Annotated in this window: 52 protein-coding genes (2 of these 52 cut by a window edge); 28 read left to right on the top strand and 24 right to left on the bottom strand. The window is 45.4% G+C overall.

Going from position 1 to position 57671, the window contains the following annotated elements; all coding sequences use genetic code 11:
* From AC0VYG_RS19805 to AC0VYG_RS19775, 7 genes are all read left to right on the top strand, one after another.
* A protein-coding gene (locus tag AC0VYG_RS19805; protein WP_475429620.1) for an ABC transporter permease crosses the window boundary here: on the top strand, nt 1-735 show its 3' portion. It extends 174 nt beyond the left edge of the window; the window shows 735 of its 909 coding nt (coding positions 175-909); the start codon falls outside the window, past its left edge; its stop codon occupies nt 733-735.
* A gap of 17 nt (nt 736-752) precedes the next feature.
* Nucleotides 753-1748: an ABC transporter ATP-binding protein gene (locus AC0VYG_RS19800; protein ID WP_475429619.1), complete on the top strand. Its 996-nt coding sequence runs from the start codon at nt 753-755 to the stop codon at nt 1746-1748.
* The gene (locus AC0VYG_RS19795; RefSeq protein ID WP_475429618.1) at nt 1748-2581 is read left to right on the top strand and encodes an ATP-binding cassette domain-containing protein; all 834 of its coding nucleotides are present in this window, start codon (nt 1748-1750) and stop codon (nt 2579-2581) included. The genes AC0VYG_RS19800 and AC0VYG_RS19795 overlap by 1 nt, the downstream gene beginning before the upstream one ends.
* A gap of 88 nt (nt 2582-2669) precedes the next feature.
* Nucleotides 2670-4085, top strand: a complete 1416-nt coding sequence (locus AC0VYG_RS19790) for a M20 family metallopeptidase (protein WP_475429617.1) — start codon at nt 2670-2672, stop codon at nt 4083-4085.
* Nucleotides 4086-4095: 10 nt separating this feature from the next.
* Complete coding sequence (locus AC0VYG_RS19785; protein WP_475429616.1) at nt 4096-5292, top strand: M20 family metallopeptidase; 1197 nt, start codon at nt 4096-4098, stop codon at nt 5290-5292.
* A 30-nt stretch (nt 5293-5322) separates the two neighbouring features.
* Nucleotides 5323-5730, top strand: coding sequence for a Rid family detoxifying hydrolase (locus AC0VYG_RS19780; RefSeq protein WP_475429615.1), 408 nt, complete (start codon nt 5323-5325; stop codon nt 5728-5730).
* A 291-nt stretch (nt 5731-6021) separates the two neighbouring features.
* Nucleotides 6022-7035: a 1-aminocyclopropane-1-carboxylate deaminase gene (locus AC0VYG_RS19775; protein ID WP_067019827.1), complete on the top strand. Its 1014-nt coding sequence runs from the start codon at nt 6022-6024 to the stop codon at nt 7033-7035.
* 104 nt (nt 7036-7139) lie between these two features.
* On the opposite strand, the gene AC0VYG_RS19770 is transcribed toward AC0VYG_RS19775, so the two are convergent.
* The 12 genes from AC0VYG_RS19770 to AC0VYG_RS19715 all read right to left on the bottom strand — a co-directional run bounded on the left by AC0VYG_RS19770 (nt 7140) and on the right by AC0VYG_RS19715 (nt 21379).
* Nucleotides 7140-7592, bottom strand: coding sequence for an Lrp/AsnC family transcriptional regulator (locus tag AC0VYG_RS19770; protein ID WP_067019823.1), 453 nt, complete (start codon nt 7590-7592; stop codon nt 7140-7142).
* A 481-nt stretch (nt 7593-8073) separates the two neighbouring features.
* Nucleotides 8074-10335, bottom strand: coding sequence for a penicillin acylase family protein (locus tag AC0VYG_RS19765; RefSeq protein ID WP_475429614.1), 2262 nt, complete (start codon nt 10333-10335; stop codon nt 8074-8076).
* Between the two features lie 138 nt (nt 10336-10473).
* Nucleotides 10474-12063, bottom strand: a complete 1590-nt coding sequence (locus tag AC0VYG_RS19760) for a methyl-accepting chemotaxis protein (protein WP_475429613.1) — start codon at nt 12061-12063, stop codon at nt 10474-10476.
* Nucleotides 12064-12465: 402 nt separating this feature from the next.
* Nucleotides 12466-13164: an oligogalacturonate-specific porin KdgM family protein gene (locus AC0VYG_RS19755; protein WP_475429612.1), complete on the bottom strand. Its 699-nt coding sequence runs from the start codon at nt 13162-13164 to the stop codon at nt 12466-12468.
* A gap of 542 nt (nt 13165-13706) precedes the next feature.
* Nucleotides 13707-14072, bottom strand: a complete 366-nt coding sequence (locus tag AC0VYG_RS19750) for a hypothetical protein (protein ID WP_475429611.1) — start codon at nt 14070-14072, stop codon at nt 13707-13709.
* Between the two features lie 108 nt (nt 14073-14180).
* Nucleotides 14181-15593, bottom strand: a complete 1413-nt coding sequence (locus AC0VYG_RS19745; RefSeq protein ID WP_475429610.1) for a YdgA family protein — start codon at nt 15591-15593, stop codon at nt 14181-14183.
* Nucleotides 15594-15803: 210 nt separating this feature from the next.
* Nucleotides 15804-16442 (bottom strand): tetratricopeptide repeat protein, encoded by a 639-nt coding sequence (locus tag AC0VYG_RS19740; protein WP_475429609.1) that lies wholly within the window; start codon nt 16440-16442, stop codon nt 15804-15806.
* A 14-nt stretch (nt 16443-16456) separates the two neighbouring features.
* Nucleotides 16457-17263 carry an SDR family oxidoreductase gene (locus AC0VYG_RS19735; RefSeq protein WP_475429608.1) on the bottom strand — a complete coding sequence of 269 codons (807 nt, stop codon included), beginning with the start codon at nt 17261-17263 and terminating at the stop codon, nt 16457-16459.
* On the bottom strand, nt 17260-17946 hold the full coding sequence (locus AC0VYG_RS19730) for a TenA family transcriptional regulator (RefSeq protein ID WP_199477863.1): 687 nt from the start codon (nt 17944-17946) through the stop codon (nt 17260-17262). The genes AC0VYG_RS19735 and AC0VYG_RS19730 overlap by 4 nt, the downstream gene beginning before the upstream one ends.
* Nucleotides 17947-17956: 10 nt before the next feature.
* Complete coding sequence (locus AC0VYG_RS19725; protein WP_475429607.1) at nt 17957-19414, bottom strand: AMP-binding protein; 1458 nt, start codon at nt 19412-19414, stop codon at nt 17957-17959.
* Complete coding sequence (locus AC0VYG_RS19720; RefSeq protein ID WP_475429606.1) at nt 19414-20094, bottom strand: thermostable hemolysin; 681 nt, start codon at nt 20092-20094, stop codon at nt 19414-19416. The genes AC0VYG_RS19725 and AC0VYG_RS19720 overlap by 1 nt, the downstream gene beginning before the upstream one ends.
* Before the next feature lie 382 nt (nt 20095-20476).
* Nucleotides 20477-21379, bottom strand: a complete 903-nt coding sequence (locus AC0VYG_RS19715; RefSeq protein WP_475429605.1) for a LysR family transcriptional regulator — start codon at nt 21377-21379, stop codon at nt 20477-20479.
* Between the two features lie 143 nt (nt 21380-21522).
* Here AC0VYG_RS19715 and speB point away from each other — a divergent pair, with 143 nt between their 5' ends.
* From speB to AC0VYG_RS19680, 7 genes are all read left to right on the top strand, one after another.
* Nucleotides 21523-22476: an agmatinase gene (gene speB / locus AC0VYG_RS19710; RefSeq protein WP_475429604.1), complete on the top strand. Its 954-nt coding sequence runs from the start codon at nt 21523-21525 to the stop codon at nt 22474-22476.
* A gap of 51 nt (nt 22477-22527) precedes the next feature.
* Nucleotides 22528-23400 carry a sugar phosphate isomerase/epimerase family protein gene (locus tag AC0VYG_RS19705; protein ID WP_475429603.1) on the top strand — a complete coding sequence of 291 codons (873 nt, stop codon included), beginning with the start codon at nt 22528-22530 and terminating at the stop codon, nt 23398-23400.
* Nucleotides 23397-24452 (top strand): isopenicillin N synthase family dioxygenase, encoded by a 1056-nt coding sequence (locus AC0VYG_RS19700; protein ID WP_475429602.1) that lies wholly within the window; start codon nt 23397-23399, stop codon nt 24450-24452. Before AC0VYG_RS19705 ends, AC0VYG_RS19700 begins: the two co-directional genes overlap by 4 nt.
* 202 nt (nt 24453-24654) lie before the next feature.
* Nucleotides 24655-25455: an ABC transporter substrate-binding protein gene (locus tag AC0VYG_RS19695; RefSeq protein WP_475429601.1), complete on the top strand. Its 801-nt coding sequence runs from the start codon at nt 24655-24657 to the stop codon at nt 25453-25455.
* Between the two features lie 31 nt (nt 25456-25486).
* A complete protein-coding gene (locus AC0VYG_RS19690; protein ID WP_475429600.1) occupies nt 25487-27013 on the top strand; it encodes an amino acid ABC transporter permease/ATP-binding protein in 1527 nt (508 codons plus the stop codon).
* Entirely contained in the window at nt 27010-27753 is a 744-nt protein-coding gene (locus AC0VYG_RS19685) for a class II aldolase/adducin family protein (RefSeq protein WP_475429599.1), read from the top strand. The genes AC0VYG_RS19690 and AC0VYG_RS19685 overlap by 4 nt, the downstream gene beginning before the upstream one ends.
* A gap of 2 nt (nt 27754-27755) precedes the next feature.
* Nucleotides 27756-28688 (top strand): 2-hydroxyacid dehydrogenase, encoded by a 933-nt coding sequence (locus AC0VYG_RS19680; protein ID WP_475429598.1) that lies wholly within the window; start codon nt 27756-27758, stop codon nt 28686-28688.
* Between the two features lie 43 nt (nt 28689-28731).
* Here the strand turns inward: AC0VYG_RS19680 and AC0VYG_RS19675 are convergent, their stop codons facing one another.
* The gene (locus AC0VYG_RS19675; RefSeq protein ID WP_475429597.1) at nt 28732-29937 is read right to left on the bottom strand and encodes a hypothetical protein; all 1206 of its coding nucleotides are present in this window, start codon (nt 29935-29937) and stop codon (nt 28732-28734) included.
* A gap of 26 nt (nt 29938-29963) precedes the next feature.
* The gene (locus AC0VYG_RS19670; RefSeq protein ID WP_475429596.1) at nt 29964-31829 is read right to left on the bottom strand and encodes a cation:proton antiporter domain-containing protein; all 1866 of its coding nucleotides are present in this window, start codon (nt 31827-31829) and stop codon (nt 29964-29966) included.
* A 404-nt stretch (nt 31830-32233) separates the two neighbouring features.
* On the opposite strand from AC0VYG_RS19670, the gene AC0VYG_RS19665 reads away from it, so the two are divergent.
* The gene (locus tag AC0VYG_RS19665) at nt 32234-34213 is read left to right on the top strand and encodes a putative bifunctional diguanylate cyclase/phosphodiesterase (protein WP_475429595.1); all 1980 of its coding nucleotides are present in this window, start codon (nt 32234-32236) and stop codon (nt 34211-34213) included.
* An 86-nt stretch (nt 34214-34299) separates the two neighbouring features.
* Nucleotides 34300-35361 carry a zinc-binding metallopeptidase family protein gene (locus tag AC0VYG_RS19660; protein WP_475429594.1) on the top strand — a complete coding sequence of 354 codons (1062 nt, stop codon included), beginning with the start codon at nt 34300-34302 and terminating at the stop codon, nt 35359-35361.
* Nucleotides 35362-35401: 40 nt separating this feature from the next.
* Here the strand turns inward: AC0VYG_RS19660 and AC0VYG_RS19655 are convergent, their stop codons facing one another.
* The gene (locus AC0VYG_RS19655) at nt 35402-35836 is read right to left on the bottom strand and encodes a YebG family protein (protein WP_475429593.1); all 435 of its coding nucleotides are present in this window, start codon (nt 35834-35836) and stop codon (nt 35402-35404) included.
* A gap of 153 nt (nt 35837-35989) precedes the next feature.
* Here AC0VYG_RS19655 and AC0VYG_RS19650 point away from each other — a divergent pair, with 153 nt between their 5' ends.
* The 9 genes from AC0VYG_RS19650 to AC0VYG_RS19610 all read left to right on the top strand — a co-directional run bounded on the left by AC0VYG_RS19650 (nt 35990) and on the right by AC0VYG_RS19610 (nt 44991).
* Nucleotides 35990-36862 carry a mechanosensitive ion channel family protein gene (locus AC0VYG_RS19650; protein WP_475429592.1) on the top strand — a complete coding sequence of 291 codons (873 nt, stop codon included), beginning with the start codon at nt 35990-35992 and terminating at the stop codon, nt 36860-36862.
* 9 nt (nt 36863-36871) lie between these two features.
* Nucleotides 36872-37462 (top strand): DUF1439 domain-containing protein, encoded by a 591-nt coding sequence (locus AC0VYG_RS19645; RefSeq protein WP_475429591.1) that lies wholly within the window; start codon nt 36872-36874, stop codon nt 37460-37462.
* 107 nt (nt 37463-37569) lie between these two features.
* Nucleotides 37570-38049 carry an FKBP-type peptidyl-prolyl cis-trans isomerase gene (locus AC0VYG_RS19640; protein WP_475429590.1) on the top strand — a complete coding sequence of 160 codons (480 nt, stop codon included), beginning with the start codon at nt 37570-37572 and terminating at the stop codon, nt 38047-38049.
* A gap of 236 nt (nt 38050-38285) precedes the next feature.
* Nucleotides 38286-38660, top strand: a complete 375-nt coding sequence (locus AC0VYG_RS19635; RefSeq protein ID WP_475429589.1) for a hypothetical protein — start codon at nt 38286-38288, stop codon at nt 38658-38660.
* A complete protein-coding gene (locus AC0VYG_RS19630; protein WP_475429588.1) occupies nt 38657-40033 on the top strand; it encodes a class II fumarate hydratase in 1377 nt (458 codons plus the stop codon). Before AC0VYG_RS19635 ends, AC0VYG_RS19630 begins: the two co-directional genes overlap by 4 nt.
* Nucleotides 40034-40364: 331 nt before the next feature.
* On the top strand, nt 40365-40853 hold the full coding sequence (locus AC0VYG_RS19625) for a MarR family winged helix-turn-helix transcriptional regulator (RefSeq protein WP_475429587.1): 489 nt from the start codon (nt 40365-40367) through the stop codon (nt 40851-40853).
* Nucleotides 40847-42283 (top strand): efflux transporter outer membrane subunit, encoded by a 1437-nt coding sequence (locus AC0VYG_RS19620; protein WP_475429586.1) that lies wholly within the window; start codon nt 40847-40849, stop codon nt 42281-42283. Before AC0VYG_RS19625 ends, AC0VYG_RS19620 begins: the two co-directional genes overlap by 7 nt.
* Nucleotides 42284-42297: 14 nt before the next feature.
* Nucleotides 42298-43485 carry an EmrA/EmrK family multidrug efflux transporter periplasmic adaptor subunit gene (locus AC0VYG_RS19615; RefSeq protein ID WP_475429585.1) on the top strand — a complete coding sequence of 396 codons (1188 nt, stop codon included), beginning with the start codon at nt 42298-42300 and terminating at the stop codon, nt 43483-43485.
* A 9-nt stretch (nt 43486-43494) separates the two neighbouring features.
* On the top strand, nt 43495-44991 hold the full coding sequence (locus AC0VYG_RS19610; protein WP_475429584.1) for a DHA2 family efflux MFS transporter permease subunit: 1497 nt from the start codon (nt 43495-43497) through the stop codon (nt 44989-44991).
* Between the two features lie 90 nt (nt 44992-45081).
* On the opposite strand, the gene AC0VYG_RS19605 is transcribed toward AC0VYG_RS19610, so the two are convergent.
* A complete protein-coding gene (locus AC0VYG_RS19605) occupies nt 45082-45537 on the bottom strand; it encodes a GNAT family N-acetyltransferase (RefSeq protein WP_475429583.1) in 456 nt (151 codons plus the stop codon).
* Between the two features lie 167 nt (nt 45538-45704).
* On the opposite strand from AC0VYG_RS19605, the gene AC0VYG_RS19600 reads away from it, so the two are divergent.
* A complete protein-coding gene (locus tag AC0VYG_RS19600; protein WP_475429582.1) occupies nt 45705-46133 on the top strand; it encodes a GNAT family N-acetyltransferase in 429 nt (142 codons plus the stop codon).
* Here the strand turns inward: AC0VYG_RS19600 and AC0VYG_RS19595 are convergent.
* The 6 genes from AC0VYG_RS19595 to AC0VYG_RS19570 form a co-directional block, all read right to left on the bottom strand.
* Complete coding sequence (locus tag AC0VYG_RS19595; RefSeq protein WP_475429581.1) at nt 46124-47860, bottom strand: L-rhamnose mutarotase; 1737 nt, start codon at nt 47858-47860, stop codon at nt 46124-46126. The two genes, AC0VYG_RS19600 and AC0VYG_RS19595, sit on opposite strands and share 10 nt — an antisense overlap.
* Complete coding sequence (locus AC0VYG_RS19590) at nt 47857-48876, bottom strand: ABC transporter permease (protein ID WP_475429580.1); 1020 nt, start codon at nt 48874-48876, stop codon at nt 47857-47859. Before AC0VYG_RS19590 ends, AC0VYG_RS19595 begins: the two co-directional genes overlap by 4 nt.
* Before the next feature lies 1 nt (nt 48877).
* Entirely contained in the window at nt 48878-49903 is a 1026-nt protein-coding gene (locus AC0VYG_RS19585; RefSeq protein WP_475429579.1) for an ABC transporter permease, read from the bottom strand.
* Nucleotides 49900-51402 (bottom strand): sugar ABC transporter ATP-binding protein, encoded by a 1503-nt coding sequence (locus AC0VYG_RS19580; protein WP_475429578.1) that lies wholly within the window; start codon nt 51400-51402, stop codon nt 49900-49902. Before AC0VYG_RS19580 ends, AC0VYG_RS19585 begins: the two co-directional genes overlap by 4 nt.
* Nucleotides 51403-51573: 171 nt before the next feature.
* Nucleotides 51574-52566 carry a rhamnose ABC transporter substrate-binding protein gene (gene rhaS / locus AC0VYG_RS19575; protein ID WP_475429577.1) on the bottom strand — a complete coding sequence of 331 codons (993 nt, stop codon included), beginning with the start codon at nt 52564-52566 and terminating at the stop codon, nt 51574-51576.
* Between the two features lie 64 nt (nt 52567-52630).
* Nucleotides 52631-53413 carry a DeoR/GlpR family DNA-binding transcription regulator gene (locus AC0VYG_RS19570; protein WP_475429576.1) on the bottom strand — a complete coding sequence of 261 codons (783 nt, stop codon included), beginning with the start codon at nt 53411-53413 and terminating at the stop codon, nt 52631-52633.
* 197 nt (nt 53414-53610) lie between these two features.
* On the opposite strand from AC0VYG_RS19570, the gene AC0VYG_RS19565 reads away from it, so the two are divergent.
* Both AC0VYG_RS19565 and rhaI read left to right on the top strand, forming a co-directional pair.
* Nucleotides 53611-55707 carry a bifunctional rhamnulose-1-phosphate aldolase/short-chain dehydrogenase gene (locus tag AC0VYG_RS19565; RefSeq protein WP_475429575.1) on the top strand — a complete coding sequence of 699 codons (2097 nt, stop codon included), beginning with the start codon at nt 53611-53613 and terminating at the stop codon, nt 55705-55707.
* Between the two features lie 57 nt (nt 55708-55764).
* Complete coding sequence (gene rhaI / locus AC0VYG_RS19560; protein WP_475429574.1) at nt 55765-57057, top strand: L-rhamnose catabolism isomerase; 1293 nt, start codon at nt 55765-55767, stop codon at nt 57055-57057.
* A 93-nt stretch (nt 57058-57150) separates the two neighbouring features.
* Here the strand turns inward: rhaI and AC0VYG_RS19555 are convergent, their stop codons facing one another.
* Together AC0VYG_RS19555 and AC0VYG_RS19550 are read right to left on the bottom strand one after the other, a co-directional pair.
* On the bottom strand, nt 57151-57417 hold the full coding sequence (locus tag AC0VYG_RS19555) for a DUF3820 family protein (protein WP_475429573.1): 267 nt from the start codon (nt 57415-57417) through the stop codon (nt 57151-57153).
* A gap of 64 nt (nt 57418-57481) precedes the next feature.
* Nucleotides 57482-57671 carry the final stretch of a LysR family transcriptional regulator gene (locus AC0VYG_RS19550; RefSeq protein WP_475429572.1) on the bottom strand. Its footprint extends 695 nt past the window's final position, so the window shows 190 of its 885 coding nt (coding positions 696-885); the start codon falls outside the window, past its right edge — the gene reads right to left on this strand; its stop codon occupies nt 57482-57484.

Here is a 57671-nt window from a genome sequence, read left to right as displayed (position 1 = left end):
CCTTATGTGCAAAATGTTTCGCAACGTATGATTCCCCCCGTTTGGCATGACAAAGGAACCTGGAACCATATTCTTGGTACCGATAAATTGGGACGGGACTATCTCAGTCGCCTTTTATATGGTGCTCGTATTTCGTTGACGATAGGGATTTCTGCAGCGGTTATATCTGGTCTGATTGGCACCACACTTGGGGTGTTGGCTGGGTATTTTGGTGGCCGTGTGGATGCGGTGATCAGTTATATCATCACCACTCGTTTGGCGTTACCTGTGGTATTGGTTGCACTGGCGATGGCCTCTTTGGTTGGTGGCTCTTTGCAAACCGTAATTGTCCTTTTAGGGTTGCTTTTATGGGACCGTTTTGCGGTTGTGGCCCGCTCTACAACACAGCAGTTACGCGATGCGGAGTTTATCGCTTCCGCGAAAGTATTGGGGGCGTCGACTTCTTATATCCTTATTCGTGAGCTGCTACCGAATATTCTCAGTGCCTTGATTGTGGTGATGACCTTAGAAATGGCTCATGCCATTTTATTGGAAGCGGCATTGTCATTCTTAGGTATTGGCGTGCAACCGCCTTCACCTTCTTGGGGGCTAATGGTGGCGGAAGGCAAATCCTATATGTTTTTCCAGCCTTGGGTGATTGCCATCCCTGGTGTGGCCTTGATGGTGTTGGTATTGGCGATCAATCTCGTGGGTGATGGCTTGCGGGATATGAATGCACCGGAAGGCCGTAGCTAAGAGAAGAGGAATCGATCATGAAACGAATACTAGAGGTTAAAAATTTGCAAGTGGATCTACCTACGGCAAACGGTACATTACGGGCGGTGCGTGGTATTGATCTACATGTTAATCAAGGTGAAATGCTGTGTATCGTCGGGGAATCTGGCTGTGGTAAATCCATGACATCGATGGCGTTGATGGGATTGTTGCCCAAGCGCGCCGCGATCACGGCAGAGGCAATGCAATTCGATGGTATGGACTTGTTGTCTTTGTCGAAAAAAGAGCGCAACCAAGTACGTGGTATGCGGATGTCGATGATTTTTCAAGAGCCGATGACGTCTTTAAACCCTTCTTACACCTTAGGCAATCAATTGTGTGAAGGCATTATCAAGCACAAGGGGTTGAGTAGAGAAAAAGCAAAAGAGAGGGCGGTTTATTTACTGGAGAGGGCAGGTGTGCCTTATCCAGAGAAGCGATTGAACCAATACCCACATCAGCTATCTGGAGGCCTACGTCAGCGGGTGATCATTGCGATGGCGCTGATGTGCGAGCCCGATTTGATCATTGCCGATGAGCCAACCACGGCGCTAGACGTGACGATTCAAGCGCAAATATTACGTTTGATTCGTGAGCTTCAACAAGAGTTTGGAACAGCGGTTATTTTTATTACTCATGATCTGGGGGTGGTTGCACGCATTGCAGATCGTGTGGCGGTGATGTACGCCGGACAAGTGGTGGAAACGGCCAGCGCTGAAGCGTTGTTTGCCAATCCATTACACCCTTACACACAGGGCTTGCTAAATTGCATTCCTATTCCAGGCAAAACCAAACCGGGCAGTCATTTGGCCTCGATCCCTGGGGTGGTACCGAGTTTGATAGGGGAGCTTAAAGGCTGTGCTTTTGAGAATCGTTGTTCTGTATCAACCAGTGAGTGCCGTCGTCGAACCCCTAATTTAGCCATTAAACCGAGTTCAGCAGACCATCAGGTGCGTTGTCCTGAGGTTAGCTTGTCATTTCAGGAGGCTGTGTGATGCCAGATTATGCATTGGAGTTGTCGAATCTGTCGCGCCATTTTTATCTGAAAAATGGCGCTTTTAAAGAACCGACCTTGCTCAAGGCGGTGGATGGGATTTCCCTGCGTATACGCCCCGGTGAAACGTTAGGATTGGTAGGAGAATCTGGCTGCGGCAAAAGCACCTTGGCAAAAATGATTCTAGGGTTATTGGAACCAACGGATGGTGATGTATTGGTGAATGATAAGGTCAGAGGGGCAAGCTCTCGCCTCGATATGGCGCGTCAGCTACAACCTATTTTTCAAGACCCTTATTCGTCACTGAATCCCCGTAAAACCATTGAAAAAATCATACGTCTACCGTTACAGCTCCATAAAGTGGGTGACAGTAATAGTCAGAGAAAAGCGGTAAAAGAGATCAGCGACCTAGTTGGGCTGCCAGAACGTTTACTAAAGCAATATCCAGGTCAGTTATCAGGCGGACAGCGACAACGGGTTGCCATCGCGCGTGCACTCATTTTAAGACCCAATATTTTGGTTTGCGATGAACCGACCTCGGCACTGGATGTCTCGGTACAGGCGCAAATCCTTAACCTGTTGATGGATCTGAAAAAAGAATTGAATTTAACCTATTTATTTATCAGTCATAACTTGGGAGTAGTGGAACATTTAGTCGATCGAGTCGCCGTTATGTACCGTGGAAAGCTGGTTGAACAAGGTACTCGAGAGGAAATATTTCATCATGCCAAACATCCTTATACTCAAGCCTTGCTGTCTTCTGTATTAACCCCAGAGCCTGCTTTAGGCGTCCCCGAGGTGTTGGACTCCAGTTCATGGGATAAAGCCTCATAATTTCATTGCTATGGTCATTTTTGAGTCCGCTTTATTGCGCGCTTTTGAGTTGATTTTAGTGTTTTTTTATTTTACCCAAGGAGAGAGCATGAGCCGTCAATCCACTATTCAAGGGGCGGAATCTTATTTTGATTCAGGGGCGTTTTTCACGGCATTAGAACAGCGTGTTAGCGTGCACAGTGAAAGCCAAAATCAGGACGCTTTTGATCAGCTACATGTCTATTTACAAGATAGTATTATGCCCGAATTGGCCTCACTGGGGTTTCAATCTCGTATTGTGGCCAACCCCGTTACCGACGCAAAACAACCCGGTTCCTGGCCTTTTCTCATCGCTGAGCGAATAGAGGATCCAGACCAACTGACGTTACTAACTTATGGTCATGGGGACGTCGTACGTGGTTACGATGATCAATGGAAAGCGGGGTTGTCGCCTTGGAAAATGGTTGTAGACGGTGATCGTTGGTATGGACGTGGAACGGCGGATAATAAAGGCCAACACACCATTAACTTTGCGGCTTTAAAACAGGTAATAGAGGCGAAAAAAGGCAAGCTGGGCTTTAACGTCAAAGTCATTTTTGAAATGGGGGAAGAGGCTGGTTCTCCGGGCTTGGCGGAATTGTGTGATATCCACAAAGAAACCCTTGCTGCGGATCTATTTATTGCCTCCGATGGTCCGAGGTTAAGCGCGGATCATCCTACCATTTTTCTTGGTTCACGAGGTGGGTTTAATTTTGATTTGCAAGTGACATTGCGTGATGGGGCGCATCATTCCGGCAATTGGGGGGGATTATTGAGTAACGCGGGGACGCGTTTGGCCCATGCTTGGGCGTCCATGGTGGATGCCAAAGGTAAAATTTTGGTTAAGGACTTGTTACCGGCCCGTTTACCCGAATCGGTGCGTCAAGCACTCAAAGATATTCCGGTGGGCGAGGGCGCGAACAGCCCGGAGGTGGATACAAATTGGGGAGAGCCAGATTTAACGCCAGCCGAGCGCGTGTTTGCTTGGAATACGTTGGAGATGTTGGCATGCAAAACGGGTAATCCTGATATGCCTGTGAATGCCATTCCAGGTTACGCCAGTGCCCATTGTCAGTTGCGCTTTGTGGTAGAGAGCGACAGTAAAAACTTTCTAAAGCACATCCGTGAGCATCTTGATCATCACGGTTTTTCGGATGTGGAGGTTATTGCCAGCAAGGATATTATGGAAGCCACACGCCTTGACCCTGAAGATCCTTGGGTGGATTGGGCGTTGGGTTCGCTGGCTCAGACGACGGGGAAGAAGCCAGTGTTATTACCTAACTTAGGTGGTTCATTACCAAACGATGTCTTTGCCAATATTCTTAACTTACCAACCGTGTGGGTGCCTCATTCCTACCCCGCCTGTAGTCAACACGCGCCGAATGAACATGTGCTGGCGCCAGTGTGTCGTGAAGCCTTACAGATTATGACCGGGCTGTTTTGGGATTTATCCGAGCAAGGTGCATCGATTCATGCAAAACGTTAAGGAGAACAAAATGATCACAGATAAGGCGCTGCTACCTTATGCGGACCTCTTGTGTGACTGGCTAGCCACACAAGAAGAGAAAATGCTTCATTGTTTGCAAGCATTGGTAGAGATCGATTCGAACAGCTATGACAAAGAGGGGGTTGATGCGGCAGGCCGTTTGATCGCTTCTTGGTTGGAAGTGGACGGTATTGAATGTCGTTGGCATACATCGGTGAACTCAGGGGATGTATTAGAAGCGCGTATTGATTCAGGTTGTGATAAGAAAGATCCGCTACCCGCTATTTATCTTATGGGTCACCGAGATACGGTTTTTCCAAAAGGTACCGTTGCTACGAGAGGTTTTAGTCGAGAGGGGATGACCGCGTTTGGACCAGGGGTGGCCGATATGAAATCCGGTTTGGTGCTGAACTGCTTTGTCTTAAAAGGGTTGCAGTATTTATTGACCCACTCTGATATTGGCGAGCTGCCTTGCCCTGTCATCGGCTTGTTTACGGGAGATGAAGAGATTGGCTCGCCAGAAGGTCACCATGTGATTCAGCGGATGGTGAAGGGAGCGAAAGCGGTGTTCAATGCCGAACCAGGTCGAATCAGCGGTAATGTGGTATCCGCCCGAAAAGGCGGTGCGAGCTTTGACATCTTAGTCAAAGGCAAAGCCGCGCATTCTGGTGTTAACCATGCCGATGGTGCCAGTGCCATTGCTGGCTTGGCTTTGATTATCACCGATCTTCATGGACTGACGGATTATGACAGTGGAGTGACGACAAACGTAGGATTAATCAGTGGTGGCATGTCCTCTAACACCGTTGCCCCCGAGGCAAGTGCGCGTCTAGATCTACGCTATATAACCAAAGAGCAGATGACAGAAGCCATAGCGGCGATTCAGGAGATTATCGATAGACCCAGACTTCAAGGCGTGACTGCATCCATGCGTTTGTTAGCCGCATTTCATCCGTTTGAAGCAAGGATGAGTGAAGCGTTATTAGCGCATTATCAACAACAAGTAGAAACCTTAGGGTTTTCTGTTGAAGGGGAGTTTACTGGTGGGTGTTCTGATGCTGGATTTACTTCCTCAATGGGGGTTCCGACCTTATGTGGAACGGGCCCTGTGGGAGCCAAAATGCACACGGACGGTGAGTTGTGTTTATTAGACACATTTGTGCCTAGGGCTCAAGCGGTGGCGAAGAGTGTGTTGCTTTTACCCTAATGAATCACAGGCTGCTATAGGAGAGACATAATGCTGCGTTCAATTGAAACCAAGTTGGCCCCATCGGAATCAGAGATTTGTTCCCAAGCGATAAAATCTGGCAGCTGGGTGTTCTTGTCAGGACAGATTCCATTGCTGGTTGAATCCAATACCTTACTAGACGGTTCGATCGCAGAACAAACCTCTCAGGTCTTTCGTAACTTAGAGAACATTGCAAAGGCGTCTGGTGGCTTGCTTAGTGATGTGGTGAAGCTCACCATTTACCTAAAAAACATGGCAAATTTAGCGGAATTTAACCGTGAGATGGTAAAACACTTTCAAGATCCATTGCCTGCCAGAGCGGTGATTTCGGTAGCGGCTTTACCCATGAATGCCGAGCTAGAAGTCGAGGCGATTATGATGATTGCGGATCCTGCTTGGGCTCTTGCTGTGACTTAATAGGTTAGCGCTTTAATCGCGTGTTTTGGAATGCTGTTAACGCATAAATAGGATGCGTTAACGGCATTTTTTTGTTCCATCTATAGGGGGTAAAAGTGGCTCAATGAACCGTTTTTTAGGGGTGAGTTTTTAATGAAAGAATATCTCTATATTTTATATTTTTATGAATTTATATCTCATTATTTCGATTTTTTAATGTTTTTAAGATCAATAAAAATCAAAATTAGAAAGCACATTTCATCTTGGTTTCGGTAGTCTGGTTACAACTTCACTCACTAAGGAATGACTATTATGAACTTACAAAAATTTGAACGTTACCCACTGACATTTGGCCCCACGCCTATCGAAAAGCTAAGCCGCCTTTCTGAGCATCTCGGTAATATTGAGGTCTATGCTAAGCGCGAAGACTGTAATTCTGGTCTTGCCCTCGGAGGCAATAAACTGCGTAAATTGGAATACATCGTACCTGATGCGATAGCCTCGGGTGCGGATACACTAGTAAGTATTGGTGGTGTGCAATCGAATCATACTCGCTTGGTCACGGCGACAGCCGCCAAGATCGGTATGAAATGTCGTCTGGTCCAAGAAAGCTGGGTACCATTTGAAGATGCCGTGTATGACCGCGTTGGTAACATCTTGATGAGCCGTGTCATGGGGGCTGAGATTGACCTGGTGGATGAAGGTTTTGATATTGGTATTCGTGAGAGTTGGAAAAATGCCATTGAAGACGTGAAAGCCAAAGGCGGCGTTCCTTATCCTATTCCTGCCGGAGCGTCCGTTCATAAATACGGTGGCTTGGGTTATGTCGGTTTTGCTGAAGAGGTGCGTGAGCAGGAGAAAGAGCTTGGTTTTAAATTCGACTACATTGTGGTTTGTACGGTAACCGGGTCGACTCATGCGGGGATGGCGGTAGGTTTTGCCGAAGATGGTCGTTCACAAAAGGTGATTGGCATCGATGCATCAGGAACGCCCGCTCAAACTCGAGATCAGGTATTAACCATTGCTCAGCAAACAGCAGAGTTGGTGGAATTGGGCCGCGAAATAACAGCTGAAGACATCGTCATTAAAGAAGATTATGCCTACCCTGCTTATGGTGTGCCATCCAATGAAACCAACGAGGCGATTCGTTTGGTTGCACGTTTAGAAGGCATGATGACGGACCCTGTTTACGAGGGTAAGTCTATGCAAGGTTTGATCGATTTGGCGCAAAAAGGCTTCTTCCCCGAGGGCTCAAAGGTGCTTTATGCGCATTTAGGCGGTGTGCCTGCTATCAATGGTTACAGTTATATTTATCGTAATGGTTAATTTCGCGAAAATGCCTGGATTCCATTAATGGGATTTTGTTTATTGATAATCAAGGCATCCATGAGGTGCCTTTTTTTTGCGTCATGTCGCTGGCAAGGACAAGCCTAGAAATCCAAGGGGGCGTTGTCCTTGACTTCTTTCATCACAAAAAACGTACGCAACTGGCGCACGTTCGGTAAAGCGAGTAATTGCTCGCTATGCAGTTTATTGAAATCGGCAATGTCTTTTACGCGAACTTTGAGAAAGTAGTCAAAATCCCCAGCCACAAGATGACAGTCCAAAACAAAGGAAAGTGTCGCGACGGCGAGTTCGAAGGTGGCAAAGCTTTCTTGAGTCGAGCGATCTAATACCACACCAACTAAGACTAATGCACCGCGTTCGACTTTTTCCGGTTCAATCAAAGCCCTAACTTCGCTGATATAGCCGTCTTTAAACAGCTGATGGGTACGCCGATGGCAGGTTGCGGCACTCACATTTACTTTTTCTGCTAAATCAGCGTTGCTTAGACGGCCATCTTGTTGCAGTAAGCGCAGAATCTTTTTATCAATTTTATCCATTTAACGGTTCCGTTTTATGGGCCATGCGAATAACGGTCATTATAAACAAAAAATGCCCCTTACTGTGTTTTAGTAAGAGGCATGGGAGCTAAAGGTTAAAAATCGTTATATTGAGTTTAATCCGGTGAGAGCGGGCATGGTGGCTCATGCTTCAGAGTACCTTTGGTCAAGTTACCAAAGCAATGCCATTGGAAAAGAGATTGCTCTGATTACACCGCACAGTGAATCCCTTAATCTTGGATAAGGATAAAGAAGATAGGCTACGTAATTATTGGCAGCCATTCGGGAGGCCACACACTAGGCTCGAGTATTGGACGATGATCGTTTTAAAACTGAAATCGAGGAAAAACAGGCAGGAGGGCGAATCCTTTAGGGCGAGGAGGAAACAGGAAGTCCAAGGCATTTCAAGATAAGAAGAATCAATGACATTGGCCCTATTGATTCACCCTATTGATTCCAAGTGGGATTATGAGCGCACACATTATTCCCTAGCCAGCAGTACCGTTTTGTGTGTAAACAAACGCTTCACGGTATCCAGCTTCATTGGCAACTGAATATACCGCCCGGCTTGCCATAACTCGATTTGATCCGCAAAGTTGTCACTGCCAATCCAACCATCTTGACCGCCTATCATTACAAAGTAATTACTGTCTTCATCGCTCATATCACTGATATGACGAATACAAGAACCAAAACTGACTTTGTGTTTTTTACTGACTAATGGGTGTCCAGTTTTATTTACCGTGTTAGCTCCACCGCTTGCTGGCACATCCGCGAAGCGATAACGACGGCCAATAAAGGGCAGATGTGCAAACATATGGTCAAATCGTAAACGGTGAATATCTCCCCAGTTCGAATGATGGGTAAGTTGTTTACTTAGCTTTTTAAGACCTTTAATGACAGCATTCGCCAATCGCTCAGTTGCCACCTCTTGAAGGTCATCCAACAAACGAGAATAGGCCATCCAAATCGTCTGATAATGTTTTGCTGTTTTCATCAGTTGCAATTGCTTAACGACTTCACAAAGCAAAAGTTCAAATGCCAAAGGTTCAGCACGCTCCGCCTGATAGCCGCCATCCCACTCTTGTAATAAGAAAATCATACTTTGTAAGTTAGCGGGGTATTGCTTGTCTTTAATACTGCGCAAAAACAACTGACATAATGGCAATGCACTGGGCATAAGCACATCGAGCTGACTGTTGCGAAAGTCGGCAAAGGTCAGTTTACGACCTTGTTGATAAAGCGCTGTTAACCTTTCACTGCGATCAAATGGGGAAAAGAAGTAGCCCACAGGGAAATCACTGTTTTCTGGTCGTTGATTGGCTGATACCACAAAGCCTTGTTCAGTATCTACTCTGACAGGCATATCTTTGGTGTTCACCATATCCTGCCAATTGTCTGCCGCACTACTGGGTAAAATAACATCATCTGGTGCCTGATTTGGACGTTTTGGTAAATGACCCGCCAAACAATGACCCGCTCGCTGGCCGTCACCACCCACGGCGATCATATTCAAGCCAGCAACACCAAAGGGCATCAATGCGTCATGAAACTCATCCCAACTTTTAGCACTGGCGATGGTCAATAAAGCGCCTATTTCATTGCTTGCCTTGTGTCCTTGCCAACGCATCGACACCGCTTGATCACAGCGCATCAATTTGCCATCTGAAACCATTGGTCCAAGCGCCGTTCGACGCAGTTTGATTTGACGAGGTCGGCTCCAACGAGGCTGAATTGTTTGCCATTCTTCTTCGATTTGTTCATCTGAAAAATCGGACACATCGAACAAATCACTGCTTTGTGCATGTAGGTTGGTGGCTCCCCAGGCAATATGTTGGTTTCTCCCCAATAGGAAAAATGGAATCCCCGGCATCATAGCCCCAACCAAATGCATTTCTGGGGCTTTTACACCAATAAATAGGCAGGGGCTGGGAGCGGCAATTGGCAAATGTGGGTCGCTGACAATGGCAGCATAACCACTTTCAGTACGTTGGCCGGAAATGCCTGAGGAATTACTGCCACTGCGAGTTTGTAGTGCCAATACATGTTCTGCACTAAATCGACCTTGTGCTGCATAGGCACTTGGACTGTCAGCGTTTACCAGAGTTGGCCACAATGCTTGCCAATCCTTTGTTGGCATACTTCTACGAGCTTTCAGCAATTTTAACCACACTAACCAACTGATGTCGGCAGAATTAATGCGTGCAAAGGTCATCAAATCTTCCATCGTCCATGGTTTTGGTTGAATCCCTAACACTTTGCATTCGTGTGGCAGCTCAGGGCAATGACAAATGGCCGTGTTTAAGCCTTTTAAAAAGTTTTCTGCCCACTCACGAGTCTCTGCATCCATCGCCGCTATCATCTCAGGCACGGCCTTAGCGATATCCAATAAACGTAGAGAACGATCAATTTCAGCACCCAGTGGACCAATCAATTCAGAGATTCGTCCCGTTCCCAAGTAGCGCATGGTTTCAATTTGCGCCAAGCGTAGATGGCCGTGAATTAAGCCTAACGTTTGTGCCAGATCGGTCTTTGATTGCGCATCCACAAAAGGAACCTGATGATGATTCCAATATATGTCAACGGGAGCCTCCAGTGTTAGCTTATCCGTTGGCAACATAGCCAGACGTTGCTGTAGTGTTTTAGGGGTGGGTTTGGTGATAAAAGCTTTACCAATTACCCCTAGGCCAACCAATACTCCCCAGCATTTATCGAAATACCCAAACTCTTTATATTGCGTCATGCAATGCCTCCTTGCCAAAACTAAATCCATGTTTTAAATAAGTTACTAACCCATCTAGGGATAATGATAATTGGGCTCATGTTAATAATTGGGGGCAGAGTTAGATCAAATTTACTCCTTAGCGAATCATCGTCTATTTTAGATACGGAAGCGATCGACTAAACCACTGAGTTTATTAACATCTGCAATCAGACGTTGTTTGATGTCCACGGCTTTTTGGGTGTGTTCCACATTCGACGCCGCTGTTGCCGTCACGTCTCCGATTTGCTCGGAAATATCCCCAGCCTGTTGATTTTGTTCTTGAATGGATTGCGATATTTGTTGGTTGGTTTGGCTAAGAGTATTGATCGAGCCCATGATGGTGTTGAACATCTCGATGGTTTCTTGGGCTTGTGCTGCAACGCCTTCCGTGAGTTTTTGTGATGAGCGCATGACTTGCGCAGCATCTGCTGAGCCTTTTTGGATACGCTCAACGACGGTTTCTATTTCAAGAGTGGATTCATGGGTACGATTTGCAAGACTGCGCACTTCGTCTGCTACGACAGCAAAGCCGCGACCCGTTTCCCCAGCACGAGCGGCCTCAATAGCGGCGTTTAGTGCCAATAAGTTAGTCTGCTCTGCGATTTCTCGGATAACATTCAAAACATTGCCAATATTTTGTCCGTCGTTTTCGAGGGTGGAGACAACGGAAGAGGCTTTTTCCATTTCATCGACAACCGCATGGAGGGATTGCAATGTCTGGGAAAGGTTGCTTTGTCCTTTAGTGGAATTGCTTGTCGCTTCGACGGCCATTTCGCCACACTTGTTGGCATCAGCAGAGACCTCGCCTAACGCCTGTGACATGGCGCTGACAGAATTGGATATTTCATTGGTACCCTGCTGTTGATGTTGGGATAGACGATCCACTTGTTGAAGTGTGTTATCTATTTGTTCTGCAAAGTGTTGTGTTGAGGAGACGGTGGAGGACACTTGTTTAATAATAGAGTGAACAAGGTCGATAAAGCCATTTAGATGTTTTGCTACTTCGGCTATTTCATCTTTGCCTGAACTGTTGAGACGCGTCGTTAAATTACCATCGGTGCTACTCAAGCCTTCTAAAACGGTTATCATTTGGCGCAAAGGTCGAATAATCAGGCGGTTTGCTGCCAATGCAATGATGGCAGAAAGGATTAGCATAATACCTAAACTGATGTAGTTATTGAGTTCAACGTTATGAATAACGGTATCTAAGCCAGCAGCGCGGGTTTCAACTTGACTGTCTCCAACCTCTTCCAACTTCTCAATGAAGTCGAGCAATGTTGTTACATGTTCATCAAAATTTGTTAACGTCTTTGCTATGGACTCTTTGTCTCCAGACAAAATCTGCGCTTTTAAACTTTCTAGCGTCGCTAAATAGCTGTCTAGGGTTTGTAGCTCTTTAGGGTCCATTAAACCGGACGCTTTCATTCTATTAAGGGCTTCTAGAGTGAATTTGTTGGTTTCGGCAATTTTGTTTTTGGTTTCTTCAAGAGAGGCTTCGTTGGATATAAACGAATCAAGAGCAATGATTTGTGCTTGTATTCCAATTGTCCCTTCCATTGCCCCGTCTGCAGCATTCCAAGCATTTCCTGTAATGTACTTTATTTCTTTACTCACTTTGTTAATCGATAAAAGCGCAATGACTGAGCTACTTAAAACAATGATCACGAACAAGAGTATACCAAAATAAACTTTTAGCTTTATCGACATTTCCTTCCCCTCGAAGTTCAATTGATATTACATAATAGTAGTAAACAGTGGGTATAGAGCTCTTATTTATGTTCTAAAAAGGTAATGAAGTGTAAGGTTATCAAAGCTCATTATTGCTTATCGGTAGCCTTTAGCGGCGGCTAGGAATTGGCATCGATGTTTATGCTGTAGAGATGTGTCTGAACCCTTAAGTGAAGAGTATTCGTTACCTTTGCCAACTTGTCCTATTGACGTTGAGTTGTGATGGTGGCGGTTTGGGTGGACGTAGTTTTTTGGTGAGGGTATTAAGCGCTTGATGTAAAGACAAGGTTCGCACTTTACCTAAATACGAACCTTGTCTTTTCTCAATTTTTCTAGGAATAAAGCACCAAAACCAAAGTGCGCTTTAATGGCAACTAACCATTAGATTTTAAGCGCAAAACCGATATCAAATTCTGTTTGTCGCTGGTCGGTTTTAGAGCTAACGGACTCATTTTTAACGGCAATATAAGGAGAGAACCTTTTGGTTAATTTATAAGCGGCTTCTAGCTCATGCTGATAGTCGTTTCGCTTTTTATCAAATAGATTTTGGTTGCCATGGTAGTAGGTGTAGGTATAGCCAAGTGTCATGTCCTCTATTTTGTGGCTAATACCTAAATCGATACGATCTACTTTTTTAGTCTTCTTACCGCTTGCGTCAGTTATTTCCTTGCGATAACGAATAGAAGCATGGGTGTCATCTGTAATAGCCGTTTTTAATTTAAGTGAGGGTTTGTATTTGTACGCATTTTGCTTTCGTGCCCAAGAAAAACCGGGTGTCAGCTTCCAATCATTATTCAATTTAATGCTGTAGCTGGCACTGATTTTACTTTCATGCCAGCGATCATCATGAAATGCTTTTCCACTGTCGCCATTGGCTTGTTCATGGGGCTTGAATTTGAGTGCTCCCGCTAATTTGAAACCAGAATCAAATTTGTGTGATAGCTCAATTTCATCGACATTGTCTTTGCTTACATCTTCGTACTGATGTTCATAGCTCAGTTCAGTGGCTGATGCGTGTTGGATAAAACCGATCGCACAAGCTGTGAATAGGATGTTCAGTCGTAAGTGTTTATTTTTCACGTTTAGGCTCTTTTAGGTTGGAGAATTTAGTCGCCAATGTAAGTGCTTTTAGTGACATTTTTACGACATTTTTTTTACTATTTTATTTTTTGTAACTTTTAACGTTTCTTCACTTTTAATAATTGTTTTATATTTCAATATGTTAATTGAGCTGTTTTTTGCTTCTAACATTTTTTGTTAGATAAGTGAGTGGGTGTAAACATAGCACTAAGAGGCTTTATTCGACTGAGAATCTCTTTATTATGATTAAGCGCTTGTGATCAAAAAGGCGGGTGAGTCGGCGAAGAAATACCATTTAGCCCATAGTGTCGAACGACCCGTTCTCATTAAACTCAATAATGAGTTGAATCAAGAGCTGTCAGTGTATTTAAAAATGGGACACAGAATTCGAAACAGTGATTAGCAGAGCTTCCAAGCAACCGTAAATAATCGTTATTTGAGTCGACCTGATAAGTGTATGTGGTTCAAGGCGCTTGAAAACGTGAAGAGATAATCGCTGAGACCTTTGCTCATCACATCGAGCAAAGGGTCTCTAGCAATATTTATTCTATGGTAATGGTCTTAGAGGTGTGATGAACCACTTGAAGTCGGGTGCCTGCTATGGCGGTTTTTATGGCCTCAAGAATCGACATTTTACCTTCGACTGAATGGACTTTAACGTCTCCAGTCTTGGCTAAATCGGTTCTTATAAAACAACCACTTGCGTGGGCCAGTTGCTGGGCCATTTCATCAAAACGCGAAAAATCTTGATTGCTTAAATGGTAGTCATACCTATCGTTGCAGCTTCTGTGTTCTATTGATGCTGGCGATGAAGGAGAGGTAACTAGGTTTTGTTCGGCTTCAGAATGCATGGTTGAACATCCAGATAACGCTAAGGCGCCAAATAGAAGGCTGAGCTTGGTGTTCATGGTGCTTCTCCTTTTTATTTTTTCGAGTCAATGTCGATACTAAGACTCGTTGTGGCTAGATAACGCTTAAAAGCCTAACATCCATGGCTTCCAAGCGTTACCCCAAGATTAATTTTGCCCGTCAAGTAGTGTTGAAGGTTTGCCGTTTAGCAATGCTTTGCCTTTTTTCACACTGAAATCTAGGTGATACATACCGTCTTTTGTTACCACGGCTCCTTGATCTATTGCTTGTTTAATCAGTGTGTCCGCTTGATGGCTGACTAGCTGATTGTATTCTTGTGTGGTTAGTGAGCGAATGTTGGGGTTGTCGGCAAGTTGATCTTCGATCGCGAATTCGGCTAAGGCTTTAACTAATGCTTTATCCGCATTGATATTTGAACTGACGTCGGCATTGGCTAGCCAGTAAGCAGGCTGGCTGAGTTGCTCGAAAGTCATTTTGTCATGGGAATTGGTAAGGTGTCCATCAAACTGGGCGTTGAATTTACCCTTTGGTAGTGTTCCCTTAAGGCTATTGATCACCAATTCAGGGGTTGTTTTGAAAAATTCACCAATATGATCGTGCATAAACTGGGTCATTGCTTGAGTTCGGTCAGTGGTGTTTTTGGGGTCAAGTTGTTGGTTAAAGGCGACATAATCTTTAAAGAACTGATTGTTCAATTGGTTTAGGGTGACATCCATGGAAAAATCGGAGACATTTTTATCTTGATAGCCAAGCTGTTTAATCTTGGTTTTAAGAGCTAGGCTTCCCACTTGGTTGGTGTCGTTTAATTGACCTTTTGCTTGGAAAACCACGCCTTTGGCAGTGAATAGCGGGTCAACCCTTAGCTCTGCCATTTTGATCGTCATGTCGCTATTTTTGAGTCCACCTGAGGTTAAATCTTTCAGGTTACCATCAAAGTTGAACGCGGTGGATAATCCTTTTACTTCCAGAGTAGAAGCGTCCTGGATGGACGCATGGTCTAGTTTACTGTCGTATGTTAGGTGGTGATTTGCCCAGCTACCATTCCCTTGGTAGCCACTGAATATGACGTTGCTTTTAGACTCTGAAGGCAGTGTTGCGGTAAAAGGCGCGATGGTATCTTGGAAGGTGAGTTTTCCACTAAGGGTTTGGAGACCAGATAGGGTGAACAGCGGTGTGTTTTTGTCCCATTTTATGCTGTTACGTAGGTCGTTTCCTTGGATATGACCATCGAACGAAAACAACGCCAACTTGAATCCCTTATCCATGATAACGGGGCCATAGTGAGCCTGAAGGGTGAGTTCGCTTTTAAAATCACTTTTCTTGAGTTCATTAGCTAGGCTTGGATCGACTTTTTTCAGATCCACTTCGATTTGTAGGGTGGTTTGAGAACCAAACCAGCCATTTTTTGAACTGACGATGGTGGCATGATAAGGGGGAGTGGCATTGATGGCATTGACCACGTCGGTTAATTGTTTTTGATATTGTGATCCCATTATTTTAGGAGTGATGACAACCACGGCGGCAACGGCGATCAGGAGAGCGATTAATAATTTTTTCACTGACAGTTCCTTTGAATTTTCAGTCTTAGATGGCCGCATTTTAGCGAGAATTCATGACTAAGAGGGGATTGTGTCGGTGGGTTTTGAGATTGTTCTACTTTGATTCTCAATCATGTCTAAATATAGAGAATCATTGCTAAATACAGAATGTTATTGCTCTATGAAAAGGTGCCATGAAGGCACCTTTTCCGGTATTAAACGGCTGGCTATCTATTGAAGTTTTTTGTTTACCTTCTCTAGGAGGGCGTTTAAATCTTTGCGGCGACCTGCTTCTGCCACAGGGCGGTTTTTTCTTGGGGCCGCTTGTTGAGCTATTTCTAGATATTTTTTGGCTTCTTTATAATCGCCTTCATCGTATAAGAATTCGCCGTAGAAGAAGTTATTATCCAGTCCTTTTGGGTTAATCGCGATGGATTTTTGTAACAGTTTTTTGGCTTTGCTATCGCTGCCAAATCCAATTGGCCAACCTGGTACTTTATGATACAAAACGCCTAAGGTAGTGAAGGCGCTGCCTTCGGAGGCATTGGGGTTGATCTTGATGGCATGTTCGAGGTTTTTCTTGGCTTCTTTCGCGAAAGATAATGCGCCGAGCCCCCCTTTTGCCTGAGCCGTACTGGCTTGAATAATACCCAACCAAATATAATCATCGGCATTATTGGGGTTTGCTTTTACCATGGCTTCCACCTTAGTGGCCAAGGCTTTAAAGGCATCGACCTTTTTATCGTTATCTGTCATTTGATAATTGATATGGGACCATTGGTGTTGAATATCGAGCAGAGTGTTGTTGTCTTGAGCCCAAGCGCTGGATAAGAAGCCAAGGGTTATAAGGGCAACAAATAGGGACTTCATAATCATACCTCTTCTTATTGTGTGTTTAAGAAACGTTTTATCACAGAGAGCTTTTTAAAGAGAGCTTTATCTACAATATTAGGAAAAGAGCCGTTAATTTTGACAAAAAGTCGTTCAGGGAAGCCAACAAATTGACGGGGATTGCCTGTTTCTAATTGCCTAATAAGCGCTTGGGCAACCGTTTCTGGTGAGTCAACGGCGTTGCCAAGTTGTTTATTCATCGCCATGGCTTTGGCACTGTTAATTGCCGTGGCGGTGGCGCGAGGGGCAAAATAGGACACCTTGATATTCGTATCCGCTAATTCCCGATAGAGGGCTTCAGAGAAACCGCGTATCGCAAATTTGCTGGCACAGTAAGTCGCTTGACCCGCAAAACCAATACTGCCAAAGGTGGAACCGACGTTGACAATATGGGCCTGTTGTTGGCTTAAAAGCGGCAATAGCGCTTGAGTCAATAAAATAGGGGCAATGACGTTAGTGCTAATGGTGTGGGTGATTTCCTCCTCTGAAAGCTGCTCAAATGGGGCAAATTGTCCCACCCCTGCATTATTAATCAGCATGGTGAAGGGGTCAGATTCTGCCATTGTTTGACGGATTTTTTCTCTGTCATCTGCATGGTTGATATCCGCCACGAGAATGTGATGTTGACCCTTAAGGGACTGGGCAAGCGTTTCTAAACGCTGCTTATCGCGGCCTTGTAGAATTAAAGTGGCGCCTCTGTCAGCGAGCTCTTTCGCGATGGCCTGACCAATGCCGCCAGTTGCTCCAGTCAATAGGCAGCGTTGTTGTGCCCAGAGTCCTTTTACACCTTGTTTTTTCATTTAGCCTCCTTGGACTCGGCGTTCATCTGCTGATCTACATGGCCTATTTCGCGAAAAATATTCGCATATAAGGTAAAGAACATATTGGCACTGTGGATGATCATATCTTGTTCTTCTTTATCGGTAATCTGATTCATGAGATTTTCAAAGAAAACAATATGTTCTTGATCCAGAGATCCATGTGAACGCAAATAACTAAACGCTTGTGGGGGTAAGTTTAGCTTATCTTGAATATGTTGTGCGGCATTATCCGCTAAGGCAATGCTTGTTCCTTCCAGTACGAATACCATGCCGAAAAAGCGCAACGGGTTTCGCCGCTGAATCGCATCGTAAGCATAGGCTACCATTAATTCTGTGGATGCATTGGGTTGGCTATGACGGGCCGCATTTTTATCGCCGCCAGCGGCCGCGATGTCGTTAAGAATCCATTCTTGATGTCCCATTTCTTCTTCTATGTATTCCCCCACGGCCTCACGCAGCCACTCTTTCTCTTCGGGAAGGCGGCTGCCCGTCGCCATTAACAAGGGCACCGTATGTTTGACATGATGATAAGCTTGCGTCAGAAAAGCTAAGTAGTCGTTAAGGGTAATGGTGCCATGAAAACAACGTTCAATAATGGGCGATGTGACCAAATAGTGGCGTGCTGCTTGGGTTTCTTGCTGTAGGCGTTGATAAAGGGTCATCGTATGTCTCCTATGGAAGAGGGTTAGATACACTGTCGTAAGAAGAGACATACAAGGCGTCAATCTCCTGCTGAAAGTGCGTTAATATTTTGTCTCGAATTGGTTTGCCTGTGGCCGTAACCAGCCCATCTACCGATATAAAAGGCTGCGACAAGGTGATCCAATGAACAATCTGCGCATAGTCAGGCAGACTTTGGTTGGTGATTTGAAGGCAGTGCGCGATTTGCTGCTCGCTGATGGCTTCATGGAGGGGGGTTAATAAAGCGCCACAGCAGGGCAGTGCATCCCCAAAGACGAGCACCTCACGAAAACAGCCCGTTGCCATGAGTTCCGCTTCTACCCATTCTGGCGAAATATTACGGCCAAAGGAGTTGATCAACACATTTTTGCGACGACCTTCTATGGTTAAGAAGTGCTTATCCAAGCGGACTAAATCGCCCGTGTGGACTTCCTGAGGATAAAAGCTGTCCGGCTGATTTAAATAACCTAAAAAGAGATTTCCTGAGACGATGAGTTCATCATCTTCAATGCGTAATTGATTATGTGGTAAGACTTTTCCGGCGCTCGATAACACCTCTTCTTGGGGGGTATTAAGGGCCACAACGGACGCACATTCTGATAGCCCGTACCCTTGATAAACGGGTAAACCCAAAGCGCGTGCTTTATTCAGTAAGCCTGGGGCTACCTTACCACCCCCGACTGCGATAAATTGCAAAGAGCTTGGGGGTTGCCAACCTTGTAGACAAGCACCGACGAATAGAGACAGCAACTCCGGTACTAAAATGACGCTATGGGGCTGTTGTTGACTGATAAGCGTAAGCATGTTTTGTGGCTGAGTGAGCCGACTTCCGCTAAAGCCGCGATCAGATTGGCTAGCAAGAATAACCGTGCCGCCGACCAGCAGCGGCGCATAGACCCCTGCTACGTTCTCTAATAAGGTCGTTAAGGGTAACAAACACAAATGACGAACTTGGGGAATCGCGACGGCTTCGGCTAAGGATTGTGCGACAGTTTGCTGTGACTGAGTGCTTAAACAAACGCCTTTGGGGCTGCCCGTGGTGCCAGAAGTAAAGGTGATTTTGTGAGTACCTTGAGGCATGACTGGCGGTGTATCGACCTGAAAGCGGCGCATGAACACTTGCTGAAAAGGCGTCTCGTTTGTTTGCTCCGATGAGTCTTCTGTTAACAGCAGCTCAATACCGCTTTGTGTTAGTAAATGGGATGTTTGTGCTGGACTAAAGAAGCTGGGGACAGGAACACAACACAGGCCAGCTTGTTGGCAGGCAAGGTCAAATAATACCCATTCCACACAGTTGTCCATAGCGATTGCAAGCGTTTGGATGGATTGCGCTTGTAACCAAGTCTGACGAGCGGTGACAGCGTCTGCCAACTGCTGATAGGTCAGTGACTGTTGGGAGGATTCTAAGGCAATTTTATCGGCCCAATCCGGTGAAGAAAAGTACCACATTATAGCGTCCTCATCTGTTGTAAAAGTGCTGAATGATTGGCTTGAACTAGGCCAAACAGTGCCTGTAACTCGGGTTGCATTAACGCCGTTGCGACAGCTTTTGCCACATCAATAAACATGACTTTTGGCTGACTGGTGTAATAGTTTCCCCAATTGGCCTGATCTTGCAGCTTGCTAGGATCTGCATCCGCTAAAAAGGTGAGTTTGAGTTTGAGCTTCTCTAATAGCTGACGAATTTTATCGGTGCCTGAAAAGACTAAATATTGAATCTCAGAGAGATATAAACTCATCACCACCGTCATTAATAAAGGCAAGGTAAAACGTTGGTTCTGGCTGTATAAGTTACCCAGTTCGGCTATGGCATGACGTTGTGTCCAAATACCATGTTTTTGCAGCATATTGGTAATGGGAACAGGTAAATATTGCTCAATAAAAAGAGGTTGCGTCGCTCGTCTTACGCCCACTACCGCCCTTAAGCGTTGTGCATGAATCCCTAACAACAATGGCATAAAGTTTGTGACATGGGCTTGGTATTTTTTGGCGAAGCCCTCTTGGACAAAGGTTTCTAGGTTTCTTCTTTTTGGGTCTTCCATGGCAGCAGAAAGAAACTCGTAAGGCAGAGTTGGCGTGGGAATAAGAGATTGCTCTGGCATTACATAGAGTGCATTGGATGACTGCATAATGGTCTCACTTGGCAAGTTAACTCAGGTAAGCGACTCAGATGAAAAGGAAAAGAGTTTGCTTGTTTTTACAGTAAAGGGAGGCCAGTGAAAAAAAGGTTTATGAAAAAAAGCTTGTTTTAACTTTTTTATTTTCATTTTTAAGTGATTGAATTATTTAAATAAAAATGATGAGCAGAAGGAGAAGAACACGTTTTAGACGATGTTTTTAATAAAAAAGTGAATAAGCTTTTTATATAATGAGGGCCTAAATTGAGTCAAAAAGACTATTTTTTTAAGCTATTTTTCATCGTATTAAAGAGGAAGGTCTTTGCATGCGTTAGGTGACATTCCGCATGTTATCGAGTCAGACGGGCCATAATGATCAGACTTAATGAGATATTTATTTGGCTTTTTCCGACGTTTGTTTGATGAGCAGCTCCCTCATGGTGCGGATAAAGACTTCTTTACTGCGCCCCCGTCGAAAGATCAAAGAGAAAGGGGCTTGATAGCCAAATTCACTGGGGAGAAGGGGTCTAAGTCGCCCCGATTTCACTAAGTGCTGTGCGTAGTGCTCAGGCAAGTACCCCACAAATTTTCCAGACAGAATCAATGTGAGCTGAGCCTCCATGCTTTCCACGGTTGCCGTACTGTGACCAAATCCCCGCTTGCGTAAATCCGCTGTATTCCAGTAGCTTCGTGTCACCAAGCCACATTTGATGACTTGCTCACGTGTTATCTGCTTGATGTCAAAAAGCGGGTTCAAATCGCTGCAATAGAGCCAATGTTGTTCGCGATACAGCTTCTCCTCGACCACGTTATTCACACTGGAAGGGAAGTTACCAATGGCAAGATCGAGCTGATTATTGAGGATGCCTTGCACCTGCTCATACGGACTGCGAATTTGTAAATTCAAATGTACGGCGGGAAAGCGTTCGCAGAATTGACGGATGACTTCCGGCATAGACAAAGATGCGTCCATGACGGTTGCGTCTAAAACAGCGATCCGAAATGTACCGCCTAAGTCACCTTTGAGCGCTTCCGCGTGGCGCTCCAATTCATTCATTTCATCCAGCAGTTTGATGCTCTGATGCAAAAACTGTTGGCCTTTTTCCGTCAGCGAAAACCCTGCGCGACCACGTTGACATAAGGTAAAGCCTACCTGGGCTTCTAAGTCACTCATGTAGTTGCTGATGGCGGAAGTGGTAAGGTTCAGATCTTGCTGGGCACCCGAGTAACCTTGGTTTTGCACCACAGAAACAAAGACTTCTAATAATCGGATATTTATTCGTTTGTCTGGGCGCATAGAGTTCACTCGTTTTAGTTCAGTAAAAGCTGAACTAATTATTTGTGATTTGCTATTTAACGGTCAAGTTCTCTTTTCTAGTATCGAGTTAGGTTATTGAACTGGCGCGTTTTGCATTGCGCTAAAAACGAGGATTTTTGTTTATGTCTAAAGTGTTATACCAACCTCAAAGTGGGAACGAGATGCCTCGCTTTGGCGGCAGAGCGACCATGATGAGGTTGCCATTCGTTGAAGTGCTAGAAGGCTTGGATGCCGCATTTATCGGCATCCCATTGGATGTGGGAACCTCTCAACGAGCGGGAACACGTTACGGGCCTCGGCAAATACGAGCAGAATCGGTAATGATTCGTCCTTATAACATGGCCACCGGAGCGGCACCATTTGATTCGCTTTCTGTGGCGGACATTGGTGATGTGCCAATCAATACTTACAACCTGCTTAAGTCCGTTGACATCATCGAAAAATATTACGATCAGCTCAACCCTTATCCTGTCATTCCACTGACGTTGGGCGGCGACCACACGCTCACTCTACCGATTCTTCGCTCCATCACGAAAAAGCATGGCCCAGTGGGTCTGATTCATGTGGACGCGCACACCGATACCAACGACAACATGTTTGGCGAAAAAATTGCCCATGGCACCACCTTCCGCCGCGCCGTGGAGGAAGGCCTGCTGGATTGTGAGCGAGTGATTCAGATTGGCCAGCGTGCCCAAGGGTACTCTGCGGAAGATTTCAAATGGGGGGAAAACCAAGGCTTCCGTTTGGTCACTGCTGAAGCGTGTTGGCACAAATCCCTAGCGCCTTTGATGGACGAAGTTCGAGACATGATGGGAGATCGTCCGGTGTATTTATCGTTCGATATTGATGGCCTAGATCCTGCTTGGGCACCTGGCACCGGTACGCCTGAAGTCGGGGGGTTAACCTCCATTCAAGGGTTGGAAATTGTTCGGGGTTGCAAAGGCTTGAACTTGGTTGGGGGCGACCTTGTGGAAGTCTCCCCACCGTATGATGTCAGCGGAAATACCTCCCAACTGGCCGCGAACCTGTTGTATGAGATGTTGTGCGTATTGCCAGGTGTAGAGTACCGGCTATGAAGTACAAGCTATGAAGTACCGATAAACCGTCAGAAATGAGAGGCATCGCTTATGGAACTATCGTTGTTCAGGACATTATGGGGCGTGCAGCAGGAAATGTGCTCATATGTGGACGCATTACGCCAAGCGGGGTTTGTTGGCGTGGAAGCGCGAGTGCCTTTAGAACTTGAGGCTCGCCGTACCTTTAAACAGTCACTGAAAGCGCTGGAAATGAAATACATTGCGATTTTATTTTCAGGCGGCGATGTGATTCCAAATCAAGCCGAAAGCCCAGACCAACATTTGGCACGGTTGGCAGAGCAGTTAGACTTTGCGGCAGAGCTGGAACCTAAGTTTGTTAATGTGCTCCCCGGCAATGATCGCTGGACCATGACGCAACAGGTCGATTTCTTTGGTCGTGCCCATGAGTTGGCCAAAGAAAAGGGCGTATTCTGTAGTTTTGAAACCCATCGGGCGACGTCTCTTTACAGCCCTTGGGTGACGCTTGAGCTGATTCGACAACTTCCCGAGGTGCGATATACCGCTGATATCAGTCATTGGGTGCTGGTATGTGAGCGTTTGCTAAATGATCCTGTTGATGATTTATCGCGCTTTATTGAACGTGTTCATCATATACAGGCACGTGTTGGTTATCCGCAAGGGCCGCAAACGCCACACCCAGGCGCGCCGGAATACAAAGAGGCGTTGCAGTTTCACCAGAATGTTTGGCAAGCCATTTGGCAAAAGCATCTTGATGCTGGCCGGACAGAAACCACCATGACCACCGAATTTGGCGCCGATGGTTACCTTCACCACCTTCCGTTTACGAATGTCCCCGTGGCCGATTTATGGGCTTTGAATGAGTGGATGGCAGTGGAGGAGAGAGCGCATTTTGAACGTTTTATTCATCAACATCATTCTTTGTTAAGTGAGTCCGTCTTATGAATTCGTCTACTCCGTCAGCCTTTACTTCTATCCCTGTTGTGAATATTGCAGGTTTATTCAGTGAGGATTTAGAGCGTCGTCAGAATGTCGCGGAACAGTTAGGTAAAGCCGCAAAAGAGGTGGGTTTTTTATATGTCACTGGTCATGGTATGGACCCATCGTTTATCGCGGGGTTGCGTAAAGCTGCGAAAGCGTTTTTTGCTCAGTCTATGTCGCAAAAAATGGATTATTACATTGGTGCTTCTAAGAGCCACAAAGGCTATGTGCCCGAAGGAGAAGAAATTTATGGCACCGGCAAACCCGATCATAAAGAGGCGTTCGATGTAGGCTTTCCTGCTCCTGAAGATCACCCATTAGTGTTAGCAAACACGCCTTTGATCGGTGATAACGAATGGCCCAATCTACCCGGTTTCCAGCAAGATATTCGTGCCTATTACCACGCTATTTTTGCCCTTGGTCGCCGCCTGTTTTCCGGTTTTGCTTTGGCGTTGGGTTTGCCAGAGCACTACTTCGATGACATGGTCACCTGTCCTCCTTCCAAGTTGCGGCTTATTCATTACCCCTTCAACCCTGATGCACAAGACCGCCCCGGTATTGGTGCCCATACCGATTATGAATGTTTCACGCTTTTGCTAGCAGACCAAGCGGGATTAGAAGTGATGAATGAAGAGGGCGTTTGGATTGATGCCCCACCAGTGGAAGAGGCGGGAGAAGAAGCCTTTGTGGTGAACATCGGCGATATGTTGGAAGTATTGACTGCAGGGCAATTTGTCGCAACTGCTCACAGGGTTCGTAAAGTGAGTCAGGAACGTTACTCCTTCCCACTGTTTTTTGCGTGTGATTATCACACGCAGATTCGCCCTTTGCCACAATTCGAAGGGGCAGAGTCGGAACAGGCGTATGAGGCCATCAGTATTGGTGATCACATGTATAGCCAAGCACTGCAAACCTATCGTTATTTACGAGAAAAAGTGGCCAAGGGGGAGTTGGCCTTACCAGAAAAAGCGCGAGGTGTGGCGACATTCGGGCATTTAAAAAAACACGCCAAGTGATAAAGACATCATTCAATGAGACCTTTGCACGATGTCACGAGCGACACCAAGACACGACAAAAACAGACGAGAAAGCGGAGTTTATCGCGATAAATGAGCATTTTGAGCCTGTTTTTAACACAGTATTGGCAAGCGCAGTCGTCGTGCAAAAGTCTCTCAATATAAAACACAAAAGAAACAAGTATCACCAAGGAGCATAATCATGAATACATCGAAAAAAGCGTTAGTCGTCGGTTTAACGTCGATTGCATTAGGCTTAACGAGCTTAGCCGCTTCTGCGGCTGAACTGCTGTCGCCGGGAACATTAAAAGTTGGCATGGAGGTGACGTACCCTCCTTTTGAGTCATACGACGGTGACAAAATTGTTGGCTTTGACCCAGATGTTGCGGAGTTATTGGCAAAACAAATGGGGGTCAAAGTGAGCTTTTCTGATACCAAGTTTACGGGCTTGATCTTGGGGTTAGCGTCGAACAAATTTGATGCGGTCATTTCTGGTATGTACGTGACGCCAGCACGTCAAAAGCAAGCGGATGCCATTCCTTATGCCCGTACTGGCGCCTCCATCATGGTGTTAAAAAGTGGCTCATTGCGTCCCAAAACAGAAAAAGACTTATGTGGTTTAAAAGTTGGCCTACAGCAAGGCACCACTTGGGTGAAAGCGCTTAATGATCTGTCTACCAGCTACTGTAAAGCGAATGGAAAGCCTGCTATTCATGTGATGGAGTTCCCTACTGCGCCAGAAGTGGCTCAAGCATTGATGTCCAGAAATGTGCAGGCTCAGCTTGAAATCAACGGTGCCGCCAAAATGATTGTGAAAAAATCCCGTGGTCGAATGGTGATCAGCTCACCAGATTTGGTTTACCCACAAACCTTGGGAATCTATGTGAAAAAAGGCAATGACCAACTTCGCGATGCACTGACGAAAGCATTAGCAAAGATTACGGAAAATGGCTCCTTTCCTGCTCTACTCAAAAAATACGATTTATCCCCTGTCTCTAAATGAGACAGGTTTTTATCGGTAGTTAGGAGCTAGTATGAATTTAGATTGGGGATACTTTTTCTCGCTTTTCTCAATGGCATCGTTTTGGCAAGCGAGCATCACGGTTGTAGAGATCAGTACGTTGTCTTGGGGCATTGGTTTGGTGCTTGGGTTTTGTGTGGCCTGTGCGAAAATGTCGACATTGCGCTGGCTCTCATTGCCCGCCGCTGTTTATATTTGGTTTTTTAGAAGTGTCCCGTTGCTGGTGGTCTTGGTGTTTGTCTATAACTTGCCGCAATTATTTCCATCGACCAGTGCGTTCTTAGGCGTTCCTTTTATCTCTGGATTACTCAGTCTTGTGGTCTCGGAAGCCGCTTACATGGCAGAGATCCATCGGGGTGGCTTATTGTCTGTTGCAAAAGGTCAGCGTGAAGCGGGCCATGCGTTGAATATTGGCTTTCTAGGCATTCAGCGCTTAATTGTGATTCCTCAGGCGTTCCGTATTTCCTTACCGTCTTTGATCAATGAATATATCACCGTGATCAAACTGAGTTCCTTGGTGTCTGTTATCTCGCTACCGGAATTATTGCTCACGGGTCAGCGCCTTTACACTCAGAACTTCTTAGTGCTCGAAACGCTGCTGGCGGTTGCGGTGTATTACGTATTAATTGTGACGGTCTTTAGCTCGATTCTACAATGGGTTGAGAAACGTTTGGACGTATCATCACGCAAACCAACCACCTTGTCCGATGGAGAGTGTGAAGAAGTAAGAAAGGCGGCACTGCCCATGCCGCTTAAGCAAAATCAACGTTCTGCGGGGGCGCCACCAGCATTGAGTCTTAAGGGCCTGCGTAAAGCCTACGGCAACCACGTGGTGCTAAAAGACGTGGATCTAAATATTAATATTGGTGACGTGGTCAGTGTGATTGGACCGTCTGGTTCGGGTAAAACGACCTTGATTCGTACCATTAATCGCTTGGAAACACTCGACGCCGGTGAGGTGATTCTCTTTGGTGAAGATTTTCTCAAAGGGGGGCAGTCACCTGCACGTAAAACGCTGAAGTCCGGTATGTTGCGGATCGGCATGGTGTTTCAAAGCTTTAACCTGTTTCCGCATATGACGGCGCTTGACAATATCATGATGGCGCCACGTTATCATGGAAAAGCGCCTGACCAAACCACCAATAAGGCGCAGGCTTTGTATTTACTGGATCGAGTCGGCTTGCTCGCTCACGCAAACAAATACCCGCATCAGTTATCCGGTGGTCAACAGCAACGGGTGGCAATCGCTCGGGCTTTGGCGTTGTCGCCAGACATTATCTTGTTTGATGAGCCGACTTCTGCGCTCGATCCAGAAATGGTCAATGAGGTGCTGAAAGTCATCCAAGATCTTGCCAAAGAAGGGATGACCCTAGTTATTGTGACCCATGAAATGGAATTTGCTCTGTCTGTTTCCGATCGTGTGGTCATGATGGAACACGGTATTATTCAAGTGAACGCGGCACCGAGCGATATTGTGGATGAAACACACAAGACACCAGAAATGGTGAGGATGAGAGAGTTTATGGGGAGGCAAGCATGAGCGGCATGATAACAACGGATGAGGCGACGTTACGACGGGATCTCGCGGCGTCCTATCGGTTAGCAGCCATGATGGGATGGGAAGACACTCTATATACCCATTTCTCAGTGCGCTTACCGGGTGACGGAGATCCCCGTTTTTTGATCAACCCTTTTGGCTTAATGTTTGATGAAATCCGTGCCAGTGATTTAATTGTTGTGGATATGCATGGGCGAGTGCTAGAAGGCAGTGCAGACTATAATTTGGCAGGTTTTACCATTCACAGTGCGGTGCATATGGCGCGTGACGATGCACACTGTGTGATGCATACCCATACGCTTGCAGGTATGGCGATGGCGGCATGCGATAACGGCTTATTGCCCCTTAATCAGATCAGCGCGGAGTTTCACCAACGTCTTGGTTATCATGATTACGAAGGCGTGGCCTTTAATTTAGACGAGCGAGCGCGCATTCAACAATCGCTCGGCGACAATATGGCTCTGGTGCTGCGTCATCATGGTCTGCTTAGCGTAGGGGAAACGGTTGCCGATGCCTTTCAAATTATGTATTACTTAAACAAAGCGTGTGAGATTCAACTCGCAGCCGCGCAAATGGCCAGTCTAACGCCCGTTTCTACTATCCCTGAAACGTTAGCAAGCTATGTGTGCGAGCAGTTTAAGAAAGTAGAGCATGAACGTCACCTAGTTTGGCAGGCATGGCTAAGAAAGTTAGACCGTATTGATCCATCGTACCGAGAGTAAACATGAAGATACCTATTTTATTGGCTAACAATGATGCGGCGTTTACCGAGCAATTGATAGCGGCGTTTCAGCAACGACATCCTGAGGTGGATGTTCTACTGCCTGGACAGCCAGGTTCAGACAAGGTGCAGGTAGCCGCCTGTTGGTTCCCAGATGATACGCTTTTAACGAATTATCCTAACATCAAGTTTATCCATGCTTTGTCAGCCGGAGTCGATCATTTGGGGGAATCATTGCTAAGCTCTGGTTTGCCCATTTGTCGCATTGTTGATGAGCGTCAGAAGCAGGGCATGTTTGAGTATGCCCTGTGGGGCGTATTGAATGTTCATCGTTATTTTGACCTTGCTGCTCAGAATCAAAGACAAAATTGTTGGCAACGGTATAAACAAAAGGCCGCGTCTAACATTCGTGTCTCGGTCCTCGGGCTGGGAGCGTTAGGGGAATACGTTGCAAAAGGCTTAGCGGACTTGGGTTACAGCGTCTCTGGCTGGTCCCGAAGCCAAAAGGCGATGGCAAATATCACCTGTTATTCGGGGGAAGCCTCTTTGTCCGACATGCTTGGTCAAACCGATATTCTCATTAACTTGCTGCCTTTAAGCCCGGTGACGAAAGGCATTTTAAGTCGCAAGTTATTCGATCAGCTTCCACAAGGAGCCTATGTGATTAACTGTGGTCGTGGTGGTCATGTGAATGAAGCCGATCTGATTCAAGCGGTTACAAGTGGCCATTTGCGTGGTGCCATGTTGGATGTGTTTGACGAAGAGCCTTTGCCAGAAACTAACCCGCTTTGGACAACTCAAGGGATAGTGATTACCCCGCATATGGCTTCCGATGCGGGGGAAACCGTCGTGGTGGATCAGGTTGCAGAGAATACCGCGAGGTTTTTACGAGGTGATGCATTGCTAAACCCTGTCAACCTTGATCATGGCTACTAAACCAAGCGCCATTCGGTTCTTGGTTTTCCTAACGGCTCTATTATTAAGCCGATGGCACGCCGAATAAAAACACCATTAAGCAAAGCAATGAAACCACGCTATAGAGAGCCGCTTTTTTGGTGTGCTTTTCGACTGATTTCATTTGCAGTGCCACAATGGCGGCGACAGCGGATTGTAGCGTATAGAACAGGGCAAATGCCCGTGAGGCATAGGCGATAATGCCATTCACATCGGTGGCCCAGGTTAAGAAAATGGTGACGATCAAAATCAGCATATAGGCATAACGCACAGGAATTTTTTCGCGTGCGATGTCGACCACCAATCCGCCCGCACCCGAGGTATCCGCAACGGAAGCCGAGAATTGGCTGCCAATCGCGGCGACAGAAATTAAGATCGGCAATAGCACTGCCACTGGTGCCACCATACTGGTAATCGCGGTGACATCGGCCCCCATACCTTTATGAAATAAGACGGTCATCAGGGTCAAAAACACTAGGTAAATAGCGGCAGATAGCCACTGGGCAATGCGCATGGTTTTGATGCGTAACTCAGCAGGGTGTTCACTTTGCAAATAGCGAGAAGTTTCAAAACCTTGTACCACGATTAATAACCCGAGCAGCACACGTAAATCGTGTAAGTCGATACGGGAGTCTAGGGCGGGTAAATGCCATTGGCCAGAGTGGAAAAGATGAACGTTATATACCGCGAGTGAGAAGAGCAGCCCGGCGATCATGCCAAGGTTTAAGCTCACCGCATAGGTTTCAATTTTCTCTAATTGTCCTAAGCCACGCCACATTCCCACACCACAGATAACGGTCAAAATCAGTGTGGTGATAATGTTTGCCACAAAGCCGCTTTCATAGCCAAAGGCTTTGAGTAAAAATGCCGACAGCAGCTGAAGGTAATAGGTAACGGAAATAAAATAGGCGCCTGCTAAAACAATGCGGGAGACAAAGGAAACGGCCTGAGCAGGGCCTTTCTGGTGTTCGATGGGCTCAAAGTGACGAATGTTGAAGCGGATCGCGCTGCCTACAGCGTAGGCTAACATAAGCAATAAGGCCATGCACAGCACGGCAAAGTAGCCTACGGATTCTGCCAGTAACGGAGCCACTACCAAAAAGCCACTGCCCATAATCGAAGCTAAAGGTGTGACGGTGGCTTTCCAGCCCTCAGAATGGGCGAGCTTACGGGAAAAGGCCAGAAAGAGCGTGACCACTAGGGCAATGGCAATAATATAAAAATTCAACATCGTGGTGACTGTTCCTTTTGTTAAAACTAATGTGCCTCTTTATTCAGAATGTCTTTCATCTGAGCCTTTAACGAGGGGTCCTGTTGATCTAAATATTGTCGGATGCGCTTGATGTAAGCCTCATTTTCATGGGCTGGTACACCTGTTTTGTGTGCATCCGCGACCGATACCATGGCCATTTGATCATGTTTATTGTAAAGCTCTATGATTTCTTCGGCTTGTTGTCGTGAGCTTCCCAGTGCTTCTAAAACGGAACGACTCATCCGTAAGCTGCTGTCGTAGTTTTCACGCACAATATCACGACATCCGTAAGACCAGAGGTCATAAACGTGATGACGGTCAAACGCACGGGAAATAATATGAACGTGTGGGTAAGTGTCAATAACATACTTGACCAGCTTGGATATCTGTTCTGGATTATCAATGGCGACAATCAAAATGGTGGCGTCTTTAATGCCCGCCGCTTCTAAAAGTTCTGGACGTGTAGCGTCGCCAAAGTAGTTTTTTACGCCAAAACGCTGTAAAGCCTTCAAGCGTTTCACACTAAAATCGATAACGGTGGAATCATAGCCAGCCAGACGAATGACTCGGTCAATTTGACTGCCGACGCGACCTGAGCCAGCAATAATAATTTTGTTGCTATCCGGAATGTCTTCGTGTTTGCCCGCTGGATGATCGGTTAGATAACGGGGGGCCACTAGTCGGTCATAAATGATGAAGAGTATAGGCGTCAGTAACATCGACAACGCCACGACTAGGAGTAATTGATCTGCAATGACTTTGGGTAAAATGCCATTAGCAACGGTGAAAGACAACAGCACAAAACCAAATTCGCCGGCTTGTGCCAAGCCCAAGGCGAACAACCACTTATTTGCCCCACGAATATGGAAGATGGCGCTGAGCAATCGAAGAATAAGAATTTTAATCAGGATGAGGCCTACTGTGAGGCCTAAAATGGTCGCAAACTGACTGAACAATAAGTGGAAGTTGATAGCGGCACCGACCGTCATAAAAAACAGCCCTAACAGTAGGCCTTTGAACGGTTCGATATTGCTTTCCAATTCATGGCGATAGGGTGAGCGGGCCAGCACCACGCCCGCTAAGAATGTGCCTAATGCGGGTGACAGACCAACTGCAGACATAAGTAAGGTAATGCCGATGACAAACATGAGGGCGGCGGCGGTAAATAATTCCCGTAGTTGGGCGGTGGCAATAAAGCGCAGAATTGGTGACACCAGAAAGTTGCCCCCTAAAATCACTGAACCAATGGCACCTAAGGTAATGAGCGTTTTTTGCCAAGCGTTAAAGTCGCCGAGTAAACTGCTGTGATGGCTCGCGCCTGAGCGGGTTAAGGCGTGTTGTAAGTTAGCCAGTAAATCCGGTGTTGCCAACAGAGGTAAGAGCGCCAACATGGGAATGACAACAATGTCTTGAGCGAGTAACACAGCAAAAGACGACTGACCGCCATCAGAGCGCATCAACCCCTTTTCTCCCAGGGTTTGCAGCACAATGGCCGTGGAAGATAAAGAAAACAGCATGCCGATGGTTAGAGCAATACGCCAAGGTTGTCCTAGCAACATGGCGCTTCCCATGACCAAGAGGGTTGTTAAGACAACTTGTCCACCACCTAAGCCTGCTAAACGACTTTTCATCTCCCAGAGTTTTTGAGGTTTTAACTCTAAACCGACCAGAAACAGCATCATGACGACGCCAAGTTCAGAGAATTGCTGAATGGAGGCAAGATCAACCTGCAGCAGTGATAACAGAGGACTAATGGCTATGCCAGCAAGTAAATATCCTAAAACCGAGCCCAGTTTCAAGCGAGAAGCAAGTGGCACCGCGATGACACCTGCCACGAGAAAAATAAAAGCGAGTAGGAGTGTGTCTGTCATTCTAAAGGCTCTAAAAGTAAAGGGGGCGGAAGTTAAGGTCGATGCCTAAGTGTCCATTATAAAGGGAAATATAGGAACAGAATTAGTTTTTATTACTGGAATTTGCGATTCATCATGAGTGACTGGTTATGTGAATCATAGAGAGATTATTAGAAAAGTGTTGTACAGTATCGACCTTAGGTAAAAAAAGTGGCTATTTGCCATATCACAGAGTAGTTCGCTCGCCCTGAGGGAGGGGCTCATCTATAATTAGGCACATGTTTAGCATTGCAAGTATACTGTTTCTTTGTCGCAATTAATTAAGATACCTGCCCTTATTATTTTGTTGAGATCGTTAGGGAAGGTGCAAACAAACTCTCTGAAAATCTATTTACATTATTCTTAATTTTGCCTGGATAGTCATATTGTACTCTAAAATATTTGAACAAATTAGCTTACCCGTTTGGGTGTTTGATGTAGAGAACTCTCGGGTGGTTTTCGCCAATGCGGCGGCGCTTGCTGTCTGGAATGCGCCTGATATGGAGTCGCTTCGAGCCAGAGATTTGGCGGCGGACATGTCTCCATCGGTACAACGCCGTTTAAAGCAATATTTGGTGGATTTTTTAGAGTGTGATACCGAGTTTTATGAGCAGTGGACTTTATATCCTAATGGTAAACCTGTGAGCTTAAATATCCGTTACACAGGAATTACATTGGATGATGGGCGAATTGCTATCTTGTGTGAAGGCTTGGAAATGCAACTCACCACCCCTGAAGCCTCCCGTGGGCGAGATGCATTAGTGCATACGCATTTAATGATTTCACTGCATACCTTAGATGGAAGCGACTTATATTTAAACCCAGCAGCGCGTGAGTTTGTCGAGAACAGTCAGCAGGGGTTGTCAAAGCGTTTTGTTTTTAAGCGCGACTATACTCGTTTGATGCAGCAGGTAGAGCAATATGGTGAGGGCAAAATTACTGCTTTAGTGCATACAGTTTCCGGTAACCGATGGCATGAATTGACGGCAAGGGCGAGTCATGACCCTGTCACTGGTCAGCCATCGGTTTTGATCAGCGCAACAGATGTCAGCAAACTGAAAGAAGCCGAAGCTTTAGCCTCTAAACGAGCCCTATTGGATCCGTTAACCAATCTACCAAATCGACATGCTTTGCCCCATATTTTTGACAAATTTATCAGCGCGACAAGGCAAGGTGATGAAGTCGTTGGGGTGTTGTTTATTGATTTGGACGAGTTCAAGGCAATAAATGATACCATGGGGCACGCTGAAGGGGATCGTGTGTTGGTAGAAGTCGCGAAGCGCTTGTCTTCCCTATGTGGATCTTGTGGTTCCGTGGTAAGACTTGGCGGTGACGAATTTTTTGTGTTGACCTCACTTGAAAATGGCAGAGAAACATTAACAGAGTTTGCCCAAAGCTTATTACAGCTTTTGTCCATTCCGATCACATTGAAAAATCGCTCGAAAAAAGTGACACCGAGTATTGGTATGGCGATCTATCCTTACCATGGGACAGAGCTAGAGGAACTTATGCAGTCGGCAGATATTGCCATGTATCAGGCAAAGTTATCAGGGCGTAACCAATACCGTCTTTATGATGTCGCCATGCGAGAGGCCTTCGAATATGAGCATACTTTGCTTGCACAACTTAAAGAAGCGCTTAGTAATAATGAGTTTGTTTTACACTACCAGCCAAGAGTCAGTGCCAAGGATAAATCGGTTTTGTCTCTCGAAGCCTTGTTGAGATGGAATCATCCAGAGAATGGTTTGATGTATCCTGAAAGCTTTATTGATTTGTGCGAGCGCTCTGGACAGATGAACCAAATTGGCGAGTGGGTATTGCGCGAGGTGGTTAAGCAGATTGCCCATTGGCATTCATTAGGAAAGGATGTGGTGGTTTCTGCGAATGTGTCGATCAGCCAATTGTTTAAAGAGGACTTTGTTACCAGCCTGGAGCGCATATTACACGAAAATGGTTGTGCACCGAACCGTTTAGAATTGGAGCTGACTGAGTCCGCTATCACAAAAGGGGACGTCGTTGTCGTTAATAATCTTCAGCAGCTTCGCCATTTAGGTGTTAGAGTGTCGGTGGATGATTTTGGTATCGGGTATTCGAATTTTGCGCGCTTAAATGACATCGCTTTTGATTTTATTAAAATTGACCGTAGCCTAATCTCTAGCCTTCCCGATAACCCACATCTGGTGAAAATGATCATCAGCATTTGTCTGTTAATGCAGGCGCAGATTGTTGCCGAGGGTGTGGAAAATGAGGCTACAGCTCAATGGTTGGCAGATCATGGCTGTGATGAGTTACAGGGCTATTTGTATAGCAAACCTTTGTCCACTGATCAGGCAACACACTATTTATTTAATCCCCCCAAACAATAAGACATGCGCTCTGGATGGCTTGTTGGGTAGAAAGTAATCAAGCTATGTTATAACAACGAGCTTACCGTCTTAGACGAAGAGGCATTATGAAAATTTTTACCTGTCAGCAATGTTCTCAAACGATTTTATTTGATAATACTTTATGTGAAAGCTGCGGCTCTTCTTTAGGCTTTTTATCTGGGCCTATGACTTTGAGCGCCCTAAAAACAGACGGTTCTGGCTTTATGGCGTTGGCAGACACCAATGTGCCTGCTAAAAAGTGGTATTACTGTAAAAATGCGCAATACTCTGTATGTAATTGGCTGGTGGATAGCCCAGATACCTTGTGTGAAGCCTGTCAGTTGAATCGTCATATTCCCAATTTAGAACGCGTTAAGCAACGGGACGAATGGCAAAAGCTCGAATTTGCTAAGCATCGTTTGGTGTATTCGTTAATTAAATTGGGGCTTCCTATATTAAACAAAACAGAGAACCCAGAAGAGGGGTTGTCGTTTGATTTTATTTCCGAAGAGAATGCGGTTCCTGTGAACGCACAGTCCACAACGGGTCATGCTCTCGGACAAGTGACCATTAATACATCCGAAGCAAACAGTGCAGAACGAGAGCAAATGCGTGAGGATATGAAGGAGTCTTATCGAACTTTGATAGGGCATTTTCGTCATGAAGTAGGGCATTATTACTGGGATCAGTTAATCGCCGAAAATGACAGTGAGCTGGCCAACTATCGGGCCTTGTTTGGGGATGAGCGCACAAGCTACGCTGACGCCTTGCGCAAGCATTATGAAAACCCTGTTCAAAATTGGCAGGATAATTTTGTTAGTGCGTATGCCTCTTCTCATCCCTGGGAAGATTGGGCCGAAACTTGGGCGCATTATCTGCATATTGTCGATACCTTAGAGACGGCCAGCGAATTTGGCATCAGCATATCGCCTCCTAATAATCTGCATCAGAGTTTAGCCGCGACCATTAATATTGACCCTTACCGTCATGCCAATTTTGAGGACATTATTGCCCAATATCTGCCGTTAACCTTTGCTGTGAATAATGTAAACCGGAGCATGGGGCAACCTGATTTATACCCCTTTGTGCTGGTGCCAAAAGTGCGGGAAAAGTTGGCATTTATTCATCGCATAGTGCATGGTTGTTAGCCTTTTGATGGGCTTTATCAAAAGGCCACATCAGGTGTTTTTATGCGGCATCGCTATCTGTGTAGTCCGTTAATTCGTGCTCATCAATCATCACGTCCTGTTCTTCGTAAAACGCATCTTCATCTGGCTCAATGACAAGATCTTCAAGGGGCTTTTTAGCCTCTTTCTGAGTCCGTTCCAATGGTATGCTGTGATTCGTTTTTGGGGGCGTTTTGACACTTGTTTTTTTGCTTTTCGATGCGCCTTTACGCTTTGTTCCCAGCGCCTCTAGTAATTCGTCTTTGTGCTCGGCTAAGTACAGTGATAACGCTTCTTTTTGATGGTGATCATCGGCCAAATGACTGTTATCCAATAATTCGTAAAGTGCGTCGGCTGTGTCTAGCATTTTGTCATAGGCATCGGCGTCGGCTTTTGAGGTAAAGGTCATTTTTTCAATTCCATCACGTGCTACAACGTATTTAATAACAACAGGCATAATCCACCTCGGGAAAAATAGTACTGTTTAAATATACAGTATTTTTTCTGTCAGTGTCTAGCTTTTTTCTTTTCAATTATTGCGGCTTTACATTGTTTTTTGATTGGGCTGATAGTGCTAAAGTAGCGGCCTAAATGAAGGAATCCGAACGTTATGCCAATTGAACTTTCTCACTTTGATACGACGATCATTAGAGATCATGTTGAAATCGTATTAACCATTGCTTGGGCACTTATTTCTTATATGGTCCGTCGATATACGAGACGGGTGATACGTCGTCACCCTACGCTTGAGCATGACAAAAAACGTCAGCGTATTAACACGCTCGATAACATATTTAACCTTTTTTTGGTGGTTGGATTTATCTTAATCTGGGCCTCTGAATTACAAAACCTTGCTATTTCGATTGCCGCTTTTATGGTTGCCTTGGTTGTGGCGACGAAAGAGTTTATTTCTTGTATTGTGGGGGCGTTTTTTCGTGCCAGCACTCGGCCTTATCAAGTGGGTGATTGGGTAAGGATTGGTGATTTCGAAGGAGAAGTGACCGATAGTGACTGGCTGTCCACGACCTTGTTTGAAGTGGATTTGAAAGGGGGAAGTTATGGCTATACGGGGCGCACCACGGTTGTACCGAATAGTCTATTACTCACGAGTACCGTACAAAACTTGAACTATATGCGGCGCTATGTCACCCATGTTTTTTCTATTACAAGACAAGCGGATGATGTGAACCTGTTCGAAATAAAGCAAGCCATTCTGGATAAATTGAAGGAATACAGTGAGCATTTTCATGGGGTTGCCATTCGCTATAACAGCCTGATTGAAAAGCGTCTCGATATTAAAATATCAGGGCCAGAACCACGGGTTCGCATTACCACATCCCCTGATGGGCATACTCAGTTCACTATATCGCTATTTTGTCCAACCAATGAAGCGATGGATATTGAGCAAAAAGTCACCGAAGACTTTATGAGTTTTTGGTATGAAAAACGGGCTAAAATATTACAAAAGTCCCAAACAATTTAGGAGCTTAGAATGATTCGTCGTGTTGTTGCCGCCTGTACGCTGGTCTTTTTTTGTTTGTTTCTGAGTGGATGTACGAATGGTATAAGCGTTACGCAAGCGCAGTTAAATGAGGCGATTAAGAAAGAAATCGCACAGGGGAAAGAACATCAAATAGCACTTGGTTTAAAGGATGATGGCACCTTGAATATGGCGCTCAAGGTAAAAAGTGTGCAGGTGAATTTAACCGAAAAAGACGGTGGGATGGCGTTAGTCGATATGGTGTGTTTGTTATCGGGTAAGGTCAACGCCTTTGGGCAGAGCTTTACCTTTAGCACCCAGGTGAAACCGTCGCTATCATCCGGCGTGAGATTAGATGAAAATCGCATCTATCTTGTTTCCCCCAGAATAACGAACATTGAAGTTTATGGTTCTAAATTCAGCGATCAGTTGTTGCGTTCCACTCTGGGATCTCTAAATAGTGATTTGAAAAAGGCATTAACGGACTATTTTAACCAACATCCTGTTTATGTGTTGAACCATAATCTAGAACAGAAATTGGCAGCCTCTATGGTCAAAAATATCACTATCAAGAAAAACGAGTTGTTGCTTGGTCTGTTTTAAATGGGAAAGAAGAATCTAGGTGCTCGCCATTTTCTACGGAACTTCTATAATGTTGCGCAAAATACGCAATGGTATTTATCAGGCTGATTTATTTTAGAGGAAAAAGCATGTCAATTGCAGACAATCAAGTTGTCACGTTTCACTACACACTTCGTCATGGTGACGAACTGATCGAAACATCCGCAGGTAAAGATCCCATTTCCTACCTGCATGGCCACAGTAATGTGATTCCTGGCCTTGAAAAAGCCATGGAAGGAAAAGAGGCGGGTGCTGAGTTTGAAGTCACGGTTCCTATGGCTGAAGCGTATGGGGAACGTTATGAAGACCGTCAACAACAAGTGCCAGTAAAACACCTCCAAGGAGCTAAGCGTTGGAAGCCAGGTATGGTTGCGATGGTTCAGACTGATCAAGGGGCACGCCAGGTAACCATTATCAAGGCTGGTCTTAAACATGCCACAGTGGATTTGAATCATCCTCTGTCAGGTAAGGATTTGACGTTCAATGTTGAAATTGTAGAAACGCGTGAGGCGACGGATGATGAAATAGCACACGGTCATGCTCACGGTGTGGGAGGTCATCACCACTAAGCGTGGTTATCCCGCTCATTCTTTGCAAAATGGACAAAATAAACCACCAGCTGTGATGTCGATAGTACATTGCTCTGGTGGTTTTTTTTATGGGACATATTGATGATGAGTGAATAGTTGTCAGAGATCATGCGTGCACTAAAAATAAATGATAATTGTTATTGTTTGCTTGACAGGCCAATAATTCGATAACATTATTGATAATCATTATCATCTTAATAGTGCAGGACAAGATTATGAGCCGTCATATAGTGCCTTTCTCCGTGTTTGAGCAAATGATTCAAGGTGGACAATGTGCCGATACCCCACAAGTACTTTATCGTTACCTTGATATAAGTGAAGAGTACGCTGAGCGACTGAATATAAATGATGCGATGTCTTTGCATCAGCGCGTATTTAATGTTTTGCTTGATACAGTGTGCGATACCAGCTTGGCGATCTACTGGCGCGAAACCTGTTTAGATATGTTGTATCGTCCTTTAGGGAATTTAAAGCGTCTTATTATTACCTACCAAGATGCTAAGTCCTATTTCAAACTGGAACATGATCTGCGCACGCTGAGTCACTACTTTCTTTCCACCTTACAACAAGAAGGCAATGAATCAAGATGAAAACGCGTATTGAAAAAGACAGTATGGGGGAGCTAAGTGTTCCAGAAAGTGCCCTGTATGGTGCTCAAACACAGCGAGCCATTAACAACTTTCCGATTAGCGGTGAGCCGCTACCAGAAGCCTTTATTCGAGCTTTGATTACCCTAAAAGCCGCCGCTGCTCGGGCGAATCAGTCCCTTGAGTGCATCACACCCGAGATGTCTGTAGCGATTCAGGCCGCTTGTGATGAACTGCTCAATGATCAGGCGATGATGACTCACTTTCCTATCGATGTATTCCAGACCGGTTCTGGCACCAGTACTAATATGAATGCGAATGAAGTGATCGCGACGCTGGCAACCCGTCATTTGGGTGAAAAAGTGAGCCCGAACGATCACGTAAACTATGGGCAAAGCAGTAATGATATTATTCCAACCACCATTCATGTGAGCGCTTCAATAGAGTTGCTTGGGCATTTAATACCTGCTATTACCCATTTGAAAAAGGTGATTGAAGAGAAGGGAGACTCTCTTGCTGGTTATACCAAAACAGGTCGTACCCATTTAATGGATGCCATGCCTGTGCGTTTTGACCAAACCTTTCATGGCTGGGCGGCACAATTGCAAGACAACTTAGATAATCTAAGGTACATAGAAGGTAAGATTACGCAATTAGCTCAAGGTGGCACGGCTGTTGGCACTGGTATTAATGCCCATCCAGAATTCGCGGCGGTATTTGCCAAAGAACTATCGGATTTGACCCATATTACCTTTGAGCCAGGAAAGAACTTCTTTGCCTTAATTGGCTCTCAAGATACAGCGGTTGCATTATCGGGTCAGCTGAAAGCGGTTGCTGTTACCTATATGAAAATCGCCAATGATCTGCGCTGGATGAACTCTGGTCCGTTGGCTGGCTTAGGTGAAATTACGCTGCAAGCGTTGCAGCCTGGTTCATCCATTATGCCTGGAAAGGTTAACCCGGTGATTCCAGAAGCCACGGCGATGGTGGCGGCTCAGGTAATCGGTAACGATGCCGCTATCACCATTGGTGGACAAGCAGGCAATTTTGAACTGAATGTTATGTTGCCTATGATCGCCAAAAACTTGCTTAACAGCATTAAATTATTAGCCAATAGTGCCTATCTTCTGGCAGATAATGCCATTTCGACCCTAACTGTCAACGAAGACAAGCTCAATGATGCCCTGCATCGTAATCCTATCTTGGTAACCGCCTTGAATCCGATTATTGGCTACCTTAAAGCGGCAGACATTGCCAAAAAAGCATACAAAGAAGGCCGACCAGTGGTAGATGTCGCTGAAGAAGACACTGACTTAAGCCGGGAGGAACTGCTTGCTTTGCTTGATCCCGCTAAGCTGACACAGGGGGGAATATAGGGCTTCTTCGCTCTGCCACTCCTGGACTTACGACCTCTTAAAAGGTCTTTATTTGGTTCTTCCCTTACCAAATAGAGAAAAAACCAGCGTCACTCTGCTGGTTTTTTTTCCTCTCTATCTAGGTTTTTTCTTGCTACTTGCCCATGGGGAAATAGCGTCGATTTATGGGTAAAAAATGAACTGAATGTGTACTAAATAATAAAGTTTTTAGGGGACGTCATAGACCGTTAGTTAGAGATTGACTGTGGATAGAGAGGAATGAAATAATTTACTTGTCTATGCAACTATTGCATAGTCATTTAATTCCATCCACATTCTGATCAAACCAACTATGACGCCAATTGAACAACAAATTAATGAGCAACTATTTTCCAGTATTGGTTTTTTGCTCAGTAAGTCGACTCATATAAAGGATCGTCTTCTTGACCAATACTTGGCTCCAGAAGAGATTACTTCCAGTCAAGCTAAGGTGATTTTTATACTCTACTTTATGGGAACCCAGCGCTCTTCTTATATTAGTAAGGCATTGGGGGTTGATGGCAGTTCGGTGACGCGAATGTTGGATCGTTTAGAAAAAAAGCAACTTATTAAGCGAGAGACGGACCCCGAAGACCGTCGCTCTGTTTTGATTCAATTAACGGAAGAGGGGCTTACTGTGACAGCTAAGACACTCCCCTTAGCTCATGATGCGATAGTTCATTTAACCGACTGTTTATCGACACAAGAACAGCAAAATCTTCAGCATTGTTTAAGCAAAATAGTCAGCTCTTTTCTCTCAGAAGAGTGCGTAATGTCTAAATACAAGGGTGCAAAATGTTAAAGTTAGCAAAAATTACTACGTTTATGTCGTTATGCTTTCTCTATGGCTGTGCGCCACCAGCAAATATTAAAACGCACAATATCATGGATGGTGATGCTCTCATCAAAAACGCGAGCAACCTACAAACAAAGAATTTGTACTCTGCTAATTGGCCCGCCCAGTCTTGGTGGCTGTCATTGGACGATGCTCAGTTGAATCGGCTGATTAATCTGGCGTTAAAGCACAGTCCCGATATTCAAATGGCCAACGCAAGTTTAGAAAAAGCGTCGGCTTATGTGATGGCGGCAGACAGTAAATTTGACCCAGTGGTTTCTGCGAATGCAGGTGTGACTCGCTCGCGTTTGTCCCGTATACAAGACCCTGCCTACCAAGGAAGTAAGTACGCAACTGTCTATAATCTTGGCTTAAATATGAACTACTCTTTTGATTTATGGGGTGGGAATAAAGCCGCTTGGATTGCCAGTGTCAATCAGCAAAAAGCCGCTGAGGTGGATCATCAAGCTGCAAAAATCAATTTATCTTCGGCGATTATCCGCACCTATGTACAGCTGGCGAATGCATACTCGTTAGAAGATCTGGCCAAAGAAGATCTTAAGCGAACACAGCGCATTGTGTCCATCACTAAGAAACTTTTGAAAAGTGGTTTAACATCCGACGACCATCTATACACGGCACAAAGTAATGAGGCTTCTGCTAAGCAGGTCTTGAAGCAGCGTATTTTGTCAATTCAGCTATTGAAAAACGCCTTAGCTACTTTGGTAGGAGAAGGCCCCGATCTTGCCAGTACCATAAAGCGTCCTAGTGTCGAAATGGGAAGCAAGCTGAATTTACCGCAACAATTGCCGGCGAACCTAATGGCACATCGTCCAGACATCGTAGCGGCAAAATGGCGTGTCGAAGCGGCAAGTAAGGATATTGATGTGGCTAAGACTCGTTTTTATCCTAATATAAATTTAAGTGCGGCGGCAGGTTTTAAAGCAGTTGCGGGGGATTCATTCTTTGGCGAGCCAAGCCGTTCTTGGAGCGTTGGCCCAGCGATTTCCTTACCTTTATTTACGAAAGATCTGAAAGCCAATTTGATTAATAAAACAGCGTCTTATGACGCGGCGGTTGCCCAATACAATAAGATCATTACTAAAGCGTTTGGGGATATAACCAACAACGTTTTATCGATTAAATCCATCAATGAGCAAATAAAAGACGCACAAAAAAGTCTCCAGTTAGCCTCCAAAAGCTACCATATAACCGAAAAACGTTACCAGTCAGGTATGGGGAGTCAGCTAGAAGTGCTGCTCATTGAAAATCAATTACTGCAAGCTGAATCGGTCGTCACCCAATTAAAAAACCAACTGCAAGAGCAGCAAGTCGCCTTGATTGAGGCGTTAGGTGGTGGCTTTGAAGATAAATCGACTTCTGTTTCTCAACATTGATGGTGAACCAAATTATGCAAGACAATGACAACACAGCGACACCAAAGAAAAGCCAACGCAAGAAGAGTTTAATGATCTTTCTTGGCATTATTATCTTGGGTGCGATCGGAGCAATCGGGTATTACGAAGAATATGTTGTGGGTAATGCAACAACAGACGACGCGTATGTAAAGGGTAACATCGTTTCTATTACGCCAGAAACCGTGGGTACCGTCACAGAAATTGCTGCAGATAACGGTGATTTTGTACAAAAAGGGCAGGTGTTGGTAAGGTTCGATCAAACCGATGCTGACCTGCAGTTTGAAAATGCGAAAGCACAATTAGCCCAAGCGGTTCGAAAAGTACGGGCTATGTTCAATAATGTGACGCAAGCTGAAGCTGTGGTTGAAGCCAATAAGATCGCCCTACACAAAGCACAAAGAGACTATGATCGCCGGAAAAACATGGTTAAAGCAGGTGGCTTGTCTCAAGAAGACTTAAGCCATGCAAAAGACATGGTGGAGTCTGCTCAAACCCAACTAAATGTGGCGAAGGAGCAGTTGAAGGCTCAAGCATCCATGATATCTGGTACCACTGTCGAAACGCATCCTATTGTTTTATCAGCCATTTCAGCGTTGAAACAGGCTTATCTAAATAAGCAGCGCACGAGCATTGTAGCCCCTGTCACCGGTTATGTGGCCCGCCGTCAAGTACAGTTAGGGCAACGTGTCTCACCAAACTCTACTTTAATGGCCGTCGTACCTCTTAATGAAGTGTGGGTCGATGCTAACTTTAAAGAAACGCAATTGGATAGTATGCGTATTGGTCAGCCTGTGACTTTAGTGAGTGATCTTTATGGCGATAAGGTGGTTTACCACGGTTCGGTTGAAAGTTTAGGTATCGGCACTGGCAGCGCGTTTTCTGTGTTACCTGCGCAAAATGCGACGGGTAACTGGATTAAAATTGTCCAACGTTTACCTGTTCGTATCAAGCTGGATACCAATGATCTAGCCGCCCATCCTCTGCGTATTGGTTTGTCGATGAATGTCGATGTGGATACCGCCAATCAAACTGGCAAATTGTTATCGACGAGCAGCCCTAAAAAGCCGCGCTATGAAACCAATGTCTACCAGAAGCAGATGGAAAACGTCCAGCAGATCATCAGCCAAATTATTAAAGACAATGATCCCCAGCTTAACCATGCACCTAAAAACAAGTCGTAAGGGTGATCTATGAGCCAACAAGAAGGGTTTCGACCAGCGAATATGGCGCTTTGTGTGTTCGCCATTGCGCTGGGGGTATTTATGCAGGTGTTGGATACCACTATTGCCAACGTCGCTTTGCCGACCATTTCTGGCAATATGGGGGTCAGTTTTACTCAAGGTACTTGGGTTATAACATCGTTTACCGTTTGTAATGCCATCGGCTTGCCGATTACCTCTTGGTTGAGTCGTCGATTTGGTGAAGTGGAGCTCTATATTGGGGCTTTGTTATGCTTTATTACGACGTCATTCATGTGTGGCATCTCGCAAAACATGGCGGAGATTGTGGTTTTTCGAGCCCTGCAAGGTTTAGCGGCGGCCCCGTTGTTCCCAATGAGCCAAGTGTTGTTGATGTCGATCTTCCCGCGAGCAAAGCGTGGGATGGCCTTGGCTTTGATTGGTATGGTGGCCGTTGTTGGTCCGATCGTTGGGCCAATATTAGGTGGATGGTTAACCTATAATTACAGTTGGCCGTGGATTTTCTTTATTAATATCCCTGTTGGTATTTTTTCCATCGTGGTGATTTTGGCTCAGTTTAAAGATCGTCCGCAGGAAAAAACCAAACCGAAACTGGATATAGTTGGTTTAGTGTCCATGGCCCTTGGGGTTGGTGCACTGCAAATTGTATTAGACAAAGGGAATGATTTAGATTGGTTTTCCAATAACTGGATTATTGCTGGTTCAATCTTTTCAGCCATCATGTTGATCTTTATGGTGATTTGGGAATTAACTGACGAACATCCAGCCATTAATCTGCGTCTGTTTGCTAACCGCAATTTTTGTGTTGGTACCATTTTGTTGACGCTCGGTTTTGGTGGATTTTTCAGCATCAACCTTATTCTTCCCCAATGGCTGCAAACCCAGATGGGTTATACCGCATTATGGGCGGGTCTGGCAGCAGCACCAATGGGGGTATTACCACTGCTGATGTCACCCCTTCTGGGGAAATTTGGGCATAAACTTGATATGCGTTGGTTAGCGGCTAGCTCATTTGTGGTGATTGGTATTAGCTGTTATTGGCGGGCACGCTTTAATCTGGACGTGAATTTCGCCACAGTGGCTTTAGTTCAGTTATTTATGGGGTTAGGAATAGGGTTATTCTTCATGCCCATGACGACCATTTTGATGGCGGATTTAAATGGTCATGAAATTGCCGATGGTGCTTCTCTATCCACTTTTATTCGAACCTTGGGGGCGAGCTTTTCCTCTTCTCTCACCGCATGGATATGGGCACGTAACTCCAGTGTTCACCATTCGCTGTTGAGTGAAAATATCTCGCCATATAACCCATTGGTGGCGCAACAACTTCAACACCCAACGGTAGAAAACTTGTTGCAACTTAATCAAACGGTGACGTCACAAGGGTTAATGCTGTCGACGATTGATCTGTTTGCAATGCTGACGGTTTTATTCCTATTCCTCACGCCTTTTATTTTCTTTACGAAAAAAGCGGCGAGTGGTCATTAGAACAGTATGTAACCGAACGCTCTCATTTCTCGACCCAGAAATTGAGAGCGTTTTACTGTGCTGACTGACTCTCTCTAATAGGTGCTGAAGTTACAGCGTTTTGCTCATAAAGACGCTGTGGGGATCGAGCTTGTAGTCGGAAAATGGCCCGCATTCGGTGAAACCGTACTTTTGGTAGAGCCTTCTTGCAGGTTCAAAGAAACTCTGTGAGCCTGTTTCTAAACTGATTTTCGTCATTCCTTGTTCCGTGGCGGTATGCAAAATATGTTGCAGAAGTGAAGAGGCCACTCCTTTATTCCGAGCGGCGTTGCTAGTGCGCATGGATTTGATCTCGCCGTGGTTTTCATCTAACTGTTTGAGGGCGCCACAGCCAAGTAATTGATCGTTTTCCCACACTGTCCAGAAGGTAATATTGGGCTTTTTTAATCCACTTAAATCCAGAGCATGAACACTTTCTGCGGGAGACGTAGCATGCATGTCATTTAGATGCTCAGTCAATAACTGTGCGATTTCTGGGCCAGACAAATCATCGACTTGAATATTCATAGATGTCCTTACGCATTATTTTCTTGGTGTATATGGTTTTCTTATCGAACGGCTTGATTCGTAACAAATATAATGCTTATCTTGGGTTCTTTCTACAACTTCGTTAAATTACAAGCAACAACACGACATTTTTGCACTGATGAGCAAAAAGAGGAGTCCGAATAACGATGGGTTTGATTTTACGACTCGCCAGCATAAAAGATGCCGATTGTTTATTTGAATGGCGCAATGACCCTGATACAAGAAAGGCAAGTCATTCAACTGATCGGATTGAAGTGGCCGATCATATGCAGTGGTTAAAAGCGTCCTTGTGCAACCCAAATAGACGCTTGTATGTTGTCGAGAAAAAGCATGTTCCCGTTGGCACTGTTAGAGCGGACTTTGATAACGGTACTTGGACCTTGTCTTGGTCCGTTTCCCCCCGCTATCGAGGTAAGGGAATCGCCTCCCAAATGCTAGCGCAGGCGGTTGAAGAATTTAACGAACCGCTTGTTGCCGAGGTAAAAGCACATAATATTGCGTCAATCAAAGTGGCGCAACGGGCAGGCTTTATTTTGCAGCGAGAGCAGGAGGGAGTGTTGTACTTTCAACGCTGATCTTGTTCCTGACTATGATCTATTGTGTGTGATGCCATAAAAGACGCTAGATGTTGAAGCCACTTGGTCTTATAGTGTTGGCTTAAAGTCATCAACTCATGATTCGGGATAATAGAGATGTTTGGGTGCTGTGCAGTCAGTGATCTAATGGACAACATAGCAGTACCAAATGACGTGCCTGTGGCGTCCGTTGACTGGTAGATCGTTGAGTCTGGACGTAGAGCCGCTAGACATTCCAAATAAAAGCGGTTTTCACTAAAGGCCCCTTCCACATAAATATCCTTTGCAGCATGGCTAAGATCCAGGCAATAGTCCGACACCAGAGCGACATAAATGTCCGCCAATGCCGATTTATGGCCTTCAGTGAGCAATTTTTCCTCCCCTAATATTTTACCTTCGAACACTTTAAACGGGCCTCCCTGATGGGCAAAGCAGGGTAGAGCAAATACCTGCGAAGTGAGCACATGGAAAACATCTTCGAGAGAGGATGGTGTATCGCCCCTTAGTTGCTCCCATTCTCGACCACCCATAAAACGAATTGTCGGTGTGGCGTGGTTGTTCACATCCACATTGGCCAACATGTCTTTTTCTTCTTCCATACCAGAAAGTTGCCCATTGATGGTGGCTATAATGGTCCAGGTGCCGCTGGAAACGACTGTCGTTGGCTTTTTCAATTGGTCGATATAAGGTACCAGTGACGCGTTGCTATCATGAATACCGTTATACACCAAGCAACTTTTAGGTAGACCAAGTTCTTCCACAAGGCTTTTCTTTATCTTACCAATTACATTGCCGGAGGTGGATAAGGCTGGGAATAACGTATCCCAACCCATGGACTTAGCAAGGCTCGAAAAGTCGCGTTCCGTTGGGTTCCATAGATCCGTATGACAGCCTAATGAGGTGACTTCACTCACGGCTTTACCTGTTAGCTTGTGCGCCCAATATTGTGGGTAGGTCAGCAAACAATCCACATTGGCAAAGGTTTGAGGAAAGCGCTTACTGAGCCAATAAAGCTGCGCGCCTAGATTGAGGCCCGCAGGCAGTTCTGGGCTATAGGTTTCGCTGAATTCAGGGCGCAACGCTGAGTACTCGTTACGGTATTCGTTAATCGCCTCATATTCATAATCTAAAATTGGTAGAGCCAATTCATCGCCGGATAGACAGGCGATGGTTGCGCCATGAGTGGTGATACAAATATGCTGGATATCATGATCCGTGGTCATTTGAGGAATGGTCTTCTTTATCCATGCCCAAATAGCACCGGTATCTGCATGGGGGTAATTGCCTTCGATATTCGGCTGATTCTGAGTCTTTTGAATGCCTTGGCATTGACCCGTAGCCGGATCAATCAAACAGAGTTTAACATTGGTTTTGCCAATATCGAGTACCAAAATGCTGGCGATTTTCAGTGCTCTTTCGTTAAAGGTAAATACATTGGTTAGGGGAGTGGAAATGGGCTCAAAGGAGGCATCTTTGGTTTCCATAATGTCGGCCATGTATTCCCACCAACGTTGCATCACAGGATGCTCAGATAATTTTTCCGTGTCCAAACTGTCCGCTTCAAAGCTGGCGAATAACTGCCCAGTTTCTTCAAGCAAGTAGATGCGATAATTAAAAATACCGCAATCAATTAGGTGCTGGGCAAGTTCAGGCCAAAGCGTATCATGACGACGTTTGTATTCGGCTTCGTAACCTGGGTAAAGCTGCATAACGGCGGTGTATTTCATGATGTCTTTGCCCTGTGATGTTTGATTTTGGCGATAATGACGGGGATGCTAACCACAGAGATCAACATGACACCGATAATAATGCTCATGACAATGCCTGGAATATTGACAAGACTAAGTCCGAACGTGACAAAGCCCATCAAAATAACGGCAATAACAACACCAAAAATACTGCCGCTACCGCCCAAAATACTCACGCCACCTAGCACCACCATCGTAATAATGCTCAGCTCCCAGCCCATAGCGATGCTTGGCCGCGTACTGCCTAAACGTGAGGTGAGTAAAACCGAGGCGATGCCGGAGAAAACACCCACCAAGATAAACAGAATGAGCTTGTGTTTGTTAACGGAAATGCCTGAGTAGTAGGCTGCCGTGTCGTTATTGCCAATGGCATAGGTGAAGCGACCGAAATTGGTTTTGTGCAAAAGAACATAGAAGGCAATAGCACAGATGACAAACAACACCAATTCAAAGGAAAACACCCAGTATACGTAGCCTTGACCAAAGAAAGAGAAGCCATCGGGATAATGCTTAACAACTTTATTCCCTAGCAAAATATAGCCAATACCACGAAATAAACTCATGGTACCAATCGTGACGACGATGGATGGCAAACTAAAATAAGTCACCAAAAGACCGTTTACCAGACCGCAAGCGGCGCCGACCAAAATACCGACCACCACAATTGAGTACAAAGGCCAGCCTTGTTGTGCTAATAATCCCATAATCACACTCGATAGAGCCATGATAGACGCCACGGATATATCGATTTCCTTGGCGATAATCAACATGGCCATGGGCAATGCGATTAACGCTTTTTCGGTAAAGTTAAAGGTGGCATCGGATAAACTCCATGGGTTGAGGAAGTAGGGTGATGCCAGTGAGTTACCAATAAAAACCAGTACAAGAACCAATAACAATAGGCTTTCCCACTTGAGTAAGTAGTGCGTTAGGCGTCGTGGTAAAAAGTCGGGCACCATCGCAAGGGAAGGGTTTTGCTTAGTTGAATTGTCCATATCAGGCCTCCTTAGAGTGAGTGCTCAGAGCGCTGTTCGGCGTCTCTGTTTGGGGCTTTTTTCGCAGGATGCGCCTGCCTTGCGAACGTTCAGAGCGGGAATTTGCAATCACCGCGATGATGATAACAAAACCTGAAATTGCCATTTGCCAGAAAGGTGAAACGCCAATAATGGGTAAAGCGTTGTTCACCACACCAATAAAGAGTGCACCTAGAATACAGCCAATGACACTGCCAATGCCGCCCATGATGCTGATGCCACCAATTACGCAGGCGGCGACCACTTGCAGCTCAAAACCATTCGCCACATCCACATAGGCCACTGCGAAGCGCGACACCCATAAATAACCACAAAGACCTGACAGTAAGCCAGATACTAAAAAGGCATGAAATTGTACCTTACCCACATTTATCCCTGTGTAAAACGCCGCTCTTGGGTTGCCCCCAGCGGTAAAGAAATGTCGCCCCCATTGGCTATAACGCAAGGAAAAAAACATCACTAAAGCGATAACAAAAGCGATCCAACTCAGGTGAGGAATACCGAACAGTGTGGCTCTTGGTAGATTGATAAAAGCGGGGCTCATTTGTTCTGAGTTGACCCAAGCGCCGTTGGTTAATAGAAAGGTCATACCGCGGTAGATGCTCATGGTCCCCAGCGTCACCACAATGGATGGCACGTCAAGAAGCCGTACAAACAGGCCGTTGATCATGCCTAACCCCGAGCCAATGACCATGGCAATCAGCATTAAGACAGGAATTGGCAAATCAGGGTGCGCGGTATTGAACAGCGCAACCACCATACCAGTAAAGGCGACATTGGCCGCTACGGATAAGTCGATACAGCGGGTTAGAATCACCAGCATCTGACCTAATGCCAGAATAATCAGAATCGATGTGTCGTTAAAAATCGACGCTAAGTTGGAGGCCATTAAAAAGCTGGGCTTGATGGTACCCACCAGTAACAAAAGTATGAGGATAATCAACGCTAGTAACAGCTCACGTTTTTTCATCAGTAAGGAAACATTCATACATGACCTCCTGTTGCCATGGAGACAACACGTTCAGGCGTGGCAATCTCTCGGTCTAATTCGCCAACCATTAATCCTTCATGCATCACCAGTACTCGATCTGACATCCCCAGAATCTCTGGCAACTCAGATGACACCATAATGACGGCTAAGCCTGCTTGGGCGAGCTCTGAAATAAACTGGTGTACTGCGGCTTTGGAGCCAATGTCGATGCCTTTGGTTGGCTCATCCAAAATGATGACGTCTGGTTGGGTTGCGAGCCATTTGGCAATCACCACTTTTTGCTGATTCCCGCCGGAGAGATTTTCGACGGGTTCGTTCCAGCAGCTGGTTTTTATTTGTAATCTCTGGCCAAACTCGCGAGAGAGTTTGAGTTCGCGCCTTTCATTAAGAAAGCCCAAAGGATTCAATGAATGCATTTGCGGCAAACTGATATTTTGGAAAATCGGTAAGTCCAGCACGACACCTTGTTTTTGACGTTCTTCAGGCACATAGACAATGCCTGAACGAATGGCGTCTCTTGGCGAGCGGATGAGGGTGGTTTCATTGTTGATTTTCACTTCGCCCGTGACCCGCTTGGTGATACCAAAGAGCGCTTGCATGACTTCCGTACGACCTGATCCGACCAAACCATAAACCCCTAAAATCTCTCCTCTGTGCAGGGTGAAATTGATATCGTGGAATTCAGTGGGGTGGCTAAGATGGCAGACTTCCAATACCACATCACCAATTTCGGCGTCTTCTTTTGGGTACGCCTCTTTCACACTTCGTGCCACCATCATTTCGACTAATTCGTCTTCTGTGGTGTCTTTAATAAAGCCTTCACCAATATATTTGCCATCGCGGAATACCGTATAACGGTCGGCTAGGGCGAAAATTTCGTCAAACTTATGGGTAATAAAAAGGATGGCTTTGCCTTCGCTTTTTAGCTGTTCAACAATATCGTATAACTCACGAATTTCATGATGCGAGAGGGCGGCTGTTGGCTCGTCGAGCACGACGACTTTAGCATCGATGGAAAGTGCACGAGCAATGGCGACCATGTGTTTTTGACCGATGCTTAACTCGCGTAATATGGCTTTTGGGTCAATCGACGCTTTAATGGAGTGTAAAATGGCTTTTGAATCCGCATAGAGCTTTTCCCAGTCGATACGCTTTGTCGTTGATTTAGTGGGATAGTTACCGACAAAAATATTTTCAGCAACAGACAACTCGTCGAATAAGACAGTCTCTTGGTGAATGGCCGTGATGCCTAATTTGTGGGAATCGTAGGGTGACGCTAAGGTGATAGCCTTGTCTTGAAAACGAATTTCACCACCGTCTGGTTGGTAGATACCTGTCATCGTTTTTACTAAGGTGGATTTGCCTGCGCCGTTCTCACCGATTAAGGCGGTCACTTGTCCAGGGTAAAGATCTAGATTCACATCATCTAGGGCTTTCACACCGGGAAACGTCTTGCTTACATGTCTTAGAGAAAAAACAGCATTGTTCATTGTCATAAGCTTGCTCTTATTTTTATAAGCTGACAGTGAATCGTATAACAAACGCGTACGCTTACTTACGATCCTTTCTTGTTATTAGTTTGCTCGCGTGCTGTACACTAGAAGAGTAAAGCACGCGATCTGTTTCTCTTGTATTTAGATACAATTTAGTAGAGTTAGATCGTAGGGTTAGAAAATCTTCGCGAATTTATCGACGTTAGAGGCATCGTAAACGAATGGATCCGCCATGGCAGCGGTGCCGTCTTTATTGATTTTCAATGTACCCATACGACCTATTGGACGTTCTGTTTTAGTGCCTATTCCTTTTACAAGATCATAAGAAACCATTGTGGCTACATAGCCTAGGTCAATCGGATTCCAGATGGCGAAGCTATGAACGGCACCACTGTGAACGTGACCGGCAAGCTCAGAAGGCAACCCAAGACCTGTTACATACACTTTACCGATAAGACCCATGTCGCTAACCGCTTGTGCTGCTGCCAAGATACCCACTGTGGTAGGTGCCACGATCACGTCTAGATCTGGATGGTTTTTAATAAGGGCTTTGGCTTCCCGGAAACTTTTATCGGCGAGGTCGTCACCGTAAACCGTGTCGACCAATTGAAGGTTTGGAAAGTCTTTCAAGGATTTTTTCATTTCCTTGATCCAGATATTTTGGTTGGTGGAGGTGGGAGTGGCACTTAAGATCGCGAATTTACCAGAGGTTTTGCCTTTGGCTTTGATCGCATCCATAGCAAGCTTATCGCACATTCGACCAATTAGGGCATTGCTGGATGGGTTGATATGAATCTCGCGACCCGGTTTGGCCACACCTGAATCCCATGAGATGACCTTGATACCACGGCGTCGCGCTTTTTCTAAGACGGGAACAAGTGCATCCGCATCGTTTGCAGAGATCGCAATGGCATCGACGTGCTGAGCGATAAGGGAGTTGATGATTTCGATTTGGCCTTCTGCTGTGGTGGAGGTTGGACCTGTATAAATGATTTTGGTGTCGCCAAGCTGGTTCGCTGCTTCCTCCGCACCTTTATAAGCGGCTTCGAAGAAACCAATGCCCAGTGCTTTTACCACTAGAGCAATACGTACTTCTTTAGCCTGTGCTTGAGCCGCAAAGATCAGGGAGGCACACAGTACGACGATCGAAAAAATACTTTTCTTCATTGTTATTCTCCAAGAGCACGTCCGATTACCACCTTAGAGTCAAGTCCAGAGGATCGAGCGCGATTTATTGTTTTTGTTTTTTTACAATGATTAAGCGGCATCCCACCGCTTCAATCATTTCTTTACTCTTGCTATCAATACCGTCATCGGTGATCACGATATCGATGTGGGACAACGGACAAATGATCATATTTGATCGGTTTTGAAACTTACTGCTATCCACCAACAACACCCGCTGATCGGCCTTATCTATCAGTCTCATCACCGCTTGAACGATCTGAGGGTCCGTTTCCATCACCCCGTGAGAATTGATCCCTTGCGCACCTATAAACAACATATCGGCGTAGGTGTGATTGGAAATGTCCGTTGGGAAAGGACTCAAAATGATGTTCTGTTCCCGATGAATTTTTCCATTCGGCACCGTTACACTGCATTTACTGCGTTTGATTAATTGCTCAGCAATGACAAACGAGTTAGTAAATACCTTCAGCTTCATTGGACGCATAAACTCCGCCATTGCAGAGGTCGTCGTACCACCACTGATCATAATCGACATACTGTTGTCTAATAGATCGACAGCGGCTTTTGCAATCTCCCGCTTGACGTCAGCGTTCAATGACAAATTCACTGAATAGGGGCGACCTAGTAAGCTAGTGTCTGACGGGGGCGTTAGTGCCTCCGCTCCGCCACGTACTTTTCTAAGCTTTTCCATTTTATGCAGTTCATTAATGTCTCGACGTATGGTGGCTTCCGATGCCCCCAGTGTTTCCACTAGATGCTGAACGGTCACAACGGGTCGAGATTCCACTTCAGACAAGATGACTCTGTGTCTTTCAATTTCGTGCATATTCAATCCTCAGAAACTAATATAGACAATTATAAATCATTTTCAATCAAAATATTTAAAAAATGTTTGATAATGATTGAAAATGATTTAATAATATAAGCTATCAATCATTCTAACCCGCTGGTTGTTCATAACAAAAATAAAATCATTTGCTCTGTAGCAACAAGGGCAAATTAGGCTGATAAAAGAGGTTTTTCATGTCTAAGATTAACAATCAAATCGAAAATAAGTGGGACGATACGGCTGCAGACGCTATGTCTGACGCACAAAAGCTGCAATATCGATCAAATTTGCTTGGTTCTGATATGCGTGTGACAAACTACGGTGGCGGTAATACGTCCGCTAAGTTAGCGGAAAAAGATCCTCTTACTGGTGAAACGGTGCAAGTTCTTTGGGTAAAAGGCTCCGGCGGGGATATTGGCTCTATGGGATTAGACGGTTTCTCTACTCTTTATCTCGATAAGTTAAATGCTTTGCCGGGGATTTATCGTGGGGAAGCGTTTGAAGACGAAATGGTCGGCTACTTGCCACATTGTACCTTCAATCTTAATACTCGTGCTGCCAGCATCGACACGCCGCTTCATGCCTACCTTCCCTACATACATGTTGACCATCTTCACCCAGACGCGGTGATAGCCATTGCTGCCAGTAAAAATAGCCGTGAGTTAACTGAAATCGTGTTTGAAGGTGACATTGGCTGGCTTCCTTGGCGTCGTCCGGGTTTCCAGCTTGGCTTAGAACTTAAAAAGATAGCTGAGCAACAACCGCATTTGAGTGGTGTGGTATTAGAAGGCCATGGGTTGTTTACTTGGGCGAATGATTGCAAAGCATGTTATGAAACATCGCTACGCATTATCAATAAAGCGCAAGTTTGGTTAGAGAAAACGATGGCGGGTAAAGCGGCATTTAATGGTGCTAAGGTAAACAGCGCCGATGTGGACAAACGTAAGGCTGTTGCTGCCCAGCTTATGCCATTGATTCGTGGTAAAACTAGCGCCCATCAGCGTCAAATTGGTCATTTCAATGACAGTGATGTGGTTCTAGAATTTGTCAATTCCAATCAGCTTGAATCATTAGCACGCTTGGGTACCTCTTGCCCTGATCATTTTCTGCGTACCAAAATTCGTCCATTAGTCTTGGATTACGATCCAGTGACGGATAACCTTGAAGACATTATCGCCAGTTTGGATGACAAATTGGATGTCTATCGTGCGGATTATGCGGCGTATTACAAGCGTTGTAAGCATGATAATAGTCCTGCTATGCGTGATCCCAACCCAGTAATCTATCTAATTCCAGGGGTAGGCATGTTGTCCTTTGCGAAAGACAAAGCCACTGCTCGTATTGCTGGGGAATTCTATGTTAACGCCATCAATGTGATGCGTGGTGCCGAAGGGGTTAGTGAATACGTTGGTTTGCCAGAGCAAGAAGCGTTTGATATCGAATATTGGTTGCTTGAAGAAGCGAAATTACAGCGTATGCCAAAACCAAAATCGCTTGCGGGCCAAATTGCGTTGGTAACGGGGGGAGCAGGTGGTATTGGGCAAGCTACAGCGAAGCGTTTGATTGAGCAGGGGGCAAATGTGGTCTTGTTAGACATTGATCAAGCTGCGCTTACAAGCACCACAGAAAACTTCAAAAAACAATATGGCAAAGATGCGGTAAGCAGCGTCACCATGGATGTAACCAATGAAGCGGATGTCTTAAATGCCTTGGACTTTAGTGCTTTGTCCTTCGGTGGTTTGGATGTTGTGGTATCGAACGCCGGGATAGCCTCTTCTGCACCATTGGACGAAACCTCGTTAGATCTTTGGAATAACAACATGTCGATCTTGTCGACAGGCTATTTTCTTGTGGCTCGCGAGTCGTTCCGTTTAATGAAAAAACAAAAAATGGGCGGCAGTATGGTATTTGTCGCCAGTAAAAATGGTTTGGTGGCGTCTGCAAATGCCAGTGCCTATTGCACTGCCAAAGCGGCAGAGATTCAGTTGGCACGCTGTGTGGCGCTAGAAGGTGCGGAGCATGGCATTCGAGTGAATACGGTAAACCCAGATGCCGTGTTGCGTGGCTCGAAAATTTGGACGGGTAAATGGAAGGAAGAACGCGCCAGCGCCTACAAATTATCAACCGATGAATTGGAAGAACATTACCGCCAGCGCAGTATGTTAAAACGCAATGTGTTCCCTGAAGACATCGCCGAAGCGATTTATTTCTTTGCCTCGAATGCGTCAGAGAAATCGACGGGTAATATCTTGAACGTGGATGCAGGTCATGGACCGTCTTTCACTCGCTAAGCGGTTTCGGTAGTCTGAGACTGATAAGCCAAAACAATAAAAAAGGTAGGTATCCTTATGAAAAAGCTTATTCAAGCGGATCTCGTTGGTGCACATAACCAAAAACGAGAAAACGCCCACCAAAGAGACTTTCAAGCCCTTGGCGAAAAGTTAGATCGTGCGCATGTTGATATTAACGACATTGTGGAAAAAGCCAAAGCTTTCGCGGTGGCCGTGCCTTCTTGGGGGGTGGGCACAGGCGGTACACGTTTCGCGCGCTTTCCGGGTAAAGGTGAACCGCGCAATATTTTTGAAAAGTTAGACGATTGTGCTGTGATTCATCAGCTAAGTGCAGCAACGCCTTCTGTGTCCTTGCATATTCCATGGGATCGCCCAGATGATCCAGCAGAATTGTTGCAATACGCGCAAGATCGTAACCTGTGCTTCGATGCGATGAACTCGAATACTTTCCAAGATCAGGCGGGTCAGCAAGAGTCCTATAAGTTTGGCAGTTTAACCCACAGCCAAAAAGCGGTACGTGAGCAAGCCATTGCCCATAATTTGGAGGTGATTGAGCTGGGTAAAAAACTGGGTTCCAAAGCGTTAACCGTTTGGGTGGGAGATGGTTCTAACTTTCCAGGCCAACAGCATTTCAGACAGGGGTTTGAGCGTTACTTAGAAAGCGCAAAAATCATCTATCAAGGCTTGCCAGATGATTGGAATATGCTACTTGAACATAAGATTTTCGAACCGGCTTTCTACTCAACTGTGATTCAAGATTGGGGCAGTAACTACTTGGCGGCGAAAGAAACGGGTGAGCGTTGTATGTCACTGGTGGATCTTGGGCATCACGCGCCAAACGTCAACATTGAGATGATTGTGAGTCGTTTGGCTCAGTTCGGCAAACTGGGAGGTTTCCATTTTAACGACAGCAAATACGGCGATGATGACCTAGACAGCGGCTCAATTAATCCGTATCAATTATTCTTGATTTTCAATGAGTTGGTGGATATTCAAAATGCAGACACAAGTTTTAATCCGTTCTACATGTTGGATCAATCTCATAATGTGACGGATCCTGCAGAAAGCTTGATGTACAGTGCGTCTGAAGTGCAACGTGCTTTTGTGAAAAGCTTGCTAGTGGATCGTGCGGCACTGCAAGGTTATCAAGATAATAACGATGCTTTAATGGCCCAAGCCACGCTAAAAGCAGCTTATAACTTGGATGTGGAAGCTATTCTGCAAAAAGCGCGCTTGGACAAAGGTGGGGTGATTGATCCTGTGGCTTGCTTCAGAGAAAGCGGCTATCGCGAAATGTGTGCAAAAGAGCGTCCAGAGGATCCAAATAAAACGGGTTCTGGTATCGTTTAAACGAAAACGTATTCTTACATACCCTGAAAGGCCTCTTTTAATAGAGATTAAAAGAGGCCTTTGTTTGTAGACGCTTCGGTTTACTAAATGAGTTTACTCGTCATCAAAACGAATGCGCACTTTCGGCTCGTTCGATTTTTTCTCTTTTGGCAAGCGCAGTGGATCGACCAATTTTTCTAGACCATTGATTTTGATTTCTAATGCCAATTGTAGCCATTGTCCTAAATTGCCACTTGGCCATCCCTCGTGGGCAAACCAAAGTAAGTAGGCTTCTGGCAAATCGATCAGGGTTCGGCCTTGATATTTACCAAACGGCATGGTCTGTCGTGCGACCTGCAGCAGGTCTTGTTGAGAAAACATAGTGGGCCTATTTATATTGTCGTTTGGGCGTATTTAAACATAGGGTCATTTTAAAGGCCAAATCCTAAAATGGCGGATTGTCTTTAAAACATTGGGTCAAGTAGTCGCAGATACTTTGCAGTTTAGGGGAGGTTTGTCGTACCTTTGGATACACCAACCAGACGCCGCTGTAAGGATACTGATATTGCGGTAGGAGAGCGATTAACCTGCCCGACGCTAATTCGTCGGCGACATAATAATCCGGTAATTGGGCA

It is taken from the genome of Marinomonas sp. 63XJN7_7_ISO-PGPR-S23-202 (genome assembly GCF_056173505.1).
Note: the sequence above shows the minus strand (reverse complement) of the source record. Positions and strands in the feature narration are given on the sequence as shown.

What these genes read in the sequence shown, in the direction of transcription:
- AC0VYG_RS19675 (WP_475429597.1), bottom strand. Translation starts at nt 29,937, where the DNA reads ATGTTGAATTTTTATATTATTGCCATTGCCCTAGTGGTCACGCTCTTT.
- AC0VYG_RS19670 (WP_475429596.1), bottom strand. Translation starts at nt 31,829, where the DNA reads ATGACAGACACACTCCTACTCGCTTTTATTTTTCTCGTGGCAGGTGTC.
- AC0VYG_RS19570 (WP_475429576.1), bottom strand. Translation starts at nt 53,413, where the DNA reads ATGCACGAAATTGAAAGACACAGAGTCATCTTGTCTGAAGTGGAATCT.
- AC0VYG_RS19655 (WP_475429593.1), bottom strand. Translation starts at nt 35,836, where the DNA reads ATGCCTGTTGTTATTAAATACGTTGTAGCACGTGATGGAATTGAAAAA.
- AC0VYG_RS19660 (WP_475429594.1), top strand. Translation starts at nt 34,300, where the DNA reads ATGAAAATTTTTACCTGTCAGCAATGTTCTCAAACGATTTTATTTGAT.
- rhaI (WP_475429574.1), top strand. Translation starts at nt 55,765, where the DNA reads ATGAAAAAGCTTATTCAAGCGGATCTCGTTGGTGCACATAACCAAAAA.
- AC0VYG_RS19785 (WP_475429616.1), top strand. Translation starts at nt 4,096, where the DNA reads ATGATCACAGATAAGGCGCTGCTACCTTATGCGGACCTCTTGTGTGAC.
- rhaS (WP_475429577.1), bottom strand. Translation starts at nt 52,566, where the DNA reads ATGAAGAAAAGTATTTTTTCGATCGTCGTACTGTGTGCCTCCCTGATC.
- AC0VYG_RS19610 (WP_475429584.1), top strand. Translation starts at nt 43,495, where the DNA reads ATGAGCCAACAAGAAGGGTTTCGACCAGCGAATATGGCGCTTTGTGTG.
- AC0VYG_RS19650 (WP_475429592.1), top strand. Translation starts at nt 35,990, where the DNA reads ATGCCAATTGAACTTTCTCACTTTGATACGACGATCATTAGAGATCAT.
- AC0VYG_RS19590 (WP_475429580.1), bottom strand. Translation starts at nt 48,876, where the DNA reads ATGGACAATTCAACTAAGCAAAACCCTTCCCTTGCGATGGTGCCCGAC.
- AC0VYG_RS19775 (WP_067019827.1), top strand. Translation starts at nt 6,022, where the DNA reads ATGAACTTACAAAAATTTGAACGTTACCCACTGACATTTGGCCCCACG.
- AC0VYG_RS19735 (WP_475429608.1), bottom strand. Translation starts at nt 17,263, where the DNA reads ATGAAAAAACAAGGTGTAAAAGGACTCTGGGCACAACAACGCTGCCTA.
- speB (WP_475429604.1), top strand. Translation starts at nt 21,523, where the DNA reads ATGTCTAAAGTGTTATACCAACCTCAAAGTGGGAACGAGATGCCTCGC.
- AC0VYG_RS19760 (WP_475429613.1), bottom strand. Translation starts at nt 12,063, where the DNA reads ATGTCGATAAAGCTAAAAGTTTATTTTGGTATACTCTTGTTCGTGATC.
- AC0VYG_RS19705 (WP_475429603.1), top strand. Translation starts at nt 22,528, where the DNA reads ATGGAACTATCGTTGTTCAGGACATTATGGGGCGTGCAGCAGGAAATG.
- AC0VYG_RS19600 (WP_475429582.1), top strand. Translation starts at nt 45,705, where the DNA reads ATGGGTTTGATTTTACGACTCGCCAGCATAAAAGATGCCGATTGTTTA.
- AC0VYG_RS19700 (WP_475429602.1), top strand. Translation starts at nt 23,397, where the DNA reads ATGAATTCGTCTACTCCGTCAGCCTTTACTTCTATCCCTGTTGTGAAT.
- AC0VYG_RS19615 (WP_475429585.1), top strand. Translation starts at nt 42,298, where the DNA reads ATGCAAGACAATGACAACACAGCGACACCAAAGAAAAGCCAACGCAAG.
- AC0VYG_RS19645 (WP_475429591.1), top strand. Translation starts at nt 36,872, where the DNA reads ATGATTCGTCGTGTTGTTGCCGCCTGTACGCTGGTCTTTTTTTGTTTG.
- AC0VYG_RS19585 (WP_475429579.1), bottom strand. Translation starts at nt 49,903, where the DNA reads ATGAATGTTTCCTTACTGATGAAAAAACGTGAGCTGTTACTAGCGTTG.
- AC0VYG_RS19620 (WP_475429586.1), top strand. Translation starts at nt 40,847, where the DNA reads ATGTTAAAGTTAGCAAAAATTACTACGTTTATGTCGTTATGCTTTCTC.
- AC0VYG_RS19725 (WP_475429607.1), bottom strand. Translation starts at nt 19,414, where the DNA reads ATGTGGTACTTTTCTTCACCGGATTGGGCCGATAAAATTGCCTTAGAA.
- AC0VYG_RS19605 (WP_475429583.1), bottom strand. Translation starts at nt 45,537, where the DNA reads ATGAATATTCAAGTCGATGATTTGTCTGGCCCAGAAATCGCACAGTTA.
- AC0VYG_RS19580 (WP_475429578.1), bottom strand. Translation starts at nt 51,402, where the DNA reads ATGACAATGAACAATGCTGTTTTTTCTCTAAGACATGTAAGCAAGACG.
- AC0VYG_RS19640 (WP_475429590.1), top strand. Translation starts at nt 37,570, where the DNA reads ATGTCAATTGCAGACAATCAAGTTGTCACGTTTCACTACACACTTCGT.
- AC0VYG_RS19720 (WP_475429606.1), bottom strand. Translation starts at nt 20,094, where the DNA reads ATGCAGTCATCCAATGCACTCTATGTAATGCCAGAGCAATCTCTTATT.
- AC0VYG_RS19750 (WP_475429611.1), bottom strand. Translation starts at nt 14,072, where the DNA reads ATGAACACCAAGCTCAGCCTTCTATTTGGCGCCTTAGCGTTATCTGGA.
- AC0VYG_RS19625 (WP_475429587.1), top strand. Translation starts at nt 40,365, where the DNA reads ATGACGCCAATTGAACAACAAATTAATGAGCAACTATTTTCCAGTATT.
- AC0VYG_RS19680 (WP_475429598.1), top strand. Translation starts at nt 27,756, where the DNA reads ATGAAGATACCTATTTTATTGGCTAACAATGATGCGGCGTTTACCGAG.
- AC0VYG_RS19685 (WP_475429599.1), top strand. Translation starts at nt 27,010, where the DNA reads ATGAGCGGCATGATAACAACGGATGAGGCGACGTTACGACGGGATCTC.
- AC0VYG_RS19740 (WP_475429609.1), bottom strand. Translation starts at nt 16,442, where the DNA reads ATGAAGTCCCTATTTGTTGCCCTTATAACCCTTGGCTTCTTATCCAGC.
- AC0VYG_RS19800 (WP_475429619.1), top strand. Translation starts at nt 753, where the DNA reads ATGAAACGAATACTAGAGGTTAAAAATTTGCAAGTGGATCTACCTACG.
- AC0VYG_RS19695 (WP_475429601.1), top strand. Translation starts at nt 24,655, where the DNA reads ATGAATACATCGAAAAAAGCGTTAGTCGTCGGTTTAACGTCGATTGCA.
- AC0VYG_RS19780 (WP_475429615.1), top strand. Translation starts at nt 5,323, where the DNA reads ATGCTGCGTTCAATTGAAACCAAGTTGGCCCCATCGGAATCAGAGATT.
- AC0VYG_RS19635 (WP_475429589.1), top strand. Translation starts at nt 38,286, where the DNA reads ATGAGCCGTCATATAGTGCCTTTCTCCGTGTTTGAGCAAATGATTCAA.
- AC0VYG_RS19690 (WP_475429600.1), top strand. Translation starts at nt 25,487, where the DNA reads ATGAATTTAGATTGGGGATACTTTTTCTCGCTTTTCTCAATGGCATCG.
- AC0VYG_RS19770 (WP_067019823.1), bottom strand. Translation starts at nt 7,592, where the DNA reads ATGGATAAAATTGATAAAAAGATTCTGCGCTTACTGCAACAAGATGGC.
- AC0VYG_RS19730 (WP_199477863.1), bottom strand. Translation starts at nt 17,946, where the DNA reads ATGACCCTTTATCAACGCCTACAGCAAGAAACCCAAGCAGCACGCCAC.
- AC0VYG_RS19555 (WP_475429573.1), bottom strand. Translation starts at nt 57,417, where the DNA reads ATGTTTTCTCAACAAGACCTGCTGCAGGTCGCACGACAGACCATGCCG.
- AC0VYG_RS19790 (WP_475429617.1), top strand. Translation starts at nt 2,670, where the DNA reads ATGAGCCGTCAATCCACTATTCAAGGGGCGGAATCTTATTTTGATTCA.
- AC0VYG_RS19630 (WP_475429588.1), top strand. Translation starts at nt 38,657, where the DNA reads ATGAAAACGCGTATTGAAAAAGACAGTATGGGGGAGCTAAGTGTTCCA.
- AC0VYG_RS19595 (WP_475429581.1), bottom strand. Translation starts at nt 47,860, where the DNA reads ATGAAATACACCGCCGTTATGCAGCTTTACCCAGGTTACGAAGCCGAA.
- AC0VYG_RS19565 (WP_475429575.1), top strand. Translation starts at nt 53,611, where the DNA reads ATGTCTAAGATTAACAATCAAATCGAAAATAAGTGGGACGATACGGCT.
- AC0VYG_RS19795 (WP_475429618.1), top strand. Translation starts at nt 1,748, where the DNA reads ATGCCAGATTATGCATTGGAGTTGTCGAATCTGTCGCGCCATTTTTAT.
- AC0VYG_RS19765 (WP_475429614.1), bottom strand. Translation starts at nt 10,335, where the DNA reads ATGACGCAATATAAAGAGTTTGGGTATTTCGATAAATGCTGGGGAGTA.
- AC0VYG_RS19715 (WP_475429605.1), bottom strand. Translation starts at nt 21,379, where the DNA reads ATGCGCCCAGACAAACGAATAAATATCCGATTATTAGAAGTCTTTGTT.